Source organism: Streptomyces pimonensis (assembly GCF_041380215.1).
Taxonomy (GTDB): Bacteria; Actinomycetota; Actinomycetes; order Streptomycetales; family Streptomycetaceae; genus Streptomyces; species Streptomyces pimonensis.
In genome coordinates this window covers 56,867-113,472 of the sequence record NZ_JAHWZY010000002.1, presented here as the reverse complement: position 1 = coordinate 113,472, position 56,606 = coordinate 56,867, and the positions used below count along the sequence as shown (strand labels likewise).

Annotated in this window: 50 protein-coding genes and 1 pseudogene (2 of these 51 running past the window's edge); 21 read left to right on the top strand and 30 right to left on the bottom strand. The window is 72.8% G+C overall.

Annotated features, from left to right (window positions below):
* From KYY02_RS03035 to KYY02_RS03020, 4 genes are all read right to left on the bottom strand, one after another.
* A protein-coding gene (locus tag KYY02_RS03035; RefSeq protein ID WP_371235813.1) for a dipeptidase crosses the window boundary here: on the bottom strand, nt 1-1,401 show its 5' portion. The gene continues 12 nt to the left of window position 1, outside the view; 1,401 of the gene's 1,413 nt are visible here — the first part of the coding sequence; the start codon lies at nt 1,399-1,401; its stop codon lies beyond the left edge, outside the window.
* Nucleotides 1,402-1,411: 10 nt separating this feature from the next.
* Nucleotides 1,412-4,882 (bottom strand): UvrD-helicase domain-containing protein, encoded by a 3,471-nt coding sequence (locus tag KYY02_RS03030; RefSeq protein WP_371235812.1) that lies wholly within the window; start codon nt 4,880-4,882, stop codon nt 1,412-1,414.
* 100 nt (nt 4,883-4,982) lie between these two features.
* Nucleotides 4,983-8,291: an ATP-dependent helicase gene (locus KYY02_RS03025; protein WP_371235811.1), complete on the bottom strand. Its 3,309-nt coding sequence runs from the start codon at nt 8,289-8,291 to the stop codon at nt 4,983-4,985.
* Between the two features lie 257 nt (nt 8,292-8,548).
* On the bottom strand, nt 8,549-8,935 hold the full coding sequence (locus KYY02_RS03020; RefSeq protein ID WP_371235810.1) for an MGMT family protein: 387 nt from the start codon (nt 8,933-8,935) through the stop codon (nt 8,549-8,551).
* A gap of 186 nt (nt 8,936-9,121) precedes the next feature.
* Between KYY02_RS03020 and KYY02_RS03015 the strand changes: the two genes are divergently transcribed.
* The 3 genes from KYY02_RS03015 (at nt 9,122) to KYY02_RS03005 (ending at nt 14,188) form a co-directional block, all read left to right on the top strand.
* A complete protein-coding gene (locus KYY02_RS03015) occupies nt 9,122-11,797 on the top strand; it encodes a lysylphosphatidylglycerol synthase transmembrane domain-containing protein (RefSeq protein WP_371235809.1) in 2,676 nt (891 codons plus the stop codon).
* A gap of 357 nt (nt 11,798-12,154) precedes the next feature.
* Nucleotides 12,155-12,550: an alpha/beta hydrolase gene (locus KYY02_RS03010; RefSeq protein WP_371235808.1), complete on the top strand. Its 396-nt coding sequence runs from the start codon at nt 12,155-12,157 to the stop codon at nt 12,548-12,550.
* A 138-nt stretch (nt 12,551-12,688) separates the two neighbouring features.
* A complete protein-coding gene (locus KYY02_RS03005) occupies nt 12,689-14,188 on the top strand; it encodes an alpha/beta hydrolase (protein WP_371235807.1) in 1,500 nt (499 codons plus the stop codon).
* A 71-nt stretch (nt 14,189-14,259) separates the two neighbouring features.
* Here the strand turns inward: KYY02_RS03005 and moeZ are convergent, their stop codons facing one another.
* The 7 genes from moeZ to KYY02_RS02970 form a co-directional block, all read right to left on the bottom strand.
* Entirely contained in the window at nt 14,260-15,438 is a 1,179-nt protein-coding gene (gene moeZ, locus KYY02_RS03000; protein ID WP_371235806.1) for an adenylyltransferase/sulfurtransferase MoeZ, read from the bottom strand.
* A 63-nt stretch (nt 15,439-15,501) separates the two neighbouring features.
* Complete coding sequence (locus KYY02_RS02995; protein WP_371235805.1) at nt 15,502-16,257, bottom strand: spherulation-specific family 4 protein; 756 nt, start codon at nt 16,255-16,257, stop codon at nt 15,502-15,504.
* Entirely contained in the window at nt 16,245-17,252 is a 1,008-nt protein-coding gene (locus tag KYY02_RS02990; RefSeq protein ID WP_371235804.1) for an NAD-dependent epimerase/dehydratase family protein, read from the bottom strand. Before KYY02_RS02990 ends, KYY02_RS02995 begins: the two co-directional genes overlap by 13 nt.
* 360 nt (nt 17,253-17,612) lie before the next feature.
* Nucleotides 17,613-18,737 (bottom strand): hypothetical protein, encoded by a 1,125-nt coding sequence (locus KYY02_RS02985; RefSeq protein WP_371235803.1) that lies wholly within the window; start codon nt 18,735-18,737, stop codon nt 17,613-17,615.
* Nucleotides 18,734-20,410, bottom strand: a complete 1,677-nt coding sequence (locus tag KYY02_RS02980; protein ID WP_371235802.1) for a DUF3492 domain-containing protein — start codon at nt 20,408-20,410, stop codon at nt 18,734-18,736. The genes KYY02_RS02985 and KYY02_RS02980 overlap by 4 nt, the downstream gene beginning before the upstream one ends.
* A gap of 172 nt (nt 20,411-20,582) precedes the next feature.
* Nucleotides 20,583-22,118: a DUF3152 domain-containing protein gene (locus tag KYY02_RS02975; protein WP_371235801.1), complete on the bottom strand. Its 1,536-nt coding sequence runs from the start codon at nt 22,116-22,118 to the stop codon at nt 20,583-20,585.
* An 8-nt stretch (nt 22,119-22,126) separates the two neighbouring features.
* Nucleotides 22,127-23,182, bottom strand: a complete 1,056-nt coding sequence (locus KYY02_RS02970) for an alpha/beta fold hydrolase (protein ID WP_371235800.1) — start codon at nt 23,180-23,182, stop codon at nt 22,127-22,129.
* A 258-nt stretch (nt 23,183-23,440) separates the two neighbouring features.
* On the opposite strand from KYY02_RS02970, the gene KYY02_RS02965 reads away from it, so the two are divergent.
* The 4 genes from KYY02_RS02965 (at nt 23,441) to KYY02_RS02950 (ending at nt 25,340) form a co-directional block, all read left to right on the top strand.
* Nucleotides 23,441-23,668, top strand: a complete 228-nt coding sequence (locus tag KYY02_RS02965; RefSeq protein WP_371235799.1) for an Rv3202a family protein — start codon at nt 23,441-23,443, stop codon at nt 23,666-23,668.
* Nucleotides 23,669-23,867: 199 nt separating this feature from the next.
* Nucleotides 23,868-24,512, top strand: a complete 645-nt coding sequence (locus KYY02_RS02960) for a TetR/AcrR family transcriptional regulator (RefSeq protein ID WP_371235798.1) — start codon at nt 23,868-23,870, stop codon at nt 24,510-24,512.
* 152 nt (nt 24,513-24,664) lie between these two features.
* On the top strand, nt 24,665-24,892 hold the full coding sequence (locus KYY02_RS02955; RefSeq protein ID WP_019522837.1) for a DUF3107 domain-containing protein: 228 nt from the start codon (nt 24,665-24,667) through the stop codon (nt 24,890-24,892).
* Nucleotides 24,893-25,070: 178 nt separating this feature from the next.
* Entirely contained in the window at nt 25,071-25,340 is a 270-nt protein-coding gene (locus tag KYY02_RS02950) for a hypothetical protein (RefSeq protein WP_371235797.1), read from the top strand.
* A 155-nt stretch (nt 25,341-25,495) separates the two neighbouring features.
* Here KYY02_RS02950 and KYY02_RS02945 read toward each other — a convergent pair whose 3' ends face one another.
* The gene (locus KYY02_RS02945; protein ID WP_371235796.1) at nt 25,496-26,251 is read right to left on the bottom strand and encodes a ferritin-like fold-containing protein; all 756 of its coding nucleotides are present in this window, start codon (nt 26,249-26,251) and stop codon (nt 25,496-25,498) included.
* Between the two features lie 479 nt (nt 26,252-26,730).
* Here KYY02_RS02945 and KYY02_RS02940 point away from each other — a divergent pair, with 479 nt between their 5' ends.
* Nucleotides 26,731-29,055, top strand: a complete 2,325-nt coding sequence (locus KYY02_RS02940) for a DEAD/DEAH box helicase (RefSeq protein WP_371235795.1) — start codon at nt 26,731-26,733, stop codon at nt 29,053-29,055.
* A gap of 86 nt (nt 29,056-29,141) precedes the next feature.
* Entirely contained in the window at nt 29,142-30,020 is an 879-nt protein-coding gene (locus KYY02_RS02935) for an alpha/beta fold hydrolase (RefSeq protein WP_371235794.1), read from the top strand.
* 6 nt (nt 30,021-30,026) lie between these two features.
* Here the strand turns inward: KYY02_RS02935 and KYY02_RS02930 are convergent, their stop codons facing one another.
* Nucleotides 30,027-30,929 (bottom strand): NYN domain-containing protein, encoded by a 903-nt coding sequence (locus KYY02_RS02930; RefSeq protein ID WP_371236008.1) that lies wholly within the window; start codon nt 30,927-30,929, stop codon nt 30,027-30,029.
* Nucleotides 30,930-31,148: 219 nt separating this feature from the next.
* On the opposite strand from KYY02_RS02930, the gene KYY02_RS02925 reads away from it, so the two are divergent.
* The gene (locus tag KYY02_RS02925; RefSeq protein WP_356315535.1) at nt 31,149-31,301 is read left to right on the top strand and encodes a DUF8834 family protein; all 153 of its coding nucleotides are present in this window, start codon (nt 31,149-31,151) and stop codon (nt 31,299-31,301) included.
* Nucleotides 31,302-31,410: 109 nt separating this feature from the next.
* On the opposite strand, the gene KYY02_RS02920 is transcribed toward KYY02_RS02925, so the two are convergent.
* The 3 genes from KYY02_RS02920 to KYY02_RS02910 form a co-directional block, all read right to left on the bottom strand.
* Nucleotides 31,411-32,016 (bottom strand): MarC family protein, encoded by a 606-nt coding sequence (locus KYY02_RS02920; RefSeq protein ID WP_371235793.1) that lies wholly within the window; start codon nt 32,014-32,016, stop codon nt 31,411-31,413.
* 52 nt (nt 32,017-32,068) lie between these two features.
* Nucleotides 32,069-32,926, bottom strand: a complete 858-nt coding sequence (locus KYY02_RS02915; protein ID WP_371235792.1) for a PHP domain-containing protein — start codon at nt 32,924-32,926, stop codon at nt 32,069-32,071.
* Between the two features lie 119 nt (nt 32,927-33,045).
* Nucleotides 33,046-33,687 (bottom strand): DUF6758 family protein, encoded by a 642-nt coding sequence (locus KYY02_RS02910; protein WP_371235791.1) that lies wholly within the window; start codon nt 33,685-33,687, stop codon nt 33,046-33,048.
* 57 nt (nt 33,688-33,744) lie between these two features.
* Here KYY02_RS02910 and KYY02_RS02905 point away from each other — a divergent pair.
* Nucleotides 33,745-34,634, top strand: a pseudogene (locus tag KYY02_RS02905) (MFS transporter); the annotation flags it as partial.
* Between the two features lie 6 nt (nt 34,635-34,640).
* On the opposite strand, the gene KYY02_RS02900 reads toward KYY02_RS02905, so the two are convergent.
* The gene (locus tag KYY02_RS02900; protein ID WP_371235790.1) at nt 34,641-35,225 is read right to left on the bottom strand and encodes a suppressor of fused domain protein; all 585 of its coding nucleotides are present in this window, start codon (nt 35,223-35,225) and stop codon (nt 34,641-34,643) included.
* 496 nt (nt 35,226-35,721) lie between these two features.
* On the opposite strand from KYY02_RS02900, the gene KYY02_RS02895 reads away from it, so the two are divergent.
* Both KYY02_RS02895 and KYY02_RS02890 read left to right on the top strand, forming a co-directional pair.
* Nucleotides 35,722-36,843: a magnesium and cobalt transport protein CorA gene (locus tag KYY02_RS02895; protein WP_371235789.1), complete on the top strand. Its 1,122-nt coding sequence runs from the start codon at nt 35,722-35,724 to the stop codon at nt 36,841-36,843.
* 23 nt (nt 36,844-36,866) lie between these two features.
* Complete coding sequence (locus KYY02_RS02890; protein ID WP_371235788.1) at nt 36,867-37,382, top strand: hypothetical protein; 516 nt, start codon at nt 36,867-36,869, stop codon at nt 37,380-37,382.
* 234 nt (nt 37,383-37,616) lie between these two features.
* Here KYY02_RS02890 and KYY02_RS02885 read toward each other — a convergent pair whose 3' ends face one another.
* Entirely contained in the window at nt 37,617-38,357 is a 741-nt protein-coding gene (locus KYY02_RS02885) for a hypothetical protein (protein ID WP_371235787.1), read from the bottom strand.
* A 214-nt stretch (nt 38,358-38,571) separates the two neighbouring features.
* Here KYY02_RS02885 and KYY02_RS02880 point away from each other — a divergent pair, with 214 nt between their 5' ends.
* From KYY02_RS02880 to KYY02_RS02870, 3 genes are read left to right on the top strand one after another with little or no spacing between them, the layout of a single operon-like run.
* Nucleotides 38,572-39,861 carry a magnesium transporter MgtE N-terminal domain-containing protein gene (locus tag KYY02_RS02880; RefSeq protein WP_371235786.1) on the top strand — a complete coding sequence of 430 codons (1,290 nt, stop codon included), beginning with the start codon at nt 38,572-38,574 and terminating at the stop codon, nt 39,859-39,861.
* Nucleotides 39,851-40,459, top strand: a complete 609-nt coding sequence (locus KYY02_RS02875) for a DUF1003 domain-containing protein (RefSeq protein ID WP_371235785.1) — start codon at nt 39,851-39,853, stop codon at nt 40,457-40,459. The genes KYY02_RS02880 and KYY02_RS02875 overlap by 11 nt, the downstream gene beginning before the upstream one ends.
* Before the next feature lie 43 nt (nt 40,460-40,502).
* A complete protein-coding gene (locus KYY02_RS02870) occupies nt 40,503-41,636 on the top strand; it encodes an Mrp/NBP35 family ATP-binding protein (protein WP_371235784.1) in 1,134 nt (377 codons plus the stop codon).
* A gap of 79 nt (nt 41,637-41,715) precedes the next feature.
* Here the strand turns inward: KYY02_RS02870 and KYY02_RS02865 are convergent, their stop codons facing one another.
* From KYY02_RS02865 to sigE, 5 genes are all read right to left on the bottom strand, one after another.
* Nucleotides 41,716-42,390 carry a hypothetical protein gene (locus KYY02_RS02865; protein ID WP_371235783.1) on the bottom strand — a complete coding sequence of 225 codons (675 nt, stop codon included), beginning with the start codon at nt 42,388-42,390 and terminating at the stop codon, nt 41,716-41,718.
* 225 nt (nt 42,391-42,615) lie between these two features.
* Nucleotides 42,616-43,065 carry a sec-independent translocase gene (locus KYY02_RS02860; RefSeq protein ID WP_371235782.1) on the bottom strand — a complete coding sequence of 150 codons (450 nt, stop codon included), beginning with the start codon at nt 43,063-43,065 and terminating at the stop codon, nt 42,616-42,618.
* Nucleotides 43,066-43,191: 126 nt separating this feature from the next.
* Nucleotides 43,192-45,147 (bottom strand): S1C family serine protease, encoded by a 1,956-nt coding sequence (locus tag KYY02_RS02855; protein WP_371235781.1) that lies wholly within the window; start codon nt 45,145-45,147, stop codon nt 43,192-43,194.
* A gap of 130 nt (nt 45,148-45,277) precedes the next feature.
* Nucleotides 45,278-46,231 (bottom strand): anti-sigma factor family protein, encoded by a 954-nt coding sequence (locus KYY02_RS02850; RefSeq protein WP_371235780.1) that lies wholly within the window; start codon nt 46,229-46,231, stop codon nt 45,278-45,280.
* Nucleotides 46,228-46,887: an RNA polymerase sigma factor SigE gene (sigE, locus tag KYY02_RS02845; protein ID WP_371235779.1), complete on the bottom strand. Its 660-nt coding sequence runs from the start codon at nt 46,885-46,887 to the stop codon at nt 46,228-46,230. Before sigE ends, KYY02_RS02850 begins: the two co-directional genes overlap by 4 nt.
* Nucleotides 46,888-47,163: 276 nt before the next feature.
* On the opposite strand from sigE, the gene KYY02_RS02840 reads away from it, so the two are divergent.
* The gene (locus KYY02_RS02840) at nt 47,164-47,862 is read left to right on the top strand and encodes an O-methyltransferase (protein ID WP_371236007.1); all 699 of its coding nucleotides are present in this window, start codon (nt 47,164-47,166) and stop codon (nt 47,860-47,862) included.
* A gap of 99 nt (nt 47,863-47,961) precedes the next feature.
* On the opposite strand, the gene KYY02_RS02835 is transcribed toward KYY02_RS02840, so the two are convergent.
* Entirely contained in the window at nt 47,962-48,129 is a 168-nt protein-coding gene (locus KYY02_RS02835) for a DUF3117 domain-containing protein (protein ID WP_003966491.1), read from the bottom strand.
* A 379-nt stretch (nt 48,130-48,508) separates the two neighbouring features.
* Here KYY02_RS02835 and chcB point away from each other — a divergent pair, with 379 nt between their 5' ends.
* The gene (chcB, locus tag KYY02_RS02830; RefSeq protein ID WP_371235778.1) at nt 48,509-49,312 is read left to right on the top strand and encodes a 2-cyclohexenylcarbonyl CoA isomerase; all 804 of its coding nucleotides are present in this window, start codon (nt 48,509-48,511) and stop codon (nt 49,310-49,312) included.
* A gap of 19 nt (nt 49,313-49,331) precedes the next feature.
* Here chcB and KYY02_RS02825 read toward each other — a convergent pair whose 3' ends face one another.
* Together KYY02_RS02825 and KYY02_RS02820 are read right to left on the bottom strand one after the other, a co-directional pair.
* Nucleotides 49,332-49,934, bottom strand: a complete 603-nt coding sequence (locus KYY02_RS02825) for a DNA-3-methyladenine glycosylase I (RefSeq protein WP_371235777.1) — start codon at nt 49,932-49,934, stop codon at nt 49,332-49,334.
* Between the two features lie 14 nt (nt 49,935-49,948).
* Nucleotides 49,949-50,305 carry a DivIVA domain-containing protein gene (locus KYY02_RS02820; RefSeq protein ID WP_371236005.1) on the bottom strand — a complete coding sequence of 119 codons (357 nt, stop codon included), beginning with the start codon at nt 50,303-50,305 and terminating at the stop codon, nt 49,949-49,951.
* Nucleotides 50,306-50,447: 142 nt separating this feature from the next.
* On the opposite strand from KYY02_RS02820, the gene folP reads away from it, so the two are divergent.
* The gene (gene folP, locus KYY02_RS02815) at nt 50,448-51,308 is read left to right on the top strand and encodes a dihydropteroate synthase (protein ID WP_371235776.1); all 861 of its coding nucleotides are present in this window, start codon (nt 50,448-50,450) and stop codon (nt 51,306-51,308) included.
* 127 nt (nt 51,309-51,435) lie between these two features.
* Here the strand turns inward: folP and KYY02_RS02810 are convergent, their stop codons facing one another.
* Together KYY02_RS02810 and dapE are read right to left on the bottom strand one after the other, a co-directional pair.
* A complete protein-coding gene (locus KYY02_RS02810) occupies nt 51,436-52,194 on the bottom strand; it encodes an LOG family protein (protein ID WP_371235775.1) in 759 nt (252 codons plus the stop codon).
* 108 nt (nt 52,195-52,302) lie between these two features.
* Nucleotides 52,303-53,382 carry a succinyl-diaminopimelate desuccinylase gene (gene dapE / locus KYY02_RS02805; RefSeq protein ID WP_371235774.1) on the bottom strand — a complete coding sequence of 360 codons (1,080 nt, stop codon included), beginning with the start codon at nt 53,380-53,382 and terminating at the stop codon, nt 52,303-52,305.
* An 84-nt stretch (nt 53,383-53,466) separates the two neighbouring features.
* Between dapE and KYY02_RS02800 the strand changes: the two genes are divergently transcribed.
* Nucleotides 53,467-54,447 (top strand): VldE C-terminal domain-containing protein, encoded by a 981-nt coding sequence (locus KYY02_RS02800; protein WP_371235773.1) that lies wholly within the window; start codon nt 53,467-53,469, stop codon nt 54,445-54,447.
* 154 nt (nt 54,448-54,601) lie between these two features.
* Nucleotides 54,602-54,904 carry an ATP-binding protein gene (locus tag KYY02_RS02795; protein WP_371235772.1) on the top strand — a complete coding sequence of 101 codons (303 nt, stop codon included), beginning with the start codon at nt 54,602-54,604 and terminating at the stop codon, nt 54,902-54,904.
* A gap of 366 nt (nt 54,905-55,270) precedes the next feature.
* Here KYY02_RS02795 and KYY02_RS02790 read toward each other — a convergent pair whose 3' ends face one another.
* The gene (locus tag KYY02_RS02790; protein ID WP_371236004.1) at nt 55,271-56,368 is read right to left on the bottom strand and encodes a bifunctional succinyldiaminopimelate transaminase/glutamate-prephenate aminotransferase; all 1,098 of its coding nucleotides are present in this window, start codon (nt 56,366-56,368) and stop codon (nt 55,271-55,273) included.
* A gap of 117 nt (nt 56,369-56,485) precedes the next feature.
* Nucleotides 56,486-56,606, bottom strand: the 3' portion of a protein-coding gene (fdxA, locus tag KYY02_RS02785; RefSeq protein ID WP_004926152.1) for a ferredoxin. The gene runs 197 nt beyond the window's last position; the window shows 121 of its 318 coding nt (coding positions 198-318); the start codon falls outside the window, past its right edge; it ends in the stop codon at nt 56,486-56,488.

Genomic DNA, 56,606 nt, shown 5'->3' with positions numbered 1-56,606 from the left:
CCGCCAGTGCTCGGCGAGGTCGCTCCACAGGTACGCACTGGTCTCGACGCCCTTGAGGAGCAGATCCAGGTCGACCTTCTCGTTGGGGGCGTGCCAGCCGTCGGACGGGACGGAGATGCCGAGGAACAGCACCGGTGCGCCGAGGACGTCCTGGAGGTCGGCGGCCGGTCCGGAGCCGCCCTCGCGGGTGAAGCGGACGGGCCGGTCGAAGGCGCGGCCCATCGCGCGGACCACCGACCGCAGGGCCGGGTGGTCCAGTGGCGTCAGGCAGGGGCGGGTGGCGGGGCTGAAGGAGATCTCGTGGCGGATGCCGTCGGGCAGCCGGCCGGGCACCCAGGCATCGACGGCCTTGCGCACGTGCTCCGGGTCCTGGCCGGCGACGAGCCGGAAGGAGAGCTTCACCATGGCGGAGGACGGGATGATCGTCTTGCTGCCCGGGCCCTGGTAGCCGCCGCCGATGCCGTTGACCTCGGCGGTGGGCCGGGCCCATACGCGCTCCAGGGTGCTGTATCCGGCTTCGCCCCGGGTGCCGTGGGACTTGGCGGTGCGCAGCCACTGCCGCTCGTCGAAGGGCAGCTCGGCGAAGAGTTCGCGTTCGCGGTCGGTGAGCTCGACGACACCGTCGTAGAAGCCGGGGATCGCCACGCGCGCGTGCTCGTCGTGCAGGGCGGCCACCAGGCGGGCGACGGCGGTGGCCGGGTTGGGCACCGCGCCCCCGAAGGAACCGGAGTGGATGTCCTGGTCCGGCCCGTGGAGCCGGATCTCGCACTCGGCCAGGCCGCGCATGCCGGTGCACACGGTGGGGGTGTCCTCGGACCACATGCCGGTGTCGGAGACGATCACGGCGTCGGCGGTGAGCCGCTCCGCGTGCTGCTCGACGAGCGCGCGGAAGTGCGGTGAGCCGGATTCCTCCTCACCCTCGATCAGCAGTTTCAGGTGGACGGCCGGGGTGGTGCGGCCGGTGGCGGCGAGGTGGGCCCGGACCCCGAGGGTGTGGAAGAACACCTGGCCCTTGTCGTCGGCCGCACCGCGCGCGTAGAGGCGGCCGTCCCGGACGACGGGTTCGAAGGGCTCGCTGTCCCAGCCGTCCTCGCGGGCCGCGGGCTGCACGTCGTGGTGGCCGTAGACCAGCACGGTGGGCGCCTCGGGGTCGGCGGAGGGCCATTCGGCGTAGACGGCCGGGGCGCCGGGGGTGGGCCAGACCTCGGCGGTCGGGAAGCCGGTCTCCTTGAGTCTGGCGACGAGCCAGTCGGCGCTGTGGCGCACGTCGGGCGCGTGGTCGGGCTGGGCCGAGACGGACGGGATGCGCAGCCACTCGGTGAGGTCGTCGAGGAAGGCGACGCGGTGCTGTGCGATGTACGTACGGACGGCGCTGACGGCAGTGTCAACGGGCTGGCTCATGTCCTCGAGCCTATCGGCCCGCGCCGGTGTCCTCGGAGTGCGGTATCTCACCGGACGGCTCCCCGAGCAGCAGTCGCTCCAGTTCCGCGCGGCCGGGCAGGGGGGCGGGGCGGACGATCTCACCGGTGCGCACGTACAAGAACGCGGCGGTGACGGTCTCCAGGGGGACACCCTGCTGTTCGGCCCAGGCGAGCCGGTAGACGGCGAGCTGGAGCGGGTCGGCGGTGCGGCCGCGGCCCGTCTTCCAGTCGACGATCTCGTACGTCGTCCCGTCCCCGTCGTCCTCCCTGTAGACGGCGTCGATGCGCCCGCGGACGACGCGGCCGGCGATCGACAGCTGGAAGGGGGCTTCCACCCGGTGGGGGGTGCGGTGGGCGTACTCGGTGCGTTCGAAGGCCTCCTTGAGGGCCTCCAGGTCGCGTTCGTCGGCGATCTCGGCGTCGCTGCCGGGCAGCTCGTCCGGGTCGAGCATGGGCAGCGTCAGTTCCTCGAAGCGCGCCTCGACCCAGGCGTGGAAGCGGGTGCCGCGGCGTGCGGCGGGCTGCGGGGGGCGGGGCATGGGGCGGGCCAGCTCCTGGGCGAAACCGTCCGGGTCGGCGGCCAGACGCAGCAGCTCGGAGGCGGTCAGCGAGGCGGGCAGGCGGACCTCGGTGACGCTCGCACGGGTGTGCAGGAGCTCTCCGGTGAGGGCGTCGAGGTCGCGGTCCCAGGAGGCGACGGTGCGGGCCTCCTCGGGGGTGAGGCGGGGCCGTGGCGGGTGGGCCGGCTCCGCGGTGCCCGGATGCGCGGCGGTCTCCGGCGGTGCCGCCTGGTGCGGGACGGTGGGGCGGTCGGTGCTCCAGGAGTCCCAGTCGTCCGGGCCGGCTTCCGCGAAGGGGCCCTCCTCGGGAAGGGGATCCTCGTCGTCGGGCGGTGGAGGCCAGTCCGGATCGTCGTGGGCGTCGGGGTCGTGCACGGCCGTGGCAGGGCCCTCCGGACGGACGTCGAGGCGGTGGAGGTGGGCGAGGACGGTGTCGGCGGCCGCGCGGCGGCGGGTGAGGGCGGCGGCGTCGAGGGGCAGGGGCCACACCTGGTCGGCGCCGGCCCGGTGCAGGGCGGGGTTCTCCTCGTCCCCGGCGGGCTCGTCGGCCCACGCCTCGATCTCGCCGTGTCCGGCGGCGCAGTGATCGTAGAGGGCGTGCAGGAACTCGGAGGGGCCGCGCGGTTTCTTCTGACTGGGCCCCCACCAGTGGCCGGAGCCGAGGAGCAGGGAGCGGGGGCGGGTGAAGGTGACGTATCCGAGGCGGAGCTCCTCGGTGTGCTGGTGGTCCTTCATGGCCTCGTGGAAGGCCTTCAGGCCGCGGGAGTCCCAGGACTCGACGTCGGGCAGGGTGTCGGCGTCGCCGCGCAGCCGGTGTGGCAGCACCTTGCCCTGCGCGGTCCACTTCTCGCGGCCCTGGCCACTGGGAAAGGCGCCGGTGACCAGTCCGGGGACGGCGACGACGTCCCATTCGAGGCCCTTGGACTTGTGCGCGGTGAGGACCTTGACGGTGTTCTCGCCGCCGGGCAGCGCGTTGTCGAGGCCCTTCTCGTACTGGGCGGCGGTGCGCAGGAAGCCGAGGAAGGCGAGCAGGGTGGCCTCGCCGTCGCCGGCGGCGAAGGACGCGGCGACGTCGAGGAAGTTGGAGAGGGTCTCGCGCCGGCGGGCGGCCAGGGCGTGCGGGGACGCGGAGAGTTCGACCTCCAGGCCGGTGACGGCGAGGACGCGGTGCAGGACGTCCATGAGGGGGTCGGCGAGGGAACGGCGGAGATCGCGCAGTTCGGTGGCCAGGCGGGCGAAGCGTACGCGCGCGTCCGCTGAGAAGGGCAGGCCGTCGTCGTCCCCGCGGCCGTCCAGGGGTGTCTCCAGGAAGGTGTCGAGGGCGTCGGCGAGCGAGATCACCTCGGCCGGGTCGACGCCTTCGACGGCTTCGGCGAGCCGCCGGTCGGGGTCGTCGCCGCCGTCCACGCGTGCGTGGGAGACGAGCCGTCGTGCGCGCCGTCCCAGCAGGGCGAGGTCGCGGGGGCCGATGCGCCAGCGCGGGCCGGTCAGCAGCCGTACGAGGGAGGCGTTGGCGCCGGGGTCCTGAAGGACCTCGCAGACGGCGACCAGGTCGGCGATCTCGGGAAGGTGCAGCAGTCCGGACAGGCCGACCACCTCGACGGGGACGTCCCTGGCGACCAGGGCGCCCTGGATCTCGGCGAAGTCGCCGGCCGTGCGGCACAGCACGGCGATCTCTCCGGGCGCCTTGCCGGTGTTCACGAGGTGGGCGATGGAGTCGGCGATCCAGTCGATCTCCTCCGCATGGGTGGCCAGCAGGGCGCAGCGGACGGTGCCGTCGCGTTCGGCGCCCGGGGCCGGGCGGAGGGCCTCCACGCCCGCGTGCATGGCGCGCAGGGGCTCGGCGAGACCGTTGGCGAGGTCGAGGAGACGGCCGCCGCTGCGGCGGTTCTCGCTGAGCGACTGGCGGGTGGCGGGGCGGCCGTCGGCGTGGGCGAAGTGTTCGGGGAAGTCGTCGAGGTTGGCGACGGAGGCGCCGCGCCAGCCGTAGATCGCCTGGCAGGGGTCGCCGACGGCGGTCACCGGATGGCCGGTGCCGCCGAACAGTCCGGCCAGCAGGACCCGCTGGGCGACGGAGGTGTCCTGGTACTCGTCGAGGAGGACCACGCGGAACTCGTCGCGCAGGGAGCGGCCCACCTCGGGGAGGGCGGCGAGCCGGGCGGACAGGGCGATCTGGTCGCCGAAGTCGAGCAGGTCGCGTTCGCGTTTGGCGGCCCGGTAGCGCAGCACGAGAGCGGCGAGCTCGCGCCGCGCGGCGGCCGCCTCGGGGACCTTGCGCAGGTCGGCGTTGGTGAGCCCGGTGTCCTCCAGGGCGCGCAGCAGCTCGGCGTCGTGGGCGCGCAGGTCCTCGGGCCGTACGAGGTGTTCGGCCAGCTCGCCGTCGAGGGTGAGGAGGTCGGCGACCAGGTCGGGGAAGGAGCGGGTGAGCGCCGGGTAGAGGCCGGGGGCCTCGCGCAGGACCCGCGCGGCGAGCTGGTAGCGGGTGGCGTCGGCGAGCAGCCTGGAGGTCGGTTCGAGGCCGATGCGCAGGCCGTGGTCGGTCAGCAGGCGCCCCGCGAAGGCGTGGTACGTGGAGATCACCGGCTCGCCCGGTGGGTTGTCCGGGTCGATGGCATCGGGGTCGGTGACGCCCGCCTTGATCAGCGCCTTGCGGACGCGTTCGGCGAGCTCGCCGGCGGCTTTGTTGGTGAAGGTGAGACCGAGTACCTGTTCGGGGGCGACCTGGCCGGTGCCGACCAGCCACACCACGCGGGCCGCCATCACCGTGGTCTTGCCCGACCCGGCTCCGGCCACGATCACCTGCGGGGCGGGCGGCGCGGTGATGCAGGCCGTCTGCTCCGGGGTGAACGGGATCCCGAGGAGCTCCTTGAGCTGATCGGGATCGGTGATACGGGCGGGCACACGCAGAATCTAGCGGTGGACACCGACAGCGGAGGCCGTCAGCCCCCTCCGGGAGCGGAGAACCGCAGGTCGGCGCGGGTGGTGTGATGCGTCACGCCGGTCACTCGACCACGTGCCGGCCCTCGGGCCGGGCGCTGCACGAGGCCCGGAAGGCGCAGTGGGCGCAGTGCTGGCCCGCGGTCGGTCCGAACCGTTCGTCGAGGACCTTCCCGGCTGCCGTGGCCAGCAGGTCGCCGATCCACTCCCCCTCCGGCGGCTCCTGGGCCTGCACCTTGGGCAGGGCCTCGCCACCGTCCCGCTTGGCGGCCCCCTGGCGCAGCTGGACGAGCTCGGCACCGCCCGGTTCGGGACGCGTTCCGCCGAAGGGCTCGTCGACGGCGCCCTCCCCGACGGCGAGCTGGTAGACGGCGAGCTGAGGGTGGCGCTCCACCTCCTTGGCGCTGGGCGCCTGTTTGCCGGTCTTGAAGTCGACGACGTACGCGCGTCCCTCGGCGTCGGTCTCGACGCGGTCCATCTGGCCGCGGATGCGGACCTCGTAGTCGCCCGCTTCGAGGGTGACGTCGAAGTCGTGCTCGCTGGCCACCGGGGTGCGTCCGGTGCGGTCCATGACGTGCCACTTGAGGAAGCGTTCGAGCGCCACGCGCGCGTTCTCCTTCTCCTGGGCCGACTTCCACGGCGCGTCGAAGGCGAGCGCGTTCCACACCGAGTCGAGACGCTCCATGAGGACGTCGAGGTCGGCGGGGGTGTGCCCGGAGGCCACCTCGTCGGCGAGGACGTGCACCACGTTGCCGAAGCCCTGGGCGGCGGTCGCGGGGGCGTCGGCCTTCACCTCGCGGCCCAGGAACCACTGCAGGGCGCAGGTGTTGGCGAGCTGGTCGAGGGCGCTGCCGGAGAGCACGACGGGCTGGTCGCGGTCGCGCAGCGGCACCTTGCTCTCCGTGGGCTCGAACATGCCCCACCAGCGGTAGGGGTGCGCGGACGGCACCAGCGGACGGCCGTCCTCGTCGGCGAGCGCGGCGAGCCGGGCCAGCCGCTGGGCGGCGGCCTCCCGGAGGGTGTCGGAGACCCGGGGGTCGACCGTCGTGGCACGCAGTTCGGCGACGAGCGCGGCGACGGACAGGGGGCGGCGCGGGCGCCCGGTGACGTCCTTGGGCTCGACGCCCAGTTCGGTCAGGAAGCGGGAGGGCTGGTCGCCGTCGTCGGCGGGCGCCTTCACGGCCGTCACGACGAGTCGTTCACGCGCGCGTGTGGCGGCGACGTAGAACAGGCGGCGTTCCTCGGCGAGCAGCGCGCCGGGGGTGAGCGGTTCGGCGAGCCCGTCGCGGCCGATGCGGTCGGCCTCCAGCAGGGAACCGCGGCGGCGCAGGTCCGGCCACAGACCCTCCTGGACGCCGGCGACGACGACCAGGCGCCACTCCAGGCCCTTCGAGCGGTGCGCGGTCATCAGGCGCACGGCGTCGGGCCGGGCGGCGCGCCGTGTGAGGGTGTCGGCGGCGATGTCCTCGGCCTCGATCTCCTCCAGGAAGTTCAGGGCGCCCCGGCCGCCGATGCGTTCCTCCGCACGGGCGGCGGTCGCGAACAGCGCGCACACGGCGTCGAGGTCCCGGTCCGCGTTGCGGCCGGCCGCGCCGCCGCGCCGGGCGGAGCGCTCCAGACGCCCCGGCCACGGTGTGCCGTCCCACAGGTCCCACAGGGCCTCCTCGGCCGTACCGCCGCCGGCCAGGCGCTCGCGGGCCCGGCGCAGCAGGCCGCCGAGGCGCTGTGCGCCCCGCGCGTAGGCGGGGTCGTGCACGGCGAGCCGCTCCGGTTCGGCCAGCGCGCGCGTGAGCAGTTCGTCCGAGGGCGGCGGCAGTGGGTTGCCCGCGGCCCGCTCCTCCTCGCGCAGGGCCCGGCCCAGGCGGCGCAGGTCGGCGGCGTCCATGCCGGCGAGGGGGGAGGTGAGCAGGGTGAGGGCGGTTTCGGTGTCGAGCCAGCGCGGTTCCGCTTCGGCGCCGTCTCCGCTGCCCTCCCCGTCACCCGCCTCCGCCGTCGCCACCGCGCGCAGGGCCGTCAGCAGCGGGGCCACCGCCGGTTCGTGGCGCAGGGGCAGGTCGTCGCCGTCGACGTCCACGGGGACGCCCGCCGAGGTGAGCGCGCGGCGGACGGTGGGGAGGGTGCGGGCTCCGGCCCGGACCAGGACGGCCATGTCGTTCCAGGGAACGCCGTCCTCCAGGTGCGCCCGGCGCAGGATGTCGGCGATGTTGTCCAGTTCCGTGCCGGAGGTCGGGTAGGTGTACACCTCGACCCGGCCGCCGTCCCGGTCCGCGGTCAGCTCCCGGTGGGCGCGGACCTTCTCGGCGGGCAGGCGGGGCAGCGGCATGCGCCGGGTCACCCGCCGGGTGGCCTCCAGCAGGACGGCGCCGGAGCGCCGGGAGGTGCGCAGCACCTCGACCGGGGCCGGGCGGCCGTCCGCCCGGGGGAAGGCGTACGGGAACTCCAGGATGCCGCCCACGTCGGCGCCCCGGAAGGCGTAGATCGACTGGTCGGGGTCGCCGAAGGCGACGAGGGTGCGCCCGCCGGCCAGGGCGTGCAGCAGCCGCACCTGGGCGGGGTCGGTGTCCTGGTACTCGTCGACGTAGACGGCGTCGTACCGCGCGGCCAGTCGCCCGGCGATCTCCGGGCGGCCGGCGAGGAGCACCGCGCGGTGGACCAGTTCGGCGTAGTCGAGGACGCCCTGCAGGTCGAGGACGTCGAGGTACTCGGCGAGGAAGGCGGAGGCGGCACGCCAGTCGGGGCGTCCGATGCGGCGGGCGAAGGCGTCCAGGGCCTCGGGGCCGAGACCCAGTTCGCGGCTGCGGGCGAGCACCGCGCGGACCTCGTCGGCGAAACCGCGGGTGGTCAGGCAGGCGCGCAGTTCGTCCGGCCAGCGCACATGGGCGAGCCCGAGCCGCTCCAGGTCCACCTGGCCGGCGAGCAGTTCGCGGACGGTGACGTCCTGCTCGGGACCCGACAGCAGCCGCAGCGGCTCCACGAAGAGGTCACTGTCCTGGTGGGCGCGGATCAGCGCGTAGCAGAACGAGTGGAAGGTGGTCGCCTGCGGGGCGCGCGCGGCCCCGATGCGCAGCGCCATGCGGTCGCGCAGCTCGACGGCCGCCTTGCGGCTGAACGTCAGCACCAGGATGCGCTCGGGGTCCCCGTCACGGGCGATCCGGGCGGCCACGGACTCGACCAGGGTGGTGGTCTTCCCGGTACCCGGACCTGCGAGGACGAGCAGCGGACCGGCCCGGTGCTCAACCACGGAGCGCTGCGCGGCGTCCAGTCGAGGGGGATTCCCGCGGGTCGGCGGGGTACGCACCAGTCGATAAGCGCCACGGTCTCCCCGCCGCACCTGAGGGTGCGACAGGCCGCTGATGGAGGAAGAGGAGCTCACGTGGTTCGCCGGTCCTGGTGGGTGTGCTGTGGGGCGGTTCGCCGCGCGTGCGAGGCGGTGGGCGCGAGGTGAAAGGGGTGCGCGCAGCCGACGCTACGCCTGTGAGAAGTGCGGAAGCAGGTTTTCCACTTCTCCCCTCCGGACACTCCGGCCGCACATGTCCCTTGCCTCACGAACGTACGTCATGCCACGAATGTGCTCTGCCTCACCCCGAGGGGGCAGAGGCCGCACGGCGGCGTGCGGGAGGGCGGAAGCTGTCAGGTGTGACCTTCGGTGTGCCCACCGCCGTCCCACCGCGCACGCCTCATGTCGAGGCGCGGCACGTGGCCCTCCGCGGCCCGGCTCGCCTCCCTCAGGGGCGTGCCCTCCGCACGGTAGTGGCCGAGGACTCTCAGTTCGTGGCCCGGCAGCAGCACTCCGTCCGCCCGGACGACACGCCACCACGGCACCGCTCCCCCGTACAGGGCCATCACGCGCCCCACCTGCCGGGGACCGCCCTCCCCCAGCCACTCGGCCACGTCCCCGTACGTCATGACACGTCCCGGCGGGATCAGCTCGGTCGCCTCGAGGACCCGCTCGGCGTAGTCGGGCAGGGCGTCCGGATGCTCGGGGCCGCCGTCGGACGGAAGGCTCTCCTGACTCATCCGACCCATCCTGCCCCACCCCACCGACAACGTGACGCGCTCGCACGCGTGCGCGCGGCTCGCCCCGCAGCGGCGCCCGGGACAGACTGTGCCGCCCCGCGTTCGGACCCTGATGCCCCCTTGTGCCGGTACGGCATGCCACCATCGTGCGGGCGGTGACTGGTGATACAAGACCGAGAAGAGACGATGAAGCAGCAGGGCGCGCACCCCGAGGACACGGAGGGCCCCCCTGACGCCTCGTCGCGCCCGGACACCGCGGGTCCCGGGACGGCGCACATCGACGAGGTGGAGGGCGACGAACCCCTGCTCCCCGCGCGGGTGCACCGCCCGTCCGACCTCATGCGGCTCCTGGCGGGCGTGCTCGCCGTCGTGGTGCTGCTGGCGATCGCCGCGTTCGCCCACGGCACCACCTCGGGCCTGGAACAGGACATCAACAAGGGCACCGGACAGGCGCCGGACCTGCTCATCAAGATCGCGGGCCTGGCCTCCAGCATCGCGATCCTCCTGGTGCCGGTGGCCTTCGCCATCGAGCGGCTGATCAAACGGGACGGACTGCGGATCGCCGACGGCGTGCTCGCCGCCGTCCTCGCGCACGGTGTGACACTCGCCACCGACCTGTGGGTGGCGCGTGCCGCTCCGGACTCGATCCAGGAGGCGCTCACCCAGCCCTCCCCCGGCGACATCCACGCCCTGACCGATCCCGTGCACGGCTATCTCGCCCCGGTGATCGCGTACATGACGGCCGTCGGGATGTCCCGCAGACCCCGGTGGCGCGCGGTGCTGTGGGTCGTGCTGCTCCTCGACGCCTTCTCGATGCTCGTCACCGGGTACACGACACCGTTCTCGGTCATCCTGACGGTCCTGATCGGCTGGACCGTCGCCTACGGCACCCTCTACGCGGTCGGTTCGCCCAATGTGCGCCCCACCGGCCGCACCCTGACGGCAGGCCTGCGGACCGTCGGCTTCCACCCCGTGACCGCGTCCCGGGTGGAGTCCGGCGACGCCTCCGAGACCGGGGACCGGGGGCGCCGGTACTTCGTCACCCTGGAGGACGGTCCGCCGCTGGACGTCACGGTGGTCGACCGCGAACAGCAGGCACAGGGGTTCTTCTACCGAGCGTGGCGCAATCTGACCCTGCGCGGCTTCGCCACCCGCAGCAGCCTGCAGTCGCTGCGCCAGGCGCTGGAGCAGGAGGCGCTGCTGGCCTACGCGGCCATCGCGGCCGGCGCCAACGCGCCCAAGCTGATCGCGACCTCCGAACTCGGTCCCGACGCGGTGATGCTCGTCTACGAGCACAGCGGCGGACGCACCCTCGACTCGCTGCCGGACGAGGAGATCACCGACGAACTGCTGCGCGGCACCTGGCACCAGGTACAGGCCCTGCAGTCCCGCCGCATCGCGCACCGCCGGCTGGTGGGCGACGCCATCCTCGTGGACCGTTCCGGCACGGTGATCCTCACCGATCTGCGCGTCGGCGAGATCGCGGCCGGCGATCTGCTGCTGCGCATGGACATCTCCCAACTGCTGGTGACGCTGGGCCTCAGGGTGGGCGCCGAACGCGCGGTGGCCTCCGCGCTGAGCGTCCTCGGCCCCGACACCGTGGCGGACTGTCTGCCGATGCTCCAGCCCATCGCGCTGAGCCGCTCCACGCGCGGTACCCTGCGCCGGCTGGCCCGGGAGCGGGCGGAACGCGAACGCGAGGCGGTCCTGGAGGCCTCCCGGCAGTCCAGGCCGGCCCGCCCGGAGCACGAGGCCGACCACGTCGTCCTCGACAGACCCGGCAAGAAGGCCGTACGCGCGGAGCAGCGGGCCGAGAAGCGGGCCATCGACGAGGCCCTGGAGGAGGCGCGCGAGGAGGACCTGCTCACCCAGATCCGGCACGAGGTGCTGCGGATCAGGCCGCAGGCCCCGGTGGAACCGGCCCGTCTGGAGCGGGTCCGGCCGCGGACCCTGATCAGTCTCATCGCCGGTGCGATCGGCGCGTACTTCCTGCTGACACAGCTCACCCACATCGAGTTCGGCCCGGTGATCTCCAACGCGGAGTGGGGCTGGGTAGCCGCGGCGGTGCTGTTCTCGGCGGCCAGTTACGTCGCGGCGGCCATGGCCCTGCTCGGGTTCGTGCCCGAGCGGGTGCCGTTCGTGCGGACCGTGGCGGCACAGGTCGCCGGGTCGTTCGTGAAGATCGTCGCCCCGGCCGCGGTGGGCGGGGTCGCCCTGAACACGCGGTTCCTCCAGCGCGCGGGGGTGCGGCCCGGCCTCGCGGTGGCGAGCGTCGGTGCGTCGCAGCTCTTCGGGCTCGGCTGCCACATCCTGATGCTGCTGGCGTTCGGCTACCTGACCGGTACCGAGAAGACGCCCTCCCTCTCGCCGTCCCGCACGGTGATCGGGGGACTGCTGACGGTGGCGGTGCTGGTGCTGGTGGTGACCTCGGTGCCGTTCCTGCGGAAATTCGTCGTCACGCGCGTGCGGTCGCTCTTCGCGGGTGTCGTGCCGCGCATGCTCGATGTGCTGCAACGGCCGCAGAAGCTGGTCACCGGCATCGGCGGCATGCTGCTGCTGACGGCCTGCTTCGTGATGTGCCTGGACGCCTCGATCCGGGCGTTCGGCGACGAGACGACGTCCGTCAGCATCGCCAGCGTCGCCGTCGTCTTCCTCGCGGGCAACGCACTGGGGTCGGCGGCTCCGACGCCGGGTGGCGTGGGCGCGGTCGAGGCGACCCTGACGGTGGGTCTCATCGCCGTCGGACTGCCCAAGGAGGTCGCCGCGCCGGCGGTGCTGCTCTTCCGGCTGCTGACGCTCTGGCTGCCGGTGCTGCCGGGCTGGCTGGCCTTCAACCACCTCACCCGCAAGGCCGCCCTGTGAGGGAGGGCTCCTTACCTCGTCCGGCCCGTGGCTCCGCGCGTCCCGCTCGGGACGACCGCAGGACGGGACCACGCCCCGCCCCCTTCCGTCCGAGTACCGCAGCCCTGGCCGTCTGCGCCGTACTGCTGCAAGCTGCGGCGGGACGGCGGCGAGGACCTGGCAGAACAGCGGCTCGGCTGGGAGGACTGCCCGGCTCCGTCAGAGGCGCGGGGCCGGGGCCTGCCCCGCCGCCCCTCCCCGGCGGCCGGGGCGGATGGAGCAGGCGTACGCCGGGGACGGAATCGATTCCGACGGCGCTGTCCGACGTGAACGACGGGTGCAGTGAGAACGGCGGGTACGGCAGCTTCATCCCTGCCTATGTGGCCGTCGACTGCTCCGACGACGAGTCCCGTTACACGTCCGAGGCCGTGGAGCGCAGGCTGCCCGCGTTCCGGGCCGCGTCCCGGCTGGTCGGGGAGTACCTGCCGTGGGGAACGGCCGGCTGGCCGGTGCCCGGGGCCGCCTGGCATCCGGCTGGCCGCGCCCCCCGGTGCCGCTCCGGTCCTGGTGATCGGCGACACCGGCGGTCCGGCCGCCCCGTACGAGGGAGCGCGCAGGATGGCGCGGGCGCTCGGTGAGGGCGTGGGTGTGGAGCTGACGTGCAAGGGGCAGGGGCACGGGGCCTGCAACAGCGGGAACACATGCGTGCAGGACGTGGTTCACGCCTGTCTCCTGGACCGAAAGGTACCGGCGGCCGGGGCCGTCTGCTCGTGAGCGGGCCTGCGGTTCTGCCCGGAACAGCAGCTCAGAGCGTTGTCCACAGGCTGCCCCGGTGAGCGGCGGATCTGCCTACCATGGCTCGACCGCCGTCCGCAGCACATGCGGACGGCCAGCGAGGGGGGGAAGTGACACATGACCCGTTCCACACGGTGGACGGCCCTGACGGTCGCCGCCGCGCTGCTGACGGCCGGCTGCAGCGGCGGCGGCTCGTCGGACGACGGCTCCGGCGACGACGGCAGGAGCGGCGGGACGGCGCTCGACTGGGGGCGCTGCAAGGCCTCGGGTGACGACCCCGCACCGGGCAGGGAGTGGCAGTGCGCCACCCTCCGGGTCCCGCTGGACTGGTCGAAACCGGACGGCTCCACGATCGGGCTCGCCCTGATCCGGGCCAAGGCCACGGGCGACGACCGCCTCGGCTCACTGCTGTTCAACTTCGGCGGGCCGGGCGGCTCCGGCGTGTCGATGATGCCGTCCTACGCCGCCACGGCCTCCGAACTGCGCGAGCGGTACGACCTGGTGAGCTGGGACCCGCGCGGAGTCGCCGCCAGCGAGGGCGTCCGCTGCCGCGACGACAAGAGCATCCAGGCCGCCGAGTCCTCGGTGGACGGCACCCCGGACACGCCGGCCGAGGAGCGGACGTTCCTCCAGGACGCCGCCGACTTCGGCCAGGGCTGCCGGAAAGCCGCCGGGGAGCTGATGGCCCACGTCTCCACCACCGACACCGCTCGCGACATGGACCGCATCCGGCATGCCCTCGGCGACGACCGGTTGAACTACTTCGGCATCTCCTACGGCACCGAGCTGGGTGGCGTCTACGCCCATCTCTTCCCGGAGAAGGTGGGGCGGATGACGCTCGACGCGGTGGTCGACCCGAGCACCGACACCATGGGCCACGCCAAGAACCAGACGCGGGGCTTCCAGACGGCCCTCGACAACTACCTGAAGTCCACCGGACGGGACCCCGAGCAGGGTTCGCGGGAGATCGCGGAGCTGCTGGAGCGGATCGACTCCGACCCGCTGCCGACGTCGTCGTCCGGACGCGAGCTGACGCAGACGCTGGCACTGACCGGCATCGTCCTGCCGCTGTACAGCAAGACCAGCTGGCCGGTGCTGACCAGTGCGCTGGAGGCGGCCGAGGAGGGCGACGGCACGGAGCTGCTGGCGCTGGCCGACGGCTACAACGAACGCCGGGCCTCGGGGCGCTACGGCACGACGACCCACTCCCAGCGGGTCATATCGTGCCTGGACGACAAGCAGCGGCCGACTGCGGAGGAGGCGAAGAAGCTGCTGCCCGAGCTCGAGGAGATCTCGCCCGTGTTCGGGTCCTTCCTCGGCTGGGACACGGCCGGCTGGTGCCACGACTGGCCGGTGCCCGGTCAGTTCGACACCCCGGAGGTGAGCGCGCCGGGCGCGGCACCGGTTCTGGTCGTGGGCAACACCGGCGACCCGGCCACCCCGTACGAGGGCGCACGGAAGATGGCGGACGAGCTGGGCGAGGGCGTCGGTGTGGTGCTCACCTGGAAGGGCGAGGGCCATGGCGCGTACGGCAGCGGGAGCGACTGTGTGGACTCCACGGTGAACGCGTACCTGCTGGACGGCACGGTGCCCGAGGACGGCAAGACCTGCTCATGACGACGGCGGGGGCTCCGGGCACTCGTGGTGCCCGGAGCCCCCGCGTCGGCTCGTGTTCGTGCCGGGGCCGGTCAGTAGACCGGCTTCTCCGGCTCGATCTGGTTGACCCAGCCGATCACGCCGCCGCCCACATGGACGGCGTCGGCGAAGCCAGCGGACTTCAGTACGGCGAGCACTTCCGCGCTGCGGACACCCGTCTTGCAATTCAAGACGATCTTCTTGTCCTGCGGCAGGCTCTCCAGGGCGTTGCCCATGAGGAACTCGTTCTTGGGGATCAGGCGGGCGCCCGGGATGGACACGATCTCGAACTCGTTCGGCTCGCGGACGTCGATGAGTTCGATGCTCTCGCCGTCGTCGATCCACTCCTTGAGCTGCTTGGGAGTGATCGTGGAGTCGGCGGCCGCCGCCTGGGCCTCCTCGGACACGACGCCGCAGAAGGCCTCGTAGTCGATGAGTTCGGTGACGGTCGGGTTGTCGCCGCAGATCGCGCAGTCGGGGTCCTTGCGGACCTTGACCTGGCGGTACTGCATCTCCAGGGCGTCGTAGATCATGAGCCGGCCGACCAGCGGCTCACCGATGCCGGCCAGCAGCTTGATCGCCTCGTTGGCCTGGATGGAGCCGATGGACGCGCACAGCACGCCCAGGACGCCGCCCTCGGCGCAGGAGGGGACCATGCCGGGGGGCGGGGGCTCCGGGTAGAGGCAGCGGTAGCAGGGGCCGTGCTCGGACCAGAAGACCGACGCCTGGCCGTCGAAACGGTAGATCGAGCCCCACACGTACGGCTTGTTCAGCAGCACGCAGGCGTCGTTCACCAGGTAGCGGGTCGCGAAGTTGTCCGTGCCGTCGACGATCAGGTCGTACTGGCTGAACAGGCCCATCACGTTGTCGGCCTCGAGCCGCTCCTCGTGGAGGACCACGTTCACGTACGGGTTGATGCCCTTGATCGTGTCACGCGCGGACTCGGCCTTGGGGCGGCCGATGTCGGACTGACTGTGGATGATCTGGCGCTGCAGGTTCGACTCGTCGACCTCGTCGAACTCCACGATGCCGAGCGTGCCCACGCCCGCCGCGGCCATGTACATCAGACCCGGCGAACCCAGGCCACCAGCGCCCACAAAGAGCACCTTGGCGTTCTTCAGCCGCTTCTGCCCGTCCATGCCCACGTCGGGAATGATCAGGTGGCGGGAGTACCTGCGAACCTCGTCTACGGTGAGCTCGGGGGCCGGCTCGACCAGGGGTGGCAGCGACACGGGGACTCCGTTGGTCGGTCAATCACTACGGTTGTTCTTCGCTTAACAGTGCCATGGCCTTTTTCATTCCGAGACACCCGTCCCGGTACGCGAGACGATGTCGTCCCAGTAGCCGGGCAGGGATTCCCAGGGGGCGGTGCGGGTGCGGCGCCCGGTGCGGTGGGTGCGGTCCGTGAAGTAGATCGTCGCGGCGCCCTGCCAACGGGCCATGCGCAGGGCCTCGTCCAGGTGCGGGCGGGGTACTCCGTGCACGAAGTGGCAGAAGCGTTCGGGCGGGTGGCCGGCGGTCCACTCCGCCGCCTGCGACCAGCGGTAGTCGCTCCACGGACCGGAGAAGGTGACCAACTGGTCGGCGTGTTCGGCGTATCCCGGGTACGGGTGGGTTCCGTGACCGAGGACGATGTGGGCGTCATGGAGCGTCCGAAGTGCGGTGATCGTGCGCCGGACCTCGGGGAACGCTGCTCGGTCGGCGGGACAGCGGTCCAGCAGGAAGCCGTCGACCTGGTACCAGTCGGTGAAGCGGCGGGCGTCCGGGACCAGTTCGCCGAACACGCGGAGGCCGTACGCCGTGTCGAGGCGGCCGAGAACACGGACACCGGTGTTGCGGAGGCGGCCGGCCGCCTCCAGACAGCGTGGGTCGGGCCGGGTCCCGGGGCCGTCGGCCACGTCGAGGACGACCCAGTGGAGAGGGGCGCCCGGACGGGTGAGTTCGCTCCACTCGGTCGGGGCGACGAGGGGGTGCGCGAGGCCGGGAACACCGAAGCCGGTGTGGACGCCGGTGCTCGCCGTACCGGCTTTGACGCTGGTCAGATACGACATGCCGCCTCCATCCAGATGTCGGCGAGGGACTCCTCGAGGTTGATCCGGGGGCGCCAGCCGAGGCGGTCGCGGGCGGTGCGGACGTCGGCCTGCTGCCAGTTGCCGCAGCCGTCGGGGTACGGGAAGACGACGGGGGCGGTGGGATGGTGGTCGGGATCGGGGCGGGGGTGGCCGATCGAGGTGCGGAGGGAGGGGGTCGGGTGGGCGGAGTGGGGTGCATGTGATGGGTGCAGGCCCGGGGGGGTGTCCAGTTCGTTGAGGACACCGCTATAGCCGGCCACCCTGGCGAGGATTCCGGCGGCGTCGCGGAGACGGACGGCGCGACCCGAGCCGATGTTGATGACACCCTGCGCGGCGGAGAGGGAGGCGGCGTGGACGGCGCGGGCCACGTCGCGGACGTCGACGAAGTCCCGTTGTACGCCGAGACCACCGAGCTTCAGCTCGCTGTCGCCGGACTGCATGGCGCGGCGCATCGCCTCGGCGAGGCGGCCGAGGGGGGAGCCGGCGGGGGTGCCGGGGCCGACGGGTGAGAAGACCCGGAGGACCACGGCGTCCAGGCCGGAGCCGAGGACCAGCTCGGTGGCTGCGAGTTTGCTGACACCGTAGGGGCCGCCGGGGCGGGGGACGGCGTCCTCCGCCGTGGACGAGCCGGGCTGGCTGGGGCCGTACTCCGAGCCGCAGCCGATCTGTACGAGCCGTGCACCGCAGCCGCTGCGGCGGAGGGCCTCGCAGACGGTGGCCACGGCGACGGTGTTGTGCCGGGTGAGTTCGCGGGCGCCGCCTCTCGTGGTGCCCGCGCAGTTGACGACCACGCCGGGGTGGACGGCGTCGAGGAAGCGGGTGAGGGCACCGGGGCTGCCGGTGGCGAGGTCGAAGCGGACGTCGGCGTCGTCGCCGCGGCCGAGGGCGGTGAGCTGGACGGCGGGGTCGGCGAGGAGGCGGTCGGCCACGAAGCGGCCGATGCAACCGTTGGATCCGATCAGAAGGACTCTCATCGGGCGACTCCTTCGGCGTCCGGGGTGGTCATAGGGGGTTCTCCTTCGGCTGGGATTGTCGTGGCGCAAGCGCCTGACGTCGGTGGGTGGATCGGGGGCGCGTCGGGGGCGTCCGTCATCGAACCGGCGCGGATCACGTCTTCCGGCGGAGGTGCGGGCGCGCCGGCCACCGCGGGCCGCCGCCCCCGGTCCCGCCCCTCCGCGCCGTACTCGTCCGTGCCCCGCGGCCGTACGCGCGCACCACGTCGTACGCGACGGCGGCCCCGCGGGCACCGGGCTGTGCAGGGAGTCCTGGCCCGCAGCGGTGCGCGACCCCCGTGGGAGCAGGGGCCGCGCGGCCCCTGCCCGGTGCTCGCGTCGTCACCGCGGTCGCTCCGGGCGGATGTGCGCCGAGGCTCGGGCAAGTCTGCGGGAGGCGTGGATCAGGAGGACCAGCGCCGCCGCCCCGCAGGTGAGGGCGGGGAGGGCGGCGGGACCCCAGGCCGTGGTCAGGGTTTGGACCGGTGTGGCCAGGGCGTCACAGCCGGGAAGGCGGGCGGCGAAGAGTGTCGCCAGGGCCGCCACCTGGGCGATGGCCGTGACCGCGAGGACCACCCTCGGCGCGTGGGTGAAGCCGTGGATCGTGAGGAGGCGGGCCAGGAAGAGGAGACCGCCCAGGGCGAGCGTCGAGGGCAGGGCGGGGGGTTCGTCGAGGAGCGCGGACGTCGCCGCGAGCAGACCGGCCACCGCGCCCAGGAACAGGGCGGACACACCGATGAGCGCGGGGCGTACGGAAGCCGAGAAGTCCTCCAGACCACGGCTCGACGCCAGTCTGCGGCGGACACGGGCGGCGAGGAAGCAGGCCGCCCAGGCAGCGGGCGCGCACGACAGGGCGAGCGCCACGACCGGGGCGGCGGTGAGCGGCCAGTCCCCTTCCGCCGTGCCGTCGGGAAGGCCGTCGGGTCCGCCGGCGACCGCCGTAGCGAGCAGGCCGTCGCCCAGGAGGGCGTAGCCGAGGAGCCAGCAGCTCCAGGAGGCCGTGGCGGAGCGGGGCGGGATGTCGGGCCGGGCGCTCAGCGGGCCCCGGCGCAGTGCCGCGCGCAGGGCGAGGGTGACGGCCAGGATGCCGGTGGCCGCCGTGTAGAGGCGGGTCTGGCCGTGGGTGAGACGCAGGGCGATCACCGTCGCCACGCACAGGACGCCGGGGAGCAGGGTGAGGACGATCCAGCCGCCGCGTGCCTTCGGAGTCGTGGTGGCCGGGGCGGGCCGGGGCGGCGCGTCGTCTCGGGGAACCCTGGCGTAGAGCTCCTCGGCGAGGGAGAAGACGTCGCGGTGGCGGAAGCGGGCGGCGGTCCGGTCGGTGATGCCGTGGGCCTCCAGGCCCGCCGCGATCTCCAGGGCGTCCACCGCCTGTTCGCACAGGTCGCGGTGGCGGTGCAGCAGCGCCTTGACCGGGTCGGCCGCGCCGGGAGGGGTGCTGTGGTTCAGTTCGCCGAGGTCGGTCATCGGGTGGTCTCCGTCGCGGGTACCGGGGTGTCCATGGCCCATGTGGGAAGGGCGCGGGAGGCGGGGTCGGTCCAGTGGCCGGGGACGTGGGACTCCGCGGGGGCGGCGAAGGGCAGGGGGTCTCCGGTGTCGTCCAGGAGGAGGCGGCGGACCGGTGTGTGCGCGACGATCTCCAGGTAGATGCCGTGGAAGGCCGAGATGTTCTGGTCGACGGTGAACAACTCGAGTGCGCGGGCGCGCGCGGCGGCACCGAGGCGTACGCGGCGCTCGGGGTCGCGCAGCAGGGAGACGCACGCCTCGGCGAACGCCCGGGGGTTGCGCGGCGGTACGACGAGACCGGTGCCGCCGACGGCCTCCACGACCGCGCCGACGTCCGTGGAGACCGTCGCGCGCCCGCAGAGCATCGCCTCGACGAGACCGGCCGGGAAGCCCTCGACGACGCTGGAGAGAACGACCACGGCGCCCGAGGCGTACGCGTCGGCGGGGGTGGCCAGGTCCGGGCCGCCGATCTCCTCGAAGGACACCGGATTGGTGCCCACGGAGTACGGTCCCTCGGCCTCGTCCGGGAAGAGGTGCGCGGCCAGTGCCTCGCAGTGGCCGAGGTAGGCGGCGCCCTCCGGACCCGACGGAGCGCCGATGATCCGCAGTCGGGCCTTCGGTTCCTCCTTGCGGATCTCCGCGAAGGCGTGCAGCAGCGAGACCAGGTCCTTGGCGGGCTCCACGCGGCCGACCCAGACGAGCGTGTGCGGGTCCGCGCTCTCCGGGGACTCCCCCGCCTCGGCGAAGGGCGCGGCGTCCATGCCGGGGTACACCGTGCGGAGCTTCGCCCGGTCGGCGCCGCAGCGCTCCTGCCAGCGGCGGGCGTGCGTGTTGCCCGGTGTGATGAACGCGGCCCGGCGGTAGGTCTCGGCGGCGAGCCTGCCGTGGAAGGCGGCGAGCAGGGAGCGGACCGCGGGCGAGGCGTCCGGGCGGGTGAGGTAGTGCGTCCGCAGGCGCACGCCGTACTCGGTGACGAGGAGGGGGACGCCGAAGAAGTGGTGGGCGAGCAGGCCGGGAAGGGCCGTCACTCCGCCGGCGGCGGCATGGCACAGGTCCACCGCGCCCAGCCCGTCCTCCTCGTACCAGTCGAGCGAGAGGGGGCGCAGAGCGCGCTCCAGGTGGGCGGCGACGGCCAGCAGATCGGGCACGTGGGCCTCACGCGCCGTGCCCAGGGCGCCGGGCGCACGACAGGCGCGCTCCAGGGCGCGTACGGCCGTCTCGGAGCGGAGTGCGGCCACCAGACCGCCTTCGTCACGGGCGAGTTCGGCGAGGCCCCGCAGAGCGGTGGCGAAACGGTCCGCCTCGGGCGGCGCGGACTGCGGATCGAGGGCGGTGGGGTCCGTCGCGGCGCAGAGGGCGGCGGCCAGTTCGCCGTAGTGCTCCGAGAAGCGCCGGCGTGCGCGGCGGCCGTACACCACACCGTCCTCCTCGGCATCCCACAGCGGTGCGGTGCGGACCCGGCCGACCTGGGGCGGCAGCGGGACCCAGCCCGCGTCCTCCTGGGCCTGGCCCGTGCTGAACGCGTAGACGTCGAACTCGTGCCGGTCGAGCCCGCGCACCAAGCGGTCGCACCAGAGCCCGCCCTCACCGCCCACATACGGGTAACCACCCTCCGTAAGCAGTCCGATGCGCACGTGTGCACCCCCGATCTCCCATGTGGGGAGCCGTCGTTGGTCCGGCGGCTCGCAGCGGGACGAACGTATGCGGAGAAAGAGGTGGCGTGATGGACGGTTGTCCATCACGCCACCAAAAGGGGTGAACGGTCGTAACTTTCCCGCGTGGGGCGCGTTTCGCCGCGCTAGGCGATCAGCTCTTCGGATACGGCCATGCGTTCGGGCGGCAGCTGATTCCGTCGTGGTCGAGGAACTTGGTCTGCTGCTGCATGACCGGGGCCAGGTCGCCGTCCTTGTCACAGGTGACGTGGTTGAAGCCCAGGCGGTGGCCGATCTCGTGATTGATCAGCATCTGGCGATAGGCGTGGATCTCGTCGCCGTAGGTGTCCGCTCCCTGCGCCCAGCGGTCCGCGTTGATCATCACGCGCTCGGTGGCCGCCGAGTCGCAGGAGACGTTGTCCACGGTGGTGTCCAGGCCGGACTTGGCGCACCAGTCGGCGGTCGTGTCCGGACCGGCGAGGGTGATCACGAAATCGGCCTCGCCCGAGTGGATGCGCTCGAAGGTGCGCGCTCCGTTGTGCGCCCAGCTGCGGTCGTCGTTGAGTGTCCTCTGGACCGCCTCGGCGAAGAGTTCGCCGTCGAGGCCGAGCCCCTGCTCCACGTCCACGCGGTAGGTGAACTTCTGCCCCTTGCCCGGAGCCTTGTCGATGCCGGGGACTGCGGTGAACTTCCCCGTGCCCCCGCGCGCGGCGCTCAGCGGGTACGTCCTCTCCATCTTCTGTTCGTACGTCAGTGGTTCGGCGCCGGGTACGGAGGGAGTCTCCCGCTCGTCCCCACGCGACGCGGGAGCCCGGACGTCGCGCGCCTGCTCGTCGGCGGCCTGCGCCTGTACGCCGGTGCCGTCGCGTTCGTCGGCGACCTGCCCGGCCACGACGACGGCCAGCACGGTCGCGACGACGGCGGCCGCGATCCCGGTGAACGCCCGCCCCTTGCCGCCCCTGGCCGGCGTGGGCTTCCCGGTCGGCGGCGCATCGTCGTCGTCGAGGCCGGCGGGAACGCCGGTGACCGGGGCTGCGCTCCAGTCGGTGACGGCCGCGCGGGAGTCCGCGGGGCCCGGTGGGCGGGGCACGGGGACGGAGGCGGGCCGGGAGAAGTGGTCGGTGCCCTCACCGAAGGCGTCGAGGTAGTCCTGGCGCGGTCCCCCGGGAGGCGTCTGCCGCTGTCGCGGGAGGGACGCGTCCGGCCCCGTCGGCGTACCGGTCCCGGCCGCCGTGCGGCCGTCCAACGCCCCCCAGCCACCCCCGGGTTCCCGCTGCTCGGGATGTCCACCACGGGCCCTGGGGACGCCATGGGCGGGAGTTCCGCCGGGCAGCCCGGGGAAGCCGTGCGCCGGGGTTCCGTCCGGCAGGCGCGGCACGCCGTGCGCGGCGGTCCCGTCGGGGAGCCACCCGTCCGGCAGGCGCGGCACGCCGTGCACGGGAGTTCCGTCGGGCGGGCCCGGCACGCCGTCGGCCGGTGTCCCGTGTCCCGCCGTTCCGTACGCCGGAGGAGTCCCGTCTCCCCGGGGTCCCCCCGCGGGCCCCTGCTGCGGCGGGGGCCCGGGCGTCCGCGACCTGTCCGTCTGCCCGGTGCCGGACGAACCGTCCGGTGCCGGACGGTCGTCCGGTACAGCGCTCCTGCCCGCGGTGCCGCCCTTGGGGGCGGATCCACGACGGCTGTGGCGTCCCACGTCGCGCCTCAGCCCCTCATGTTCTCGGCGGTGGTCCCCCCACCGGTGTCGGCGGGTGGACCCGGAACGCTCTGCGCGCCCGGCTCACCAGTATCCCCCTGATGCGCCGAATCCACTGTATCCGCAAGGAGTTCACGGAAGGCGAGGGCCACCGTCTCGGGGTACTCCATCATCGCGACGTGCCCCGCGTCCGGGATCGTCACCAGCCGGCTGTCCCGGAAGGCACGCGCCGACCGCTGGGCCATGCGGAAGCCGACGAGCCGGTCCCGGCCGCCGTAGACGAGCAGGGTCGGCGCGAGCACCCGCTCGGCCTGGCGCCACAGTCCCTGCTGGCCGCCCAGCAGGTAGGCGCTGACGATCCCCCGCGCGGAGCGCGCCATCGCGTCCCAGAAGTACGGCAGCCGCAGCCGCCGCTCCATCTCGTGCACGGCGTCGCGGAACCCCTCCGGCGACACCCGCGCGGGGTCTCCGTAACAGAGCTGCATCACGCCTCGGACGCGCTGTTCCGCCGTCCACTCGCGGGTGATCCGGGTGAACAGCGGTGCGACTCCGGGCACCGCCAGCAGCCCCGTGGGGACGGCGGTGCGCTGCACCCGCAGTTCCGGCAGGGCCGGTGACACGAGCGTGAGGGTGCGGACGAGGTCGGGGCGCACGGCGGCGACGCGGGTCGCGACCGCGCCGCCGAGCGAGTTGCCGAAGAGGTGCACCGGACCGCGGCCGGTCGCGTCGAGGTAACGGATCACCGCGCGTGCGTGCGCGGAGATGGAGTAGTCGCCGTCGTCCGGGGGCGGGGAGTCGCCGAAGCCCGGCAGGTCGATGGCCTCGCTGTCGACGACGTCGTCCAGCAGCGGCATGAGTGCCGACCAGTTGAGCGAGGAGCCGCCGAGTCCGTGGACGTAGAGGGCGGACGGCAGCCCCTTCCGCGCGGGCGGCCGCGACCGCACCGACAGCGTGACCCCGGGCAGCTCCACCGAGCCGAGCCGCTCGCCCTCCGCGACCCTGACCGCCGCCACCCTGGGAAGCACGTTCGCGGGCGGCACGGACGGCAGCTCGGTCGAAGACATGCGGCAATGTTACGAGAAGATCACGCGGCGGTTCATGTGTTCGCCGTCACAGGCCACCCCTGAGGGTGAGCCCTCCGGGGCGGGCTCCGAGCCGCCGCCGGGGACGGGTTTCGCCGTGCGCTCCCTGTCACGTCCCGGTCGTGGATCGCATGGCGTGCAAATCGGGTGTCTCCTAGGCTCAAAGGGAGGGCACCCGCATATCGTCCCTGCAGCCTTCAGGGATGTGGGCAGCAGACGTTCACAGGAAGGGAGCCCGGCATGGCCGTAGATCCGACCGACCCCGAGACGTTCGTGGAGGACGAGGACGCCCGCGAGGGCGAGGAGTTCGGCGTCGAGGCGCCCGAGGTCGACGCGGCCGAGCAGCAGGCCGAGGTGAGGCCGGACCGCGACGATCCGCTGACCGCCGTCGATCCCGACCGCGCCAACGAGGCGGACCTGATGGAGCAGACCCGGATCGTCTCGCTCGACGAGGACGACTACCGGTGACGAGCGCGCCGGCGAGGACCGTGGCCGAGCAGTGAGGAGGAAACTTCTTGCCCGCTCCGACAGCTTTTGAAACCGTCCGTACGGCTTTCACCGCCGTCCGGTCCGTGAAATCCTGCGCCCTCACCGCGCGCACCACGGTTACCGAAAAGTACGATGACGGCGCGGCTCACACCGCACGTGAACGACAATGGGAGGCGGCGTGACAGCCATCGAGCAGACAGACGCGGTACGCCTGAGGGGTACACGCCTGCCACGCCGTGCCCGACGGAACCAGCTGCTGGGCGCCGCCCAGGAAGTCTTCGTCGCGCAGGGCTACCACGCGGCCGCGATGGACGACATCGCCGAGCGCGCGGGCGTCAGCAAGCCGGTGCTCTACCAGCACTTCCCGGGCAAGCTCGATCTGTACCTCGCCCTGCTGGACCAGCACTGCGAGGCCCTGATCCAGTCGGTGCGCCACGCACTGGCGTCGACCTCGGACAACAAGCAGCGCGTGCGGGCGACCATGGACGCCTACTTCGCGTACGTCGAGGACGACGGCGGCGCGTTCCGTCTGGTCTTCGAGTCGGACCTGACGAACGAGCCCGCCGTGCGCGAGCGCGTCGACAAGGTGACCAACGAGTGCGCGGAGGCGATCTGCGACGTGATCGCCGAGGACACCGGGCTGTCGCGGGCGGAGTCGATGCTGCTCGCCTCGGGGCTCGGCGGTCTCGCCCAGGTGGTGGCGCGGTCCTGGCTGCACAGCGACCGCAGCGTGCCGCGCGACCAGGCGGTGCAGCTGCTGGCCTCGCTGGCCTGGCGGGGCATCGCGGGATTCCCGCTGCACGGCAACGAGCAGCACCACTGAGGAGACGGGCGGGCGCCGACGGCCGTTTGTTCCCGTGCGCTGTTCGCTCCTGGCGTTGCCGGGCGCGGCGTGTACGCCCCCGCACCGGGCTAGTGTGTGCTGGTACGGCGCGGAAGATCGCGCACTTCACTGACCGTCGGAGGGACATAGCCGTGGAGGTCAAGATCGGCGTGCAGCACGCGCCCCGCGAGATCGTTCTGGAGAGCGGTCAGAGCGCCGAGGAGGTCGAGCGTGTGGTGGCCGAGGCGCTGGCCGGGAAGTCGCAGCTGCTGAGCCTCGTGGACGAGCACGGCCGTAAGATCCTGGTCCCGGCCGACCGTCTCGCCTACGTCGAGATCGGCGAGCCGGCCCCGCGCAAGGTGGGCTTCGGCGCACTGTAGGCGCGACCGCCGGTCGAGCGGTCTTGTGGAGGGCCCGGCGGTCCCGAACCGCCGGGCCCTCCACGCGTTCACGGACGGCGCACAGGTCCTTCACAGAGGAGGATTGGATTTCGCAGGTCAGGGGTAAGACGGGCTAGGACCGATGTGAGCAGGCCGGCCATGTGGGAGGGACCCCGACATGCTCTTGGAAGCGCTCAGCTCCGCGATCCTCGGCCTGGCTCTGGCGTGGGTGGCCGCCCGTTGCCTGTCGCACCGTCTTCCCGCCCGCGCCCTGGTCCTGCCGACCGGCGTGACCGGAGCACTGTTCGGCGCCTTCCTCATGAACACCGCACTGGACGCCGGCAACCTGTTGACGATCCTGTTCGGCGCGGTGATCGTGTCCGTGGCGTCCCTGTCGCTGCTGCTGCGCCCGGCGGGAAGACTGCGCCGCCGGTCGGCGACCGCGTGACCTGCGGCCGCGTGACCGGCGGCCGATGGCGGCGCCGGTCGTGAACCGGCTTCCGGCCACCCGTCCGGCGGATCACGCCGCGGACGCCGGAGAGGCGTCCGCCCGGCGCCGCCGGTCCTCCCCGACATGGCGCACCGGGCAGCCCCCGGCCGCTCTCAGGCCGCGAGCCCCAGCGCCGCCATCCGCTTGGTGTGCGCCTCGGTGATCCGGGAGAACATCCTGCCGACCTCGGCGAGGTCGAACCCGTCCGCGACACCGCCCACGAGCATGGTCGACAGCGCGTCCCGGTCGGCGACGACCCGCTGGGACTGCGACAGCGCCTCGCCCATCAGCCGCCGCGCCCACAGGGCGAGCCGCCCGCCCACCCGCGGGTCCGCGTCGATCGCGGCGCGCACCTTCTCGACGGCGAAGCCGCCGTGGCCGGTGTCGTCGAGCACGGCCAGCACCAGGGCGCGGGTGTCGGAGTCCAGGCGGACCGCGACCTCGCGGTAGAAGTCGCTGGCGATGGAGTCGCCGACGTACGCCTTGACCAGCCCTTCCAGCCAGTCGGAGGGCGCCGTCTGCTTGTGGAAACCGTCGTACGCGGCGACGAACGGTTCCATCGCGAGCGTCGGCTCCTCGCCGATCCCGGCGAGCCGGTCACGCAGCCGCTCGAAGTGGTGGAACTCGGCCGACGCCATCTTCGCCAACTCCGCCTTGTCCGCCAGCGTGGGCGCCAGCTTGGCGTCCTCCGCGAGCCGCTCGAACGCCGCCAGCTCGCCGTACGCGAGCGCGCCGAGCAGATCCACGACGGCGGCGCGGTACTGGGGGTCGGCGGAGGCGGACGCCCAGTCCATGGCGGCGACGCCGGTGGGTCCGGCAGAGGTGTCGGGGGTGGCCGCGGCGTTGTCAGGCTTGTCAGAGCTCGTCATGAAGCGCACAATAGCCCGCTCGTCATGTCCGGAAGGTCATGGCCGATCAGTGTGACGACGGCTACGTGACCAAAACCGCCATGGCGTGTGCGCGAATTCGGGGTATGGTGGTAATGCGCCTGCTGAGCACTCTGACGTACTCGACGGGCCGCATGTATGAGGATGCCCGGTCGGAGGCCCGATCGGCTCCGACCCGACAGCCCTCCTCGCCGCACGCCACACTGCGTACGGATTCCGGAGGGGACCCCTCAGCGGTACGAGCGCTCGAGCGTCGGCAGTGGTCCCGTGCCCTGCGGCATCGCCCGTAAGGCGGCCGACGTCCCCGGCACGGTCCCTACACGACCCCCGCGCTCGCCTCGCACCGCGCACACAGAAGAGGCAGCACCCTGACTACGACGTTCCGAGAGCTCGGGATCCTCCCCGAGACCGCCGAGGCCCTGGAGGCCGTCGGCATCATCACCCCCTTCCCCATCCAGGAGATGACGCTCCCCGTGGCCCTGTCGGGCACGGACGTCATCGGCCAGGCCAAGACCGGCACCGGAAAGACGCTCGGCTTCGGCCTTCCGCTCCTCGATCGCGTCACCGTCCCCGCGGACGTCGAGGCCGGGCGTGCGAAGCCCGAGGACCTCACTGACGCGCCGCAGGCGCTGATCGTCGTCCCCACGCGCGAGCTGTGCACGCAGGTCACCAATGACCTGCTCACCGCCGGCAAGGTGCGCAATGTGCGCGTCACCGCGATCTACGGCGGCCGGGCCTACGAGCCGCAGGTCGAGGCGCTGAAGAAGGGCGTCGACGTGGTCGTCGGCACCCCTGGCCGGCTGCTCGACCTCGCCGGGCAGAAGAAGCTCGACCTCAAGCACGTGAAGACCCTCGTCCTCGACGAGGCCGACGAGATGCTCGACCTGGGCTTCCTGCCCGACGTCGAGAAGATCATCGGCTTTCTTCCGGTCAAGCGCCAGACCATGCTGTTCTCGGCCACCATGCCGGGCGCGGTGATCGGTCTGGCCCGGCGTTACATGTCGCAGCCGACGCACATCAACGCCACCTCCCCGGACGACGAGGGCGCGACGGTCGCGAACACCACACAGTTCGTCTACCGCGCGCACAACATGGACAAGCCCGAGATGGTCGCGCGGATCCTGCAGGCCGACGGCCGGGGCCTGGCCATGGTCTTCTGCCGCACCAAGCGCACCGCCGCCGACCTCGCCGACCAGCTGAAGCAGCGGGGCTTCGCCTCCGGCGCGGTCCACGGCGACCTCGGCCAGGGCGCCCGCGAGCAGGCGCTGCGCGCGTTCCGCAACGGCAAGGTGGACGTGCTCGTCTGCACCGACGTCGCCGCCCGCGGCATCGACGTCGAGGGCGTGACGCACGTCGTCAACTACCAGTCCCCCGAGGACGAGAAGACGTACCTGCACCGCATCGGCCGCACCGGCCGCGCGGGGGCGAAGGGTACGGCGATCACGCTGGTCGACTGGGACGACATCCCGCGCTGGCAGCTGATCAACAAGGCGCTGGACCTGGGCTTCGGCGACCCGCCGGAGACCTACTCCACCTCCCCGCACCTGTTCTCGGACCTCGGCATTTCCGAGGGCACCAAGGGTGTCCTGCCTCGCTCGGAGCGTACGCGCGCCGGGCTGGACGCGGAGGAGCTGGAGGACCTGGGCGAGCCGGGCGGGCGTGGACCGCGCGGGCGCGGTGGCCGGGACGGGCGCGGTGGCCGGGACGGGCGCGACGGATCCCGTTCCGCGGAGCGCGAGACCTCGGCCCGTACGCCGCGACGCCGTCGCCGTACGCGCGGCGGTGCGGCGCTGGACGAGGCGGCGCAGCAGCCTGTGGGTCCGGCCGCCGAGGGCGCCGGCGCGGCGGAGGCCGACACGGTCGCCCGCACCCCGCGCCGCCGTCGTCGTATGCGCGGCGGAGTCCCGGCCGGGGCGGCGACCGCGGTGGAGGCGGCGGAGTCCGCCGTCGACACGGTGGAGGGCACGGTGGCGGAGGGCACGGCGGCGGAGGCCGTCGAGGTTCCCGCGAAGCCGCGCCGCCGTCGGACGCGCCGGGGCGCGGTGGACACGGCTACGGCCACCGTCACCCCGGTGGCCGAGGAGACCACGGTGACCGTGGCGACTCCGGCCGTCACGGAGACCCCGGCCGTCACCGAAGCCCCGGTCGTCACGGAGCCCGAGGCTCCGGCCACCGAACCACGTCGCCGCACCCGCAAAGCCGCGGACACCGCGGCGGTGGACACGGCAGAGGCGGCCCCCGAGCCGGTCGAGACGACGGAGGCCAAGCCCCGCCGCACCCGCAAGACCACGGCCAAGAAGACCGAGGCCGCCGTCGACACCGCGGAAACCCCCGAGCCGGTCGAGACGACGGAAGCCAAGCCCCGCCGCACCCGCAAGACCACGGCCAAGAAGACCGAGGCCGCCGTCGACACCGCGGAAACCCCCGAGGCCAAGCCCCAGCGGCGTACCCGCAAGGCCGCCGAGTCGGAGTCGGCCGTCACCGCCGGGATTCCGGCGCAGACGGTTCCGGAGGCCGGGGCGGCGGAGGCCAAGCCCCGCCGCACCCGCAAGACCACGGCCAAGAAGACCGAGGCCGCCGTCGACACCGCGGAAACCCCCGAGGCCAAGCCCCAGCGGCGTACCCGCAAGGCCGCCGAGATTCCGGCGCAGGCCGCGGACGAGGCGAAGCCCAAGGTCCGTCGCACCCGCAAGGCGGCGGCCGTGGCCGAGCCGGAGCCGGAGCCGGAGGCGAAACCCCGGCGGACCCGGAAGACGGCGGCCGCCGCGAAGTCCGCGGAGAGCTGACGCAGCGAACCGACGGCCCGGCCCCCTGGAAAGCGCCACCCGGGGGGCCGGGCCGTCGTCGTACCCTCACCCACTACCCTCACCCCGTGACCAGCCACCTTCCCTCCGTCCCACCCCCCGGCGCCCGCGCCGCCCACCGACTCCGTACCTCGCGCGGTGAGTTCGCCGTCGTGGATGTGACGCCGGCCGCCGGAGTCACGGCGCGGGGGACCGCGTTGCTGCTCCCCGGATACACCGGCAGCAAGGAGGACTTCGCGCCGGTGCAGGAGCCACTCGCCGCACGCGGCTACCGCACCGTCGCCGTGGACGGACGGGGCCAGTACGAGTCGGACGGACCCTCGGATGACGAATCCGCATACTCCCAGGACGAGTTGGCGCGTGACGTCCTCGCGCAGGCGAACGCGGTCGGTGCGCCCGTGCATCTCGTCGGGCACTCGCTCGGCGGCCAGATCGCCCGTGCCGCCGTCCTCCTCGACCACTCCCCCTTCCACTCACTCACGCTGGTCTCCTCCGGTCCCGCACGGATCTCCGTCTCCCAGGAGCAGCGCGTGAAGCTGCTGCGGGACGCGCTCGCGGTGATGTCGATGGCGGAGTGCTGGAAGGCGATCCTGGCCATGGGCCCGCCCGAGGAGGTGGGCGGTCCGGCGCGCGGGCCCGGCGGTCAGGATTACCTGCGGCGCCGCTGGCTGGCCACCCGACCCGCACAACTGCTTGCCACCGGCAGACAGTTGTGCACGGAGCCGGACCGGGTCGCCGAACTGGCCGCCGTGCCCCTGCCGTTCCACGTACTGTCGGGGGCGTGCGACGACACCTGGCCGGTGCCGGACCTCGACGCGATGGCCCTCCGCCTCGAGGCACGCCGCACCGTCGTCGACGGGGCCGAGCACTCACCCGCCGTCGACCGGCCCGCGCCGACCGCCCGTGCCCTCGCCGACTTCTGGGACGGGCTCGCGCTCACCCCCTAGAACCGCTCAGTACTGCGCCTGCAAGTGGTCCCAGAACCCGTCGCGCAGGGCGCGGCGCAGGTCCGCCTGGCCGCGCAGGGAGTACTGCAGCAGGCCCTCCGCCTCCACCAGCAGGTCCTGGTCGACGGATCCGGGCAGGTAGGGGTGGCCGGGAAGCAGCTCCACCAGCGTGTCCCGGCCCCGCGCGGCCAGCCACTTCGCGGCGATCTGCGCACCGACGAACCGGACGTCCTCGCGGGCGGGCCGGCCCGTCGTGGACTCGTACGGCGGTGCCGTGCGCCGGGAGACGTACGGCTTGAAGAAGTCCAGGTCGAGCGTGCGCTGGCTGTCGACCTCCCAGAGCAGCGGCTCGGCCTGGTTGCGGCCCTCGGGCGCCTCGATGCCCCAGAGGTGGACCCGGGCGCCGTACCCCTGGGCCGCCTCGACCGCCGAGACGAGGTCCTCGTCGCCGCCGAGCAGGGCCGCGTCGCTGATGGCGCGGTGCCGGGCCAGTGACTCCAGGTCGCTGCGGATCAGGGAGTCGACGCCCTTCTGCTGGTTGTTGGCGTTGAGGTTGCCGAGGCGGACCTTGACGTCCGGGAGCTCGGCGATGGACTGCTGCTCGGCGGTGTGGATGCGGCGTCTGGCGCCGTCGTACCAGTAGACCCGCAGCAGTCTGCTGTCCGCGAAGATGGTGCGGGCGCGGTCGATGAGCGCGTCGATGAGTCCCTCGGCGTCGAGGTCGAAGGCCCGGCGGTCCTCCGTCCCTGCCACCAGCCGCCCCGCGGCGGCGTACAGATAGCCCGCGTCGACGAAGATGGCATGGGTCGAGGGCGTCTTCGCCACCTCGGCGAGCATGCGCTGGAGCAGCTCGTTGGTGCGGTCGATACGGGCGTGCAGAGCCGCGAGGTCTTCGTTCATCACCTCCATTGTCCCGGTGGTCACGCTATGAACACAACCGGTCCCGGTCAGTCTCGTTCGAAACCCTTACCGGTCAGTATTTAGCCGATCGAAAAATTTCCTTAGCGTAGGGAATGTTTGCATCGCGCATCTCGTTGAACCCTTCATGGAACACGGGCCCAGTCGGCCCGTGGGCCCCCACCGAGTAGTTCTCCTTCAGGAGGATGACCAGACGAAGGGAGAAGCCCCTTGCGCTTCGAGATCATGCGACTCGACGACGTCGACGGCACACCCGTGGACACCACCGTCGTGGACGCCGCCTCCGTCAACCGCATCGTTCAGCAGGCCGCCGCCATCGGACAGCGCCTGTGGATCCGCCCGGCCGGCACACCGGCCTCATAACGCGCGGCGCGCGGGACACCGGCCGCACGGGCCGGGCCCTCGAGTACGTACGCCCTGGTGCCCCCGTACCGATGTCGGTACGGGGGCACCAGGGCGTCCTGCGCCGGGGTCAGCCGCCCCGGATCACCTGGGTGACGCCGTTGATGATCTGCTGCACGGCGATCGCGGAGAGCATCATGCCGGCCAGGCGCGTCACCAGCACCACGCCGCCGTCCTTGATGATCCGGATGATCAGCAGCGAGTACCGCATCACCAGCCACAGCACGATGTGGATGACGAGGATCGCCGACCACACCGAAACCTGCCCGGTGACGCCGTCGGCCTTCTGCACGGCGAGGATGACCGACACGATCGCGCCGGGCCCCGCCAGCAGCGGCATGCCCAGTGGGACCAGCGCGACGTTGACGTCCTTGGTCTGCTGGGGCTCGTCGGTCTTGCCGGTGAGCAGGTCCAGCGCGATCAGCAGGAGCAGCAGTCCGCCCGCGATCATCAGCGCGGGCACCGACACATGCAGGTAGTCGAGGATCCGGTGGCCGAGCAGCCCGAACACGGTGATCACACCACCGGCCACACAGACCGCCTGGAAGGCCATCCGCTTCTGCATCTTCGCAGGCCGGCCGGCGGTCAGGGCGAGGAAGATCGGGGTGATCCCAGGGGGGTCCATGATGACGAAAAGGGTCAGGAAGAGAGAGCCGAAGACGGCGACGTCGAACATGGCAGCCTTGCTGAGGGACGAATGAGGAAAGGTACGGGGAAGGAGCGGAGCCTCAGGCCCCGCCGGCTCCCGGCACCGGGAACGCCCCGGTCGCGCGCCGCGTGATCTCGCCGTACACCTCGGGGTCCGTCGTGAACTCGCCGAGGACGCAGGTCTTCCGGCTGCCGTGGTAGTCGCTGGAGCCGGTCACCAGGAGCCCCAGTTCCTTCGCGAGGCCGCGCAGCCGCGCCCGGGTCTCCCGGTCGTGGTCCATGTGGTCGACCTCGATGCCGTCGAGGCCGGCCTCGGCCAGCTCGGCGATCGCGGACTCCGGCACGGTCCTGCCCCGCTTGTCGGCGGCGGGGTGCGCGAAGACGGTGACCCCGCCCGCGTTCCTGACCAGTCGCAGGGCCTCGAAGGGGTCGGTTTCGTGCTTCTCCATGTGGGCCCGGCCGCCGTCGGCCAGCCAGTCCCGGGTGAAGGCGTCGCCCACGGTGGGCACGACGCCCAGCTCGACGAGCGCGCTGGCCACGTGGGGGCGGCCCACCGAGCCGTCACCGGCGATCCGCGCCACCTGCTCCCAGGTGACCGGCACGCCCAGCGCGTTCAGCTTCGCGATCATGCCCTGGGCCCGCGGCACCCGGTCGTCCCGGACCAGCTCGCGCTCGGCGAGCAGCGCGGGCTCCTCGGGGTCGAAGAGGTAGGCCAGCATGTGCATGCTGATGCCGTCGAGCCGGCAGGAGAGTTCCGCTCCGGGGACCAGTGTGAGTCCCGCCGGGAGCACGGAGAGCGCCTCGGCGTGCCCGCGGGTGGTGTCGTGGTCGGTCAGCGCGATGACGTCGAGACCGGCGGCGGACGCCTTGCGGACCAGCTCGGCCGGTGTGTCCGTGCCGTCGGACGCGGTGGAGTGGGTGTGCAGATCGATACGCACGACGCATGACTCCAAGCGGTGACGGACGGACGGGGACGCTCCAGGATAACCGGATTCTCACACGCCCTCTGTCACACCCGAAACCGCTGTGCGCCCCCTACCGGCCCGCTGTACGGCGCCTACGCCTCCAGCAGGCGCGGTGACAGCGCGCCGCAGGGCACAAGCTCCACCTCGGCCCCCGCGTCCCGCAGGTCGGCGAGGACCAGTTCGTCGTACATCAGCATCCCGGACTGCTCCGGCCACACCACCGCCCACAGCCACATCCCGAGCGCCTCGCCCGCGAAGACGGCGCGGTCGTCCGGCGTCTCGGCGACATGCCAGAGCGGGGTCGGGCGGCCGGCGGCCAGCACCTTGACCTGGGGCGGCTTCTCGACGTTCATGTACGGTCCCGGGTCCGGGCCGTCGACGCCCGCGTACCGTGCGCCGAGGCCCACCCCGAGTTCCTCGGCGACCAGGATCAGCTCGCCCATGCCGCCGAGCGGTCCCGGCCCGGTGCACGCGACGGCGGTCGCCCGGCCCCCGCCGCGGTCGTCGCCCGCGCTGGCCACGCCCGTGAACAGCCAGCCCACCGGCAACGGCCATGGCATCCACACCGGCACCTTCGTGCGGTGCACGACGACCTCGAGGGCCTCGACGCTCGGCGGTATCACAGGCTGCAGCGGGTGCACGGTGCCGTGCGCATCGCACTGCCAGGCATCCGAGAAGAGGCCGGGAGCCCTGACCCGGCCACCGCACTTCGGGCAACTGGGTTCGCCCCTCATAGGGCTCCACGGTCCTACCCCGACCGCGCCACGTCAAGAACGGTCACCCGTACGGACGGAACCGGCTACGCGCTGTTCGTCTCCACGGCCCTCGCGGTCGTCGTCGGCGCGGCGGCCGTCCCGCTGCACGAGTCCGCCCTCGACCCCGGCACGGCCTGCGGGCCGCCGGCGGGCGCGCTGCTCGGCGACGCGAACCGGCGCTCCCCGTTCCTCGGCACGGCCGCCCTGGTGGCGGTCGGTCTCCTGTGCGCCGCGGCGTTCCCGAGGGAGCAGCCGACGCCGGCCCGCAAGACCTCGCCGCTGGACCCGCTCGGGGCGCTCGGGCACGGCGGACTGGTGTCGGCGGCGGTCCCGGCATTCCTCTACAACCACACGCTCTCCACCGTGGCGGCCTTCACGCCGTTCGCGCCGATCATGCCCCGTACCGGTCCGGCGCGGTGTCCTTCGCCCGGAGTGCGCTGCTCGTCGTCTTCTCGGTGCTCGTGCCGCCCCGGCTGCGGAAGCGGTTCGGCCCGCCGGAGGTGCCGGCCGGCTCGCCGGCGCTGCTCGCGGTGGACGTGCTCCCCCTCGGCTACGGCGACCACACCACGGCCGTCGTCCGCACCGTCCCGTCCGGCGCCCTCATCGGCGTGGACAACACGGTGCGCACAGAGCCGGCGCTCGGCGTGCCGGACGCGCCGCGCCCGGTGGCGAGCGCCGGCTACAACTTCGTGCGCTGGTTCGCGGTCGCCGCCGCGCCCCTCTTCGCACCGAACAACGAGGAGGGGACCGACGTCCGCGTCCCGTCCGTGGTCCCGGCGGTCACGGCGACGCCGGGCGCACTGGTGGTCGTCGTACGGCACCGGGCGCTCGGCCTCCCCGCGGCGGCGGAGCGACAGCCGCGCCACGCCTCCGGGGACGGCGCCGGCGTATTCGCCAACCGAGCGGCGCCCGACGGGCGTCGGTGACCTCGCTCACTCCAGCGGCACGGACCTGCGGGACGGATCCCGCAGGTCCGTGCCCTGGTTCAGCCAGCGCTCCTGGAGGGCCTGGGCGCCGTGCACCCGCTTCCATGCGGCCTCGTTCGGGGTCATCGGCAGCAGCGGCAGGAACCGTACGGGGTCCAGGGGCCCGTCGAGTTCCAGGTCCTCCACCAGGCCGCCCGGCTCGGCGACCAGCACCGAGGTGAACGGGGCGCCGGGCCACAGTGGTTCGCCCACGTCGAGCGAGGCGCCGGGGGCCACGACCACACTCTCGACCTGCGGGGACGCGGCCAGCACGGCGAGCGGGCGGAGCACCTTGTCGGTGTCGGCGACGCCACCGCGGACGGACAGCACCAGCTCGACACGCGGGCCCTTGACCGGGTCCGCGATCACCGCCGTGGGGTCGGTCATGGGCTGCGCGGACATGCCGAGGGTGGCGTAGCGCACGATGTCGCCCTCGTGGAAGCGCAGCACCTCGATGCGGTCCGTGCCCAGGAAGGTGACCGCCGCGCGGGCGTCCGGTTCGCCCAGCGCCGTACGCAACCGGGCTTCGACCAGAGGAAGAACATCAGCCATGCGGCGAGCATAGAACTCGCCGGTACCGGGCAAAGCAAAGCCTTGACACACCGGTCGACTGATACGCTTGGCCGGTGGTTCGGGCAGCACGCAGAAGCGTCCGATCGTCCCGAACGCCTGTGTGACACTCCCCGTTCAGAGGGGGATCCCCCGAGGGGATCGTGGACCGTCCCTTACGGGGGACCGGCCGGAGGAGGTGGGGCTGGCATGGACCGAAGTCGACCGTGCAGTAGCACCCGCTCTTCCGCCCGCTGATGTAGCTGCTCCTGTCTGGCTCCCGCCTTTCACCCGCGCGTCTTCATCGGAAGAGCACTTCGTTTCGTTCTGTCCGATCTGCCCCAGTAGCTGTATCAGCGACGAAGCTCGCCATCGCGACGGTGCGGTGCTCCCCGCTTTGTGGACGTGCCAAACATCCGCAGTCCAGGACGTCCTCATTCCGGGTTGTTCCACCCGTCGTCCCGGCGTCTTTCGTTGCACGTATGCGAAGGAGCCCGCCATGTCGATGATCCGTGACCTGCGCGCCGTGGTCCGTCCCTCCTCCCGTGTCTCGCTGCGCAAGGAGAGCGGCCCGTACGACGCCACCCGTGACCCCGCGACGACCACTGCCGTCGTCGACTGCGCCGTCTACCGCGACGGCCGCCGCCTGGAGACCGGGGGCGGTCCGCTCGCCCCGCACGAGGCGATGCGGCTGGTGCGCCGCGACGGAGGCTTCGTGTGGATCGGCCTGCACGAGCCGAACGAGGCCGAATTCGCCGGGATCGCGCAGGAGTTCGGGCTGCACCCGCTGGCCGTGGAGGACGCCGTCCAGGCCCACCAGCGGCCCAAGCTGGAGCGCTACGACGACTCGCTGTTCACGGTCTTCAAGACCGTCCACTACCTCGACCACGACGAACTCTCCGCCAACAGCGAGGTCGTCGAGACCGGTGAGGTGATGTGCTTCACCGGCCGGGACTTCTTCATCACGGTCCGGCACGGCGGGCAGGGCTCCCTGCGGGCCCTGCGGCGCCGGCTCCAGGACGACCCCGAACTGCTGGCCAAAGGCCCCTCGGCGGTGCTGCACGCCATCGCCGACCACGTGGTGGACGGCTACATCGCGGTGGCCGACGCGGTGCAGGACGACATCGACGAGGTCGAGACGGAGGTCTTCTCGCCGGGCCGCAAGGGCGCCCCGCGCGGCACCGACGCCGGACGGATCTACCAACTCAAGCGCGAGGTACTGGAGTTCAAGCGAGCCGTGTCGCCGCTGCTGCGGCCGATGCAGCTGTTGAGCGAGCGGCCGATGCGGCTGGTCGACCCGGACATCCAGAAGTACTTCCGGGACGTGGCCGACCATCTGGCCCGGGTGCAGGAGCAGGTCATCGGCTTCGACGAACTGCTGAACTCCATCCTCCAGGCCAACCTCGCCCAGGCGTCCGTGGCGCAGAACGAGGACATGCGGAAGATCACCTCGTGGGCCGCGATCATCGCCGTACCGACGATGGTGTGCGGGGTGTACGGGATGAACTTCGACTACATGCCGGAGACCCGCTGGAGGTACGGCTATCCGGTCGTCCTCAGTGTCACGGTGGCCATCTGCCTGGGCATCCACCGGTCGCTGAAGCGCAACGGCTGGCTGTGAGGACGCCTGGATAGGCTGGACCCATGACAAGTGCGCTGCTCGACCGGGCCCTCATCGAGGAGGCCACGAAGAAGTCCGGCCTCGTCTGGGTCAAGGGGCCCGGCACCGCGGCCCGCGCGCTGTGGCACGTGTGGCACGAGGGCGCCGCGTGCGTGGTCGGCGACGGACCCGGGGAGCAGCCACTGCCGGGGCTGGCCGACGGGGTGTCCGCCGAGGTGACGGTCCGCAGCAAGGACAAGGGCGGTCGGCTGGTCTCCTGGACGGCGACGGTCGTGGAACTGCCGTCGGGCTCCGCGGAGTGGGCGGCGGCGGTCGCCGAGCTCAAGGGCAAGCGGCTCAACGCGCCCGACGGCGAGGCGATGACCGGGCGCTGGGCCCGCGAGTGCCGCGTCCTGCGCCTGGAGCCGACCGGGGCGACGGCCCCGCTCCCCGACGGCTCCCTGGCCGAGGCCCCCCTGCCGACACCGGTGACGACCCGGCGCCCCGCCCCGGCGGGACTGCCCCGGCTGCTGCTCAAGAGGAAGCGGCGGCGGGCTTAGAAGACTGATGAAGATCTTGGTGAGGGGGTGTCGTTCGGGCCCTGCCGAGGTCGCGGGTCCTGGCACCGCTCCCCACGCCCGGCTTCACCCACGCGGGAGGGGCCCCGCCGCGTTGCCGCCGGTCGCCGGGGCTCCGCCCCGGCGCACTCCTCCGCCTTGCGACGCACGCACCAGCCCCCGCCCGGCCCGGCTGCAGGGCGCCGCTCCTCGGAGTCGGCCCGTCCGAACGCCCCCCTAGGACGCCGGGAGCTGCTTGCCGTAGTCGAGGGTCTCGTCCTCGGCCGGTTCCTTCAGCTCGAAGTCGGCGCCCCAGGAGGAGAACGTGAGGGTGCCCGCCTTCCCGGCCCGCACCAGTCGCACCGGGTAGGGCTCGCCCTCGAGCGAGACGTCCAGGGTGCCGCCGGAGCCCTCGTCGCCGGTGACGCGGATGGTGCGTACGCCCGACTTCTCGTGGTGGCCGTCCGTGGTCAGTTCGCCGTGCAGGGTCAGCAGGCCGCCGAGGAGGACGTTCTTGTCCGTGAAGCCGACGAACTTCTTGTACGACGGATCGCCCTGCGGCACCTTCACGTACTTCTCGGCGAGCTTGTCGGCCGCCGCCGCGTCCGCCTCGCCGTCCTCGTGACCCCAGAACTCGGCACCGGCCTTCAGGTACAGCTCGTCGTCGACCCGCAGCAGGCGAAACGTCTTCCCCTCGGTGGTGACCGAGCCGATGCCGCCCTGCTCCTTCAGCCGCATGTCCAGCGTGTACGTGCGCCCGCGGGTGACCACGGTGCCGTGCAGCCGTACGGCGCCGACCGACTCGGCGGCCTTCTGGGATCTGCTCCGGATCTGGTCGGCGGAGAGTCTGCCGACACCGTTGGTGCCCTCGTTCGGATCCTCGGAGCACCCCGTGAGCGCCGTCCCCGTCACGAGCAGCGCGCACACGGCGCCGGCCAGCACGGCCCTGCGGGAACGGCCCTGGGAGATCGGAATCACAGGTGGGCTGCCTCTCTGACGGGGGACCTGAACGGCGTACCGCAGGGTACCGGGGCCGGGTGGCCCGGACGGAGCCGGTGCGTCCGGACCGGCTGCCGACGCACGGCTGATCGTTACGGGCTAGCCTGAAACCCACCCGAGCGGGCAATTCGGAAACCGAACACAGCAGGCGGTACCCGCGACGAGAACACCCGCACGGAAAGGAGTGGCGGCCATGGCAGGGGGCGCCCCCCGGTTCTTCGTCTCGCACGTCTCCGGTGTCGCCGTCTTCGACCCGGCCGGCGACCAGGTGGGGCGCGTGCGCGACCTGGTCGTCATCCTGCGGCCCGGCCGGCGTCCGCCGCGACTGCTCGGCCTGGTGGTCGAACTCTCCACCCGCCGCCGCATCTTCCTGCCCATGACCCGGGTGACCGCCGTGCAGTCCGGCCAGGTCATCACCACCGGGGTGCTCAACGTGCGGCGCTTCGAGCAGCGGCCCACCGAGCGGCTCGTCTTCGGTGAGCTGCTCGACCGGAGGGTGACGCTCGTGGAGAGCGGCGAGGAGGTCACCGTCCTCGACCTGTCGGTGCATCAGCTGCAGAACCGCCGCGAGTGGGAGATCGACCGCGTGTTCGTGCGCAAGGGCAGGAAGGGCGGCGCGTTCCGGCGCGGCAAGGGCGAGACGCTGACCGTCGAGTGGTCCGCGGTCACCGGGTTCTCCCTGGAGGAGCAGGGGCAGGGCGCCGAGAACCTGCTCGCCACCTTCGAGCAGCTGCGCCCCGCCGACCTCGCCAACGTGCTGCACCACCTCTCCCCCAAGCGGCGCGCGGAGGTGGCCGCCGCCCTCGACGACGACCGGCTCGCCGACGTGCTGGAGGAACTGCCCGAGGACGACCAGATCGAGATCCTCGGCAAGCTGAAGGAGGAGCGCGCCGCCGACGTCCTGGAGGCCATGGACCCCGACGACGCGGCCGACCTGCTCGGCGAGCTGCCCGAGGCGGACAAGGAGCGGCTGCTGAGCCTGATGCAGCCCGACGACGCGGCCGACATGCGGCGCCTGATGTCGTACGAGGAGCACACGGCGGGCGGTCTGATGACGACCGAGCCGATCGTGCTGCGGCCCGACGCGACCGTCGCGGACGCCCTCGCCCGGATCCGCGAACCGGACCTCTCCCCCGCGCACGCCGCGCAGGTCTACGTCTGCCGCCCGCCCGAGGAGACGCCCACCGGCAAGTACCTGGGCACGGTCCACTTCCAGCGCCTGCTGCGCGACCCCCCGTACACGCTGGTCGGCTCGATCCTGGACGACGACCTCCAGCCCCTGGACCCGGACGCGGCGCTGCCCGTGGTCGCCGGGTTCTTCGCCACGTACGACATGGTGGCGGCACCCGTGGTCGACGAGGCGGGGTCGCTGCTGGGCGCGGTGACGGTGGACGACGTACTGGACCACATGCTGCCCGACGACTGGCGGGAGACCGAGTTCCACCTCGACGAGGACGAGGGGGTGGTGACCGATGGCTCCTGAGCGCGACGGCGGACGCGAGCGCATGCCGGCGGGCGCCACGGCCGCCGGCCGGCCGCGCACGCCCCGCCTGGACCAGCCGCGCCCTCCCCGGCGCCGCTTCCTGCCCGAGTGGGACCCGGAGGCCTTCGGACGGCTTTCGGAGAGCGTCGCACGGTTCCTGGGCACCGGGCGGTTCATCGTCTGGATGACGGTCGTCATCATCCTGTGGGTGGTGTGGAACGTGTCCGCGCCGGAGGAGCTGCGCTTCGACGAGTACCCGTTCATCTTCCTGACCCTGATGCTGTCCCTGCAGGCCTCCTACGCGGCTCCGCTGATCCTGCTCGCGCAGAACAGGCAGGACGACCGGGACCGGGTCAACCTGGAGCAGGACCGCAAGCAGAACGAGCGGTCGATCGCGGACACCGAGTACCTGACCCGGGAGATCGCCGCCCTGCGGATCGGGCTCGGGGAGGTGGCCACCCGGGACTGGATCCGCTCGGAGCTCCAGGACGTGGTCAAGGAGCTGGAGGGGCGGCACAACGGGCACAAGGACCAGCAGGGTCCGTTCCCGGCGATGCGGGCGGAACACCCGCCGGGACGTGACGCAGACGACCACTGACGTCCTTACCGGCGGGTGCGCCCGGAGCCGTACCATCGTTCCCATGGCTACGGAAGACGCGGTGCGCGAGGCACTGGCGACGGTGAACGACCCCGAGATCAACCGGCCCATCACCGAGCTCGGGATGGTCAAGTCGGTGGAGATCGGTGCGGACGGTGCGGTCGCGGTCACCGTGTACCTGACGGTTTCCGGCTGCCCCATGCGGGACACCATCACGCAGCGCGTGACGGACGCGGTCTCCCGGGTCGAGGGCGTCACCCGGGTCGACGTGACGTTGGACGTGATGAGCGACGAACAGCGCAAGGAGCTGGCCACCGCCCTGCGCGGCGGCCAGACCGAGCGCGAGGTGCCCTTCGCCAAGCCGGGCAGCCTGACCCGGGTCTACGCGGTGGCGTCCGGCAAGGGCGGCGTCGGCAAGTCGTCGGTGACGGTGAACCTGGCGGCGGCGATGGCGGCCGACGGTCTGAAGGTCGGTGTCGTGGACGCCGACATCTACGGCCACTCGGTGCCGCGCATGCTCGGCGCGGACGGGCGTCCCACCCAGGTCGAGAACATGATCATGCCGCCGTCGGCGCACGGCGTGAAGGTCATCTCCATCGGCATGTTCACCCCGGGCAACGCCCCGGTGGTGTGGCGCGGCCCGATGCTGCACCGCGCGCTCCAGCAGTTCCTGGCGGACGTGTACTGGGGCGACCTGGACGTGCTGCTGCTCGACCTGCCGCCCGGCACGGGCGACATCGCGATCTCCGTCGCCCAGCTGGTGCCGAACGCCGAGATCCTCGTCGTCACCACGCCCCAGCAGGCGGCGGCCGAGGTGGCCGAGCGGGCGGGCTCCATCGCCGTGCAGACGCACCAGAAGATCGTCGGCGTGGTCGAGAACATGTCCGGGCTGCCCTGTCCGCACTGCGGCGAGATGGTCGACGTCTTCGGCACGGGCGGCGGGCAGACGGTCGCCGAAGGCCTGACCCGCACCACCGGTGCGGACGTGCCGGTGCTCGGCGCCATCCCGATCGACGTCCGGCTGCGCGAGGGCGGCGACGAGGGCAAGCCCGTGGTGCTGTCCGACCCGGACTCCCCGGCCGGCTCGGCGCTCCGCTCCATCGCCGGCAAGCTGGGCGGCCGGCAGCGGGGTTTGTCGGGCATGTCCCTGGGGATCACCCCGCGCAACAAGTTCTGAGGTCTCCCGTGCGCAAGGGCGCCGTCCGGTGTGGACGGCGCCCTTGCGCGTACCCGCTCAGGCGTCCGCGCGTACCCGCTCAGGCGTCGTACGCGGCGATGTCCTTCACCACGGCGAAGCCGAGACCGTACGCGCTCATGCCCCTGCCGTACGCGCCCACGTGCACGCCCTCCTGCGTGGAACCGGCGAGCACCCAGCCGAACTCGGACTCCCGGTAGTGGAACGGCGTCGGCACCCCGTCCACGGGCAGGGACAGCGTCGACCAGTCCTCGCCCTCCAGATCGTCCGCGAGGACCCAGGCCGTCTCCGTCTGCTGTTCCAGCCAGTCGTCGCGCAGGGAGTGGTCCATCTGGCCGGGCCAGGTGAAGGACAGCAGCCCCACCCCGGCGAGCCAGGCGGCGGAGGAGACCGAGGTGGCCTCCAGCAGTCCGGTGCCGTCGGCGCTGCGGCGCACCGGGGTGTCGGCCACGGTCACCACGACCGCGAACCTCTCCTTGGTCTCCTGGTCGGTCCCGGCCGTGTACTCGCTGCGCACCGAGGGCTCGTCCCCGTGCCCGACCGATCCGTGCGCGACGGCTCCGTCGGCCGCCAGTCCGACCTGCATCAGCCAGCGTGGTCCCGTGAAGGCCTCGTCGAGGCCGTACCAGGGGAAGGGCGCACGCAGGTAGCCGTCGACCGTACGCCGGGCGGAGGGGACGGGCTGTCCGTCCTCCGCGGCCGGCGCCTGCGCGACTGCCCGACTCGTCGTCTCCATTGCCCGGACGCCTCCTCGCTCTCGTCGGACCGGGCGGCCCGCCCCCCTTCAGGCGTACTCGTCCGTTCCGCACAACAACTTGGCAGCATAGTCACCTTGACGCCACAGGCTGGGAAACCACCGGGCGCACGGGCTGTACGGACGCCCTGATCAGGCCGTGAGCGGTCCGAGTGGAGTATGAGACACGTCACGTACCCGGGAGGTGTACGCCCCGGCGCCCCCGGCTCAGGTGGCGTCCGCGTCGAAGGGCGGGCGGGTGTCGGCCGCCGACGTCTCGGGCTTCTTGGTCATGTCCACGCGCCCACCGGTGGAAGAGGTGGAAGAGCCGGAGGGCGTCGGCGGGGAGTCGGTGTCGCGGCCGTGGACGGCGTCCGTGACCTCGGCCATCTCCTTCTTCAGGTCGAAGCCGTTACGGATCTCCTTGAGCCCCAGGTCGTCGTTGTCCAGCTGCTTGCGGATGAACGTCTTGGGGTTGAGGTCCTCGAACTCGAAGTCCTTGAACTCCGGGCCGAGCTCCTGCCGGATGTCCTGCTTGGCGCTCTCCGAGAAGTCACGGATCTTCCGGATCGTGCGCGACACGTCCTGGATGACCTTGGGGAGCTTGTCCGGACCGAAGACGAGCACGGCGAGGACGATGAGCGTCACCAGCTCGAGCGGTCCTATGTCATTGAACACCTGAAGCTCCTCGCGATGCCTTCGGTCCTCGGCCCTCGGGGCGGCCTGCGGTCTTCCGTGGTCCGGGCCGGGTCCACGGTACCCGGCCACCCCGTGCGACCGGTACCGTCCCGGGACCCATCCTCCTCAGTCGCCCTCCGAGGAGCCGAGCGTCAGGGCGACCGTCCGCTCCTCGCCATCCCGCTCGAGGGTGAGCTCGAGGCGGTCGCCGGGGCGGTGGGCACGGGTCTTGACGATGAGTTCCTCGCCGGAGCGGACCCGCCGGCCGTCGACCTCGGTGATGACGTCGCCGGCCCTGATACCGGCCCGGGCGCCGGGGCCGCCGGTGCTGACCGGGGGCCCGCCGTCGCTGCCCTGGGCCGCGACGCGGGCGCCGTCGCCGCCGTACTCCATGTCGAGGGTGATGCCGATCACCGGGTGGGCGGCCCTCCCGGTGTTGATCAGTTCCTCGGCGACGCGCTTGCCCTGGTTGATCGGGATGGCGAAGCCGAGTCCTATGGAGCCGGCCTGACCCGCGTCCGGGTCGGCGCCGCCGTCGGCGGAACGGATGGCGGAGTTGATGCCGATCACACGGGCCCGGGCGTCGAGCAGGGGGCCACCGGAGTTGCCGGGGTTGATCGGCGCGTCGGTCTGCAGGGCGTCGACGTACGACACGTCGCTGCCGTCGCCCTTCTCGCCGCCTGCGGTGATGGGCCGCTCCCTGGCGCTGATGATGCCGGAGGTGACGGTGCCGGCCAGGTCGAAGGGGGCGCCGATGGCGACGACGGGGTCGCCGACCCGCACGTTGTCGGAGTTGCCGAGGGGCAGGGGGGTGAGTCCGCTGACGCCCTTCACCCGCACGACGGCGAGGTCGTAGCCGCCGTCCCGGCCCACGACGGTGGCTTCGGCGGTGTCGCCGCTGTGGAAGGTGACGGTGATCTCGCCGTCGTCCCCGGCGGGTCCGACGACATGGTCGTTGGTGAGGATGTGGCCGCGCTCGTCGAGCACGAAGCCGGTGCCGGTGCCGGCCTCACCGGCACCGCTGACGTGCAGGGTGACGACGCTGGGCAGGGCCCGTGCGGCGATTCCGGCGACGCTGCCGGGGTCGCGTTCCGGCGCCTCCTCGCCGGCCTGCGGCAGCTCCACCGTGCCCACGCCGCCGTTGCGCTCCAGGTACGCGCCGACGATCCCGCCGATGCCGCCGGACACGAGCGCGAGCAGCAGCGCGGCCCCGACGAGCACCCGGCCGCGCCGCCGCTTCCGGCCGGCCACGGCCTGCCCGGTCTGCTGCAGGGGCGCGGTGGCGGCGGCCGCCGCCCAGGGGTCGTAACGCCTCCAGGGGTCGGCGACCGGGGCGTCCTGGGCCGGAGGCGTCCGGCTGTCCGGGGGCGCTTGGGCTTCCGGGTGCGCCGGCGCGGGCATGACGGGCGCGGGAAGAACCCCGTGCGTCCCCGCCTCCGGCACGGCGGGGGTGCCGTGCGGCGCGGGTGCGCCGAGGGGCGTCGGGACCGGGGCCGCGGGAGGCCCGGTGGGCGCGCCGTGGGTCATGGGGGCCTCGTGCGGTGCGGGCGGACCCTGGAGGGCCGTGGGCGGGCTCGGAGGAAGCGACGGGGGTGTCGCGTCCTGGACCGCGGGAGGGGGGGTGAGAGCCATACCGTGCGTGGATGTCGTCGTCGGGTGCTGCACGGGCGGGGCGGGCGCCCAGGGGCCGGGTTCGCCGTACGGCGGGGTGCTGTAGGGGTCGGGGTCGTGCAGGGGTCTGCGCCGCTCGGAGGCGGGGGGCTCGGAAGCCACCGGTGGCGGGTCGGGGACCACGGGTGCCGGGACGACCGGGGACCCGGAAACGGCGGACTCGTCGGCAGGAGCACCGGGCGCCACGGACCCCGAGGCTCCCAAGGCGGTCGTGGAGGCGCCGGACACGGGCTCCACGGACCGGTCCTCGGAGCCCTCGGACCGTGGGGGGCGGTCCGGTTCGTGGTCGCCCCGGTGGCCGGCGGCGGCGGCCGACCGGCGGTCCGGGCGGGCCAGTTCGAAGTCGCCGCCGTGTCCCTCGGGACGTGTGGCCGGCTCCTCCTCCGGTGGGCCCGGCTTCCCCTCGTTCATGCTCTCCCCACGGCTGGACACGGCACCGCACGACGGCGGTGGCCGCGAGACTACTGGCCCCGCACCCGGCTGGGCCTGGGCTCGCCCTCCGGATTCAATCAGGTTCGCGCGCCCCTGCGCACCGGACGGCTCAGCGGGACGTCGGCGTGGGGAACGGCGTCGCGCCGGCGATGACGAGGCTCGGGTCCTCGAGTCCGGTGGAGACCGCCCACGTGGTCAGGGTGAGCGGCGGGGTCGAGACGAGCGGTCGTATCAGCGGGGACAGAGCCGTCGCACCGCCCGTCAGCGGCGTGCCCGGCACGGGGTGGCGCTGTGTCGGCGCCGGGATCCCGGGCAGCAGCGGAGCGGAGACCGCGGTCGGGGCGATCGGGGTGGGCGCGGGCGTGCTCCGTCCCGTCACCTGACCCAGCAGCGGTCCCACGCCGCGGCGCCGCTGGGACTCGGGCACCGCCGCACCCGTGCCCTGTGTGCGCATCGGCGTGACGTTGCTGCCCTTGCCCGCGGCGCGCCCCTCCGTGTCGGTGGGCATGCCCGCGGTGACCCCGCCGAGCGCGATCGCGGCCAGCGACACCGCCCCGGCGGCGACGAACGCGAACCGCAGCCCGCGGGAGGACGGCCGGTCGGTCTCGTGACGGCTGACGTCGTGGACGGCGAAGCCCCGGCCGCCCGCGGCGTCCGGCAGCACGGACCCGTGCCGCCGGACGGGCGCGTAGGCGAACTCGAAGCGCTCGCTCCGCCGGGCCCCGAAGGTCCCGGAGCCCCCGAACCGCCCCGGCGTTCCGCCCGGCAGCCCTCCGCCGCCCAGCGGCGAGCCGCCGTCGCCGAGGTCGCCCCCGGCCGGCAGCCCCTGAAGGCGGGCCAGGAGGTTCTCGGAGGGCGGCGGGGGCGCCGCCTGGGCGAACACGTCCTTCAGACGGCGCTGTGCGTCCACCTCCGCCCTGCACTTTGCGCAGGTGGCCACGTGCGCCAGTACGCGCTCACGCGCGTCATGACCGAGCTCCCCGTCCACCAGGGCGGAGAGTCGGTCTCCCAGGTGCTGCTCTGCGAGGTGTCCCTCGGAGGACTTCGGCTGTGAACCGCTCACGCGCTCGCGCCCCCTCCTCCCAGTGCGGGAACACGCGGCACGAAGGAGCGGCGCCCCGCGCGCGCCTGGGGCGAGCGGTGCGCGAGGGCCTTGCGCAGCTGGGAACGGCCACGGTGGATCCGGGACCGGACGGTGCCGAGCTTGACGCCCAGGGTGGCCGCGATCTCCTCGTACGACAGTCCTTCGATGTCGCACAGGACGACGGCGGCTCGGAACTCGGGGGCGAGGGTGTCGAGGGCCTGCTGGACGTCCGCGTCGAAGTGGGCGTCGTTGAAGACCTGCTGGGGCGTGGGCTCCTTGCTGGCCAGCCGCTCGGCCGCGTCGTCGCCGAGCGCGTCGAAGCGGATGCGCTGCTTGCGGCGGACCATGTCCAGGAAGAGGTTGGTGGTGATGCGGTGCAGCCAGCCCTCGAAGGTGCCCGGCGTGTACGTCGACAGGGAGCGGAAGACGCGGACGAAGACCTCCTGGGTGAGGTCCTCGGCGTCGTGCTGGTTGCCGGTGAGGCGGTAGGCGAGCCGGTAGACCCGGCCGCTGTGCATGCTGACGATCTCCTCCCAGGTGGGCGGAGTCCACGCCTGCCCGTCCGCGTCGGTGGAGAAAGTCGCGGTCTGGGCCGGGTCGCCGGCGCTGGCGTGGTCAGCAGCGGTGTCGTTCACGGATTTCGGCCCACCCGCCGATCCGAGGAAGCGCCGCAGCACCCCTCCGCGATCCACAGGCGCAGCCGCACCTCCCCTATCGGCTCTGGTGGTGTCCAGTGGAGCCCCTACCATAGCCACCTCGCCCGTTAGCTCCGGATAAGCGGTTTTACAAGAATTTGATCTGGGCTGCCACGGCTCGTACGGCTGCGTCAGTACTTGCTCGGCGCCCTCGTCCACTGCCTGCCCCCCGTCATGGCGCACGCCTCTTGCTCGTCCCTTTAAACGACCGGTCCCATCTGCGGGTTCCCGACGCCAACGGATACAGTCACGCCCAGGCACCCATGGGGACAGGAGAGGGTCATTACCGCCAACCGGCAGACGAGCTGGGCGTTCGCCGACGCCTATGTCGCCGAGGACGAAGCGCTGCACTGGGCCCGTGACCGGACCCGTGACGCAGGGCTGCGCTCGGTGTCGCCCGGCACGGGCGCGGCGCTGCGGTTGCTCGCCGCCAGCGTGGACGCCAAGGCGGTCGCCGAGATCGGTACCGGCTGCGGGGTCTCCGGGATCCACCTGCTGCACGGGATGCGGCCGGACGGTGTGCTGACCACGGTCGACCAGGAGCCGGAGCACCAGCAGTCCGCCCGCCAGGCCTTCCGCGACGCCGGTTTCGCCGGGAACAGGGCCCGCTTCATCCCGGGCCGGGCGCTGGACGTCCTGCCCCGTCTCGCGGACGCCGGCTACGACCTGGTCTTCTGCGACGGCGACCGACAGGAGTACCAGGACTACCTCGCCGAATCGCTGCGCCTGCTGCGCCCGGGAGGCCTGGTCGCCTTCGAAGGGGTCTTCGCGAACGGGCGCACGGTGGACTCCGGACCGCAGCCCACGGAGGTGCTGCGGCTGCGGGAGCTGGTGCGGACTCTGCGCGAGAGCACGGAACTGGTGTCGTCGCTGCTGCCGGTGGGGGACGGACTCCTCTGCGCCGTCAAGCGGTGACCGGCGCGCCCGGTCCGGCCCTTCGGCCCGTACGCGAAACAGCCGCCCCGGCACCGTGTGCGGTGCCGGGGCGGCTGAAAGGGTATGGTCGCTTGCGCGTCAGCCGACGACCTTCTTGAGGGCGTCGCCGAGCGCGTCGGCCTCGTCCGGGGTCAGCTCGACGACGAGTCGACCGCCGCCTTCGAGCGGAACGCGCATGACGATGCCCCGCCCCTCCTTGGTCACCTCGAGCGGGCCATCACCCGTCCGCGGCTTCATGGCCGCCATGCTCGTTCCCCTTCCTGAAACCCAGCTCAACCGTCTAAGCCGACGGCCCACTGAAGGGCACCTGCGGTCCTTGAAGCAGGACACACGCCACCGGCATCGAACACATTGCTTCCAGGCCATTATCCCGCATGGCGGGACCCGATGACCAACATCGGTCGGCATCGCTTGGGCAACGCATGCGAGCAAAACCACTCAATTCGGCGATGTGGCTGCGATACTGCGCCACCGCGCACACTCCCGGCGACCGGAAACGGCCAGGAATCGTTTGACGCAGGTCACACGTCGGCCGCCCGACACGGTCGGCGATCTCCGTCATGCTGTCTGACAGACGGGGCCTACCGGCCGGTAGGCCCCGAGCCGCCACACGGAGGGACACCCCATGACCGACACCGTGCTCTACGAGGTGAGCGACGGACTCGCGACGATCACGCTCAACCGCCCGGAGGCGATGAACGCGCTGAACGTCGCGGCGAAGGTCGCCCTCCGGGACGCGGTCCGGTCCGCCGCGGACGACGACGCCGTACGGGCCGTGCTGCTGACCGCGGCCGGGGACCGGGCGTTCTGCGTCGGGCAGGACCTCAAGGAGCACATAGGGCTGCTGATCGAGGACCGGGAGACCGGTTCGGGGCAGACGATGAGCACGGTGCGCGAGCACTACAACCCGATCGTGAAGGCGATCGCCGGGGCCGCGAAGCCGGTCGTCGCGGCGGTGAACGGGGTCGCGGCGGGAGCCGGCTTCGGCTTCGCGCTGGCCGCGGACTACCGGATCGTCGCGGACACGGCGGTGTTCAACACCTCGTTCGCCGGGGTCGCGCTGTCCGCGGACTCCGGGATCTCCTGGACGCTGCCGCGCGTGGTCGGCCCCGGGCGCGCCACCGACCTGCTGCTCTTCCCGCGCAGCGTCTCCGCGCAGGAGGCGTACGAGCTGGGCATCGCCAACCGGCTGGTCCCGGCGGCAAAGCTGCGCGCGGAGGCGGAGAAGGCGGCGCGGGCCCTGGCCGGGGGCCCGACGGTGGCGTACGCGGCGCTGAAGGAGTCCGTGGCGTACGGGCTGGGCCACTCGTTGGGGGAGGCCCTGGAGAAGGAGGACGAGCTCCAGACCCGGGCGGGCTCCTCGGAGGACCACGCGATCGCGGTGCGGGCGTTCGTGAACAAGGAGAAGCCGAAGTACCTGGGGCGCTGAGCCCTCGTGGGCCCCGCCCTCACGCTTCCCCGGACGGGCCGGTGCGTGCCACGCAGGTCTCCAGGTGGTCGTTGACCAGCCCGCAGGCCTGCATCAGGGCGTACGCGGTGGTCGGGCCGACGAAGCGCAGGCCCCGTTTCTTCAGGGCCTTGGACAGTGCCGTCGACTCCGGGGTCGCCGCGGGCACGTCCGCGAGGGTCTTCGGCGCCGGCCGGCCGGCCGGGTCGGGGGCGTGGGACCAGATCAGGGCGTCCAGGTCGCCGGGCGCCCACCCGGCCAGCTCGCGCGCGTTGGCGAGGGTCGCGTCGATCTTGGCGCGGTTGCGGATGATGCCCGGGTCGGCCAGCAGGCGCTCGCGGTCGGCGTCGGTGAACTCCGCGACCGCGGCGATCTCGAAGCCGGCGAACGCGGCGCGGAAGCCGGGGCGGCGCCGCAGGATGGTGATCCAGGACAGGCCCGACTGGAACGCCTCCAGGCTGAGGCGTTCGAAGAGGGCGTCGTCGCCGTGGACCGGACGGCCCCACTCCTCGTCGTGGTACGCCACGTAGTCCGGCGTGGACAGCGCCCAGGGGCAGCGCGGGCGGCCGTCCGGGCCGGCGGGTGCGGCTGCTTCCTCGCTCACGGCTGTTTCCTCGCTCACGGCTGCTCGTCCTCCCGGTGCGCGGCCGGCTTGTCCGGGCAGAGGTGGGCCGCGGCGGCGCGGGCGCCGACCAGCGCGGACTCCAGGTCGGCGATCCGGGCGTCGCGCTCGGCGAGCTCCGCGCCGAGGCGGCCGAGGGCGTCGTCCACGTCGGCCATGCGGTAGCCGCGGACGGCGAGCGGGAAGCGCAGGCCGTCCACGTCCGCGCGGTTGACCGGCCGGTCCGGCGGCAGGGTGTCCCGCAGCCGCTCGGGAACCGCCTCGGGCAGCGGGCCGTTGTCGCCGCCGCCCACCACGGCGAGGGTCACCGCGGCGACCACGACGGCGAGCGCGACGACCAGGAACAGGAACATAACCATCGCCGGGGCCCCCACGGTCGGATGAGTCGGAGTCGGATGTGTGGCTCCGATCGTGCCATGCGAGTCTGGCAGCCGGGGCCGCCGGGCGTTTCGGGGCGGCCCGGGACGGGATCGTACGAGGAAGAGGTCACAGGGGATGCTCAGGCTGGGCAGGCGGGAATTCGCACCGCACGAGCGGGTGATCATGGCCATCGTGAACCGGACCCCGGACTCCTTCTACGACCGGGGCGCCACGTTCCACGACGAGCCGGCGCTGGCGCGGGTGGAGCGGGCGGTGGCGGAGGGCGCCGCGATCATCGACATCGGCGGGGTGAAGGCCGGGCCGGGCGAGGAGGTCACGGCCGAGGAGGAGGCGCGGCGGACGGTCGGCTTCGTCGCCGAGGTGCGGCGGCGCTTCCCGGACGTCGTGATCAGTGTGGACACCTGGCGGCACGAGGTCGCCGAGGCCGTGTGCGAGGCGGGCGCGGACGTGCTGAACGACGCGTGGGGCGGGGTCGACCCGCGGCTCGCGGAGGTCGCCGCCCGGTACGGCGCGGGGCTGGTGTGCACCCACGCGGGCGGTGCCCGGCCGCGGACGCGGCCGCACCGGGTGACGTACGACGACGTCATGGCCGACATCCTCGACGTGACCGTGGGGCTGGCGGAGCGGGCGGTCGCGCTGGGCGTGCCGCGGGAGTCGGTGATGATCGATCCCGGGCACGACTTCGGGAAGAACACGCGGCACAGTCTCGAGGCCACCCGACGGCTGGGGGAGATGGTCGACACGGGGTGGCCGGTGCTCGTTTCGTTGTCCAACAAGGACTTCGTCGGCGAGACGTTGGACCGGCCCGTGAAGGAGCGGGTGGTGGGGACGCTGGCGACGACCGCCGTGTCCGCGTGGCTGGGGGCGCAGGTGTACCGGGTGCACGAGGTGGCCGAGACCCGGCAGGTGCTGGACATGGTGTCGGCGATCGCCGGGGAGCGGGAGCCGGCTGTGGCCCGGCGGGGGCTGGCGTAGGGTTCCCCGCCCCCGCCGCCCCTTCCCGTCCTCCGGGGGTCCCGGCCCCGGGCCCCCGGCATCTCCCCGCCCACCGCCCGGCCCGGGAGTCGTCCGGGCTCCCCCGGGGGGCGCCCTCCACAGGTCCCTAGCGGCCCGCCTCCTTCGAGACCAGGGCCACCGCCTCCTCCACGTCGTCCGTGACGTGGAACAGGAGGAGGTCCTTCTCCGCCGCCTTGCCCTGGGCGATGACCGTGCCGCGGAGCCAGTCGACCAGACCGCCCCAGTACTCCGTGCCGAACAGCACGATGGGGAACTGGGTGACCTTCTGGGTCTGGACGAGGGTCAGGGCCTCGAAGAGTTCGTCCAGGGTGCCGAGGCCGCCGGGCAGGACCACGAAGCCCTGGGCGTACTTGACGAACATCATCTTGCGGACGAAGAAGTACCGGAAGTTCAGGCCGATGTCGACGTAGGGGTTCAGCCCCTGCTCGAAGGGCAGTTCGATGCCCAGACCGACCGACGTCCCCTCCGCCTCGAGCGCGCCCTTGTTGGCCGCCTCCATGGCTCCCGGACCGCCGCCGGTGATCACCGCGAAGCCCGCCTCGACCAGACCCCGGCCCAGCCGGACACCGGTCTCGTACTCCCACGAGTCCACCGGTGTGCGCGCCGAGCCGAAGACGCTGATGGCGGGCGGGAGTTCGGCGAGCGTGCCGAAGCCCTCGACGAACTCCGACTGGATGCGCAGCACCCGCCAGGGGTCGGTGTGCACCCAGTCCGTGGGCGCGCGCTCGTCCAGCAGCCGCTGGTCGGTGGTGCTCGCCTGCACCTGACCCCGCCGGCGGAGGACCGGCCCCAGGCGCTTCTCCTCCGGCGGCTGCTGCTTCCCCTCGGGGTTGCCGGTAGCCATGTGCGCTCCCTCCGTTCGCTGGTCGTACCACCTCAGCGTAGATCCACACGGGTTACGTACGAGGGACCTCAGCATGTCCGGCACGCAGCGGCGCAAACCCCCTTCGCGTCACGCCGTCAGCCAGGACCGCAGCCGTTCCTCCCCCGCGAGGATCTTCGCGGTGTCCACGCGCTCGTCCCGCTTGTGCGCCAAGTGGGGGTTACCGGGACCGTAGTTGACCGCCGGGATGCCCAGCGACGAGAAGCGGGAGACGTCCGTCCAGCCGTACTTGGGCTGCGGGGTGCCGCCCACCGCCTCGATGAAGGCCGCCGCGGCCGGGTGGGACAGGCCGGGCAGCGCCGCGCCGCTGTGGTCGTCGACGACGAACTCCCTCACCCCGCAGTCCGCGAACACCTCGCGGACATGGGCGAGGGCCTCCTCCCCGCTGCGGTCGGGGGCGTAGCGGAAGTTCACGCTCACGACGCATTCGTCGGGGATGACGTTGCCGGCCACTCCCCCGAAGACGCCGACCGCGTTCAGGCCCTCGCGGTACTCCAGCCCGTCGATCACCGGGTGCCGCGGCTCGTATGCGGCCAACCGGGCGAGGATCGGGGCGGCGGCGTGGATCGCGTTGGAGCCCATCCAGCTCCGCGCGGAGTGGGCGCGCTCGCCGGTGGTCTTCAGCAGCACCCGCAGCGTGCCCTGGCAGCCGCCCTCCACCTGCCCGTCGGAGGGTTCGAGGAGTACCGCGAAGTCGCCCTCCAGCCACTCGGGGTGCGCCTCGGCCACGTGCTTCAGGCCGTTGAGTTCGGCCGCGACCTCCTCGTTGTCGTAGAAGACGAAGGTCAGGTCGCGGTTGGGGGCGGGGACCGTGGCCGCGATGCGCAGTTGGACGGCCAGGCCGGACTTCATGTCGCAGGTGCCGCAGCCCCAGAGCACGCCGTCGGCGTCGAGCCGGGAGGGGACGTTGTCCGCGATCGGGACCGTGTCGATGTGGCCGGCGAGGATCACCCGCTCCGGACGCCCCAGCCGCGTACGGGCCACGACGTTGTTGCCGTACCGGTCGACCGTGAGGTGCGGCAGGGCGCGCAGCGCGTTCTCGATCGCGTCCGCGAGCGGTTTCTCGGTGCCGCTCTCGGAGGAGAAGTCGACGAGCTGCGCGGTCAGGCGCGCGGCGTCCAGCGTGAGGTCAAGCGGGGTGTCGGCCATGCCGCCGACCCTAGCGCGCCGGGCGTCCGGGCCACTGTCCGCACCTGGGTCACACGGAACCGTACTCTCCAGTACCTTGTACGCGTGCCAGAGCCGTCCCTTCCTTCCAAGCGCACGCGTCGCGGCCGTCTCGCCCGCTGGAGTGCGGCCCTCGTGGTGCTGTCCGCAGTCGCCGGATACGTCGTGGTGCAGTACGACACCGGGGGCACCGGTGGTCCGGGCTGCAAGGTCGTCTCCGGCAAGGGCGACGGGGCGACCTACGAGTTCACGCCCGAGCAGGCGGTGAACGCGGCGACGATCACCGCCGTGGGCACCGCACGCGAGCTGCCCGAGCGGGCGGTGACGATCGCGCTGGCGACCGCGCTGCAGGAGTCGGCGCTGCGCAACATCGACTACGGCGACCGTGACTCGCTGGGCCTGTTCCAGCAGCGTCCCTCGCAGGGCTGGGGCACGCCGAAGGAGATCATGGACCCGGCGTACGCGGCCGAGAAGTTCTACGAGCACCTGGAGGAGGTACCGGGCTACACCCGGCTGCCGCTCACCGTCGCCGCGCAGCGGGTGCAGCGCAGCGGCTTTCCGCAGGCGTACGCCAAGCACGAGCCGGACGCCGCACTGCTGGCCGCCGCCCTCACCGGACGCTCGGCGGCGACGCTGACCTGCGACGGCCGTCCGGCGGCGACGCGGGCGGCGGGCGCGGGCGCGGTGCGGGCCGCGCTGGTCCGGGACTTCGGGCGGGACGCGCTGGAGCCGGCCGGCGCCGAGGTGGGGGCGGCGTCCTCCCCCTCGCCCTCGGTGAGCGCTCCGGCGGGATCCGGCGGCTCCGACGGGCGGACCGTGCGGCTTCCGGTCACCGCCGGGGAGGGCGCCGACGCCGGGACACGAGGCTGGCAGCTGGCCCACTGGGCCGTGGCCAACGCCTCCGAACTGCACATACAGCAGGTGTCGTACGCGGGACGGGAGTGGACGGCCGGACACACCGACGGCCAGTGGCGGCCGACGGACGGCAAGAACGCGGGGGGATCGGGTGACGGCGCGGGGGTCGTGACCATCACGACCAAGCCGTAGCGCGACCGCGCAGGCGTGCGGGGGGTCACCCGCAGGCGTTGCGTACGGCCGATAATGCGACGTATTGCCAACTCTTTGCGTTGTCCCGCCGCAACCTTCCCGGCGGTCGAGCGGTAGTCACGGTGTCACCGTTCTCTCCCGTCGAAGGAGCACCATGTCCCTCCCCCTGACCCGTCGGATCGCCCGTGCCGCGCTGCTCGTCGCTGCGGGAGCGGCCGCCGGGGTCGGCGCGGCCGGTTCCGCCGTCGCGGCCCCGGAGCTGCCGGCCACCCCGAACCTCGGCGGGCTGACCGCCGTGGACGGGGCCGCCGGAAACACCGTGGACGACGTGACGCGGGACGTCACGAAGACCGCGGGTGGTGCCGACAAGGTGGCGCCGGGCGCCGGCAGGACCGTGAAGAAGGCTGCCGGGTCTCTCGTCAAGGGTGCGCCTGTGAAGGGGCTGCCGGTCGGCTGAGGGCCGGCCCGCGGTCGGCCTTCCGTCACGGCGACGGGGCCCGGGGGTTCCCGGGCCCCGTCGCTCTGCGTGTGGCCCAAGGACGGCGGGGGCGGGCGCTTCTCGACCGGTGCTCGGCGTCGGTGGCTGTGCCCGCCCCCCTCATTGCCCGCAGGGCACGGGAGGTGCCCCCTCGCCCTACGGAACGGCTGCCCACAGCTTGGGCCCGGCAACGGTCGACTGCTCGCAGCCCGGCCCGGGAACGGTCGCCCACCCACAGCCGGGCTTGGGAACAGTCGCCCACCCACAGCCGGGCTTGGGAACAGTCGCCCACCCACAGCCGGGCTTGGGAACAGTCGCCCACCCACAGCCGGGGCGGGCAGGTGGTCAGGTGGTCAGGCGGGTCACTGCTGCCTGGATTCGTTCGTCCGTGGCCGTGAGGGCCACGCGGACGAAGTTCCCGCCCGCCGGGCCGTAGAAGTCGCCGGGGGCGACCAGGATGCCCCGGTCGGCGAGGTGGGCGACCGTGGTCCAGCAGGACTCGTCCCTGGTGGCCCACAGGTAGAGGCTGGCCTCGCTGTGCTCGATGCGGAAGCCGTGGGCGAGGAGGGCCTCGCGCAGGACGGTGCGGCGGGCCGCGTAGCGCCCTCGCTGGACGCGCACGTGCTCGTCGTCGCTCAACGCCGCCGCCACGGCCGCCTGGGTCGGCGCGGAGGTCATCATCCCGCCGTGCTTGCGGATCTGCAGCAGCGGGCCGAGGACCGCCGGGTCACCGGCCAGGAACGCGGCGCGGTAACCGGCGAGGTTGGACCGCTTGGACAGGGAGTGGACCGAGACGATGCCGTCGTACGACCCGCCGTTGACGTCGGGGTGCAGCACCGAGACCGGGTCGGCCTCCCAGCCCAGCTCGATGTAGCACTCGTCGGAGAGGACGAGGACGCCGTACTCACGGGCCCAGGCGACGATCCGGGTCAGCTCCTCCTTGGACAGCACCCGGCCGGTCGGGTTGGACGGGGAGTTCAGCCAGAGCAGCTTCAGGCCCGTCGGGTCCAGCTCGGTCGGGTCGTCGTACGCCACGTGCTCCGCACGGGCGAGGCGGGCACCGACCTCGTACGTCGGGTAGGCCAGGCGCGGGAAGGCGACCTTGTCGCCGGGGCCGAGCCCGAGCTGGGTGGGGAGCCAGGCGACCAGTTCCTTGGAGCCCACGACCGGCAGGACGTGGTGGTGGGTGGCCCCGCGGGCGCCCAGCCGGCGCTCCACCCAGCGGGTGAGCGCGTCGCGCAGCTCCGGGGTGCCCCAGACCGTGGGGTAGCCCGGGGAGTCCGCCGCGGCGATCAGGGCCTTCTGAACCGGCTCGGGCACCGGGTCGACAGGGGTGCCGACCGAGAGGTCGACGATGCCGTCGGGGTGCGCGGCGGCCGTCTTCTTGTACGGCTCCAGCTTGTCCCAGGGGAAGGCGGGCAGCCGGTCGGAGACTGCGGACACGGTCACGGGCTCACTTTCTGGTCCGGCAAACGCCTCGGTCCCGTACGGCGATCGGGAGGATCGGGCCGTACGGGACCGAGGCGGCACGTCGTTGCGGGGCCGCTTCTCGCGGGACGGCTACGCCTGCGGCGGCAGCGCGGCGATGAACGGGTGGTCCCGCTCGATCAGGCCGAGCTTGCTGGCGCCGCCGGGCGAGCCGAGCTCGTCGAAGAACTCGACGTTCGCCTTGTAGTAGTCC

What these genes read in the sequence shown, in the direction of transcription:
- KYY02_RS03020 (WP_371235810.1), bottom strand. Translation starts at nt 8,935, where the DNA reads ATGAGTCAGGAGAGCCTTCCGTCCGACGGCGGCCCCGAGCATCCGGAC.
- KYY02_RS03015 (WP_371235809.1), top strand. Translation starts at nt 9,122, where the DNA reads ATGAAGCAGCAGGGCGCGCACCCCGAGGACACGGAGGGCCCCCCTGAC.
- KYY02_RS03010 (WP_371235808.1), top strand. Translation starts at nt 12,155, where the DNA reads ATGTGGCCGTCGACTGCTCCGACGACGAGTCCCGTTACACGTCCGAGG.
- KYY02_RS03005 (WP_371235807.1), top strand. Translation starts at nt 12,689, where the DNA reads ATGACCCGTTCCACACGGTGGACGGCCCTGACGGTCGCCGCCGCGCTG.
- KYY02_RS02995 (WP_371235805.1), bottom strand. Translation starts at nt 16,257, where the DNA reads ATGTCGTATCTGACCAGCGTCAAAGCCGGTACGGCGAGCACCGGCGTC.
- KYY02_RS02990 (WP_371235804.1), bottom strand. Translation starts at nt 17,252, where the DNA reads ATGAGAGTCCTTCTGATCGGATCCAACGGTTGCATCGGCCGCTTCGTG.
- KYY02_RS02985 (WP_371235803.1), bottom strand. Translation starts at nt 18,737, where the DNA reads ATGACCGACCTCGGCGAACTGAACCACAGCACCCCTCCCGGCGCGGCC.
- KYY02_RS02970 (WP_371235800.1), bottom strand. Translation starts at nt 23,182, where the DNA reads ATGTCTTCGACCGAGCTGCCGTCCGTGCCGCCCGCGAACGTGCTTCCC.
- KYY02_RS02965 (WP_371235799.1), top strand. Translation starts at nt 23,441, where the DNA reads ATGGCCGTAGATCCGACCGACCCCGAGACGTTCGTGGAGGACGAGGAC.
- KYY02_RS02950 (WP_371235797.1), top strand. Translation starts at nt 25,071, where the DNA reads ATGCTCTTGGAAGCGCTCAGCTCCGCGATCCTCGGCCTGGCTCTGGCG.
- KYY02_RS02945 (WP_371235796.1), bottom strand. Translation starts at nt 26,251, where the DNA reads ATGACGAGCTCTGACAAGCCTGACAACGCCGCGGCCACCCCCGACACC.
- KYY02_RS02940 (WP_371235795.1), top strand. Translation starts at nt 26,731, where the DNA reads ATGACGCTCCCCGTGGCCCTGTCGGGCACGGACGTCATCGGCCAGGCC.
- KYY02_RS02930 (WP_371236008.1), bottom strand. Translation starts at nt 30,929, where the DNA reads ATGGAGGTGATGAACGAAGACCTCGCGGCTCTGCACGCCCGTATCGAC.
- KYY02_RS02920 (WP_371235793.1), bottom strand. Translation starts at nt 32,016, where the DNA reads ATGTTCGACGTCGCCGTCTTCGGCTCTCTCTTCCTGACCCTTTTCGTC.
- KYY02_RS02910 (WP_371235791.1), bottom strand. Translation starts at nt 33,687, where the DNA reads ATGAGGGGCGAACCCAGTTGCCCGAAGTGCGGTGGCCGGGTCAGGGCT.
- KYY02_RS02900 (WP_371235790.1), bottom strand. Translation starts at nt 35,225, where the DNA reads ATGGCTGATGTTCTTCCTCTGGTCGAAGCCCGGTTGCGTACGGCGCTG.
- KYY02_RS02895 (WP_371235789.1), top strand. Translation starts at nt 35,722, where the DNA reads ATGTCGATGATCCGTGACCTGCGCGCCGTGGTCCGTCCCTCCTCCCGT.
- KYY02_RS02890 (WP_371235788.1), top strand. Translation starts at nt 36,867, where the DNA reads ATGACAAGTGCGCTGCTCGACCGGGCCCTCATCGAGGAGGCCACGAAG.
- KYY02_RS02880 (WP_371235786.1), top strand. Translation starts at nt 38,572, where the DNA reads ATGGCAGGGGGCGCCCCCCGGTTCTTCGTCTCGCACGTCTCCGGTGTC.
- KYY02_RS02875 (WP_371235785.1), top strand. Translation starts at nt 39,851, where the DNA reads ATGGCTCCTGAGCGCGACGGCGGACGCGAGCGCATGCCGGCGGGCGCC.
- KYY02_RS02870 (WP_371235784.1), top strand. Translation starts at nt 40,503, where the DNA reads ATGGCTACGGAAGACGCGGTGCGCGAGGCACTGGCGACGGTGAACGAC.
- KYY02_RS02865 (WP_371235783.1), bottom strand. Translation starts at nt 42,390, where the DNA reads ATGGAGACGACGAGTCGGGCAGTCGCGCAGGCGCCGGCCGCGGAGGAC.
- KYY02_RS02855 (WP_371235781.1), bottom strand. Translation starts at nt 45,147, where the DNA reads ATGAACGAGGGGAAGCCGGGCCCACCGGAGGAGGAGCCGGCCACACGT.
- KYY02_RS02835 (WP_003966491.1), bottom strand. Translation starts at nt 48,129, where the DNA reads ATGGCGGCCATGAAGCCGCGGACGGGTGATGGCCCGCTCGAGGTGACC.
- chcB (WP_371235778.1), top strand. Translation starts at nt 48,509, where the DNA reads ATGACCGACACCGTGCTCTACGAGGTGAGCGACGGACTCGCGACGATC.
- KYY02_RS02820 (WP_371236005.1), bottom strand. Translation starts at nt 50,305, where the DNA reads ATGTTCCTGTTCCTGGTCGTCGCGCTCGCCGTCGTGGTCGCCGCGGTG.
- folP (WP_371235776.1), top strand. Translation starts at nt 50,448, where the DNA reads ATGCTCAGGCTGGGCAGGCGGGAATTCGCACCGCACGAGCGGGTGATC.
- KYY02_RS02810 (WP_371235775.1), bottom strand. Translation starts at nt 52,194, where the DNA reads ATGGCTACCGGCAACCCCGAGGGGAAGCAGCAGCCGCCGGAGGAGAAG.
- dapE (WP_371235774.1), bottom strand. Translation starts at nt 53,382, where the DNA reads ATGGCCGACACCCCGCTTGACCTCACGCTGGACGCCGCGCGCCTGACC.
- KYY02_RS02795 (WP_371235772.1), top strand. Translation starts at nt 54,602, where the DNA reads ATGTCCCTCCCCCTGACCCGTCGGATCGCCCGTGCCGCGCTGCTCGTC.